Annotated in this window: 61 protein-coding genes and 2 pseudogenes (1 of these 63 only partly in view); 8 read left to right on the forward strand and 55 right to left on the reverse strand. The window is 68.5% G+C overall.

Annotated elements, in window-relative coordinates:
* From OHA61_RS16530 to OHA61_RS16630, 21 genes and pseudogenes are all read right to left on the reverse strand, one after another.
* On the reverse strand, positions 1-55 hold the beginning of the coding sequence (locus OHA61_RS16530; RefSeq protein ID WP_406303644.1) for a DUF4192 domain-containing protein. Its footprint begins 1,046 nt before the window's first position; only the first 55 of its 1,101 coding nucleotides appear in the window; the start codon lies at positions 53-55; the stop codon falls past the left edge of the window.
* Complete coding sequence (locus tag OHA61_RS16535; protein ID WP_406303645.1) at positions 52-624, reverse strand: hypothetical protein; 573 nt, start codon at positions 622-624, stop codon at positions 52-54. Before OHA61_RS16535 ends, OHA61_RS16530 begins: the two co-directional genes overlap by 4 nt.
* Entirely contained in the window at positions 621-1,643 is a 1,023-nt protein-coding gene (locus tag OHA61_RS16540) for an N-6 DNA methylase (protein ID WP_406303646.1), read from the reverse strand. Before OHA61_RS16540 ends, OHA61_RS16535 begins: the two co-directional genes overlap by 4 nt.
* An 83-nt stretch (positions 1,644-1,726) precedes the next feature.
* On the reverse strand, positions 1,727-2,026 hold the full coding sequence (locus OHA61_RS16545) for a hypothetical protein (protein ID WP_406303647.1): 300 nt from the start codon (positions 2,024-2,026) through the stop codon (positions 1,727-1,729).
* A gap of 64 nt (positions 2,027-2,090) precedes the next feature.
* Positions 2,091-2,717 (reverse strand): hypothetical protein, encoded by a 627-nt coding sequence (locus tag OHA61_RS16550; RefSeq protein ID WP_406303648.1) that lies wholly within the window; start codon positions 2,715-2,717, stop codon positions 2,091-2,093.
* Between the two features lie 195 nt (positions 2,718-2,912).
* On the reverse strand, positions 2,913-3,539 hold the full coding sequence (locus tag OHA61_RS16555; protein WP_406303649.1) for a hypothetical protein: 627 nt from the start codon (positions 3,537-3,539) through the stop codon (positions 2,913-2,915).
* Positions 3,536-3,688: a hypothetical protein gene (locus OHA61_RS16560; RefSeq protein ID WP_406303650.1), complete on the reverse strand. Its 153-nt coding sequence runs from the start codon at positions 3,686-3,688 to the stop codon at positions 3,536-3,538. Before OHA61_RS16560 ends, OHA61_RS16555 begins: the two co-directional genes overlap by 4 nt.
* Positions 3,672-4,274: a hypothetical protein gene (locus tag OHA61_RS16565; protein WP_406303651.1), complete on the reverse strand. Its 603-nt coding sequence runs from the start codon at positions 4,272-4,274 to the stop codon at positions 3,672-3,674. Before OHA61_RS16565 ends, OHA61_RS16560 begins: the two co-directional genes overlap by 17 nt.
* A gap of 78 nt (positions 4,275-4,352) precedes the next feature.
* Positions 4,353-4,670 (reverse strand): annotated as a pseudogene (locus OHA61_RS16570) (HU family DNA-binding protein); the annotation flags it as partial.
* A gap of 188 nt (positions 4,671-4,858) precedes the next feature.
* Positions 4,859-5,653: a hypothetical protein gene (locus OHA61_RS16575; RefSeq protein ID WP_406303652.1), complete on the reverse strand. Its 795-nt coding sequence runs from the start codon at positions 5,651-5,653 to the stop codon at positions 4,859-4,861.
* Positions 5,654-5,683: 30 nt separating this feature from the next.
* Positions 5,684-6,091: a hypothetical protein gene (locus tag OHA61_RS16580; RefSeq protein ID WP_406303653.1), complete on the reverse strand. Its 408-nt coding sequence runs from the start codon at positions 6,089-6,091 to the stop codon at positions 5,684-5,686.
* A 24-nt stretch (positions 6,092-6,115) separates the two neighbouring features.
* The gene (locus OHA61_RS16585) at positions 6,116-6,850 is read right to left on the reverse strand and encodes a hypothetical protein (RefSeq protein ID WP_406303654.1); all 735 of its coding nucleotides are present in this window, start codon (positions 6,848-6,850) and stop codon (positions 6,116-6,118) included.
* Between the two features lie 38 nt (positions 6,851-6,888).
* Positions 6,889-8,388 (reverse strand): DNA cytosine methyltransferase, encoded by a 1,500-nt coding sequence (locus tag OHA61_RS16590; RefSeq protein ID WP_406303655.1) that lies wholly within the window; start codon positions 8,386-8,388, stop codon positions 6,889-6,891.
* Between the two features lie 207 nt (positions 8,389-8,595).
* Complete coding sequence (locus OHA61_RS16595) at positions 8,596-9,210, reverse strand: hypothetical protein (protein WP_406303656.1); 615 nt, start codon at positions 9,208-9,210, stop codon at positions 8,596-8,598.
* 86 nt (positions 9,211-9,296) lie between these two features.
* Positions 9,297-9,575, reverse strand: coding sequence for a hypothetical protein (locus OHA61_RS16600; RefSeq protein ID WP_406303657.1), 279 nt, complete (start codon positions 9,573-9,575; stop codon positions 9,297-9,299).
* Positions 9,576-9,674: 99 nt separating this feature from the next.
* Positions 9,675-10,589: a helix-turn-helix domain-containing protein gene (locus tag OHA61_RS16605; protein ID WP_406303658.1), complete on the reverse strand. Its 915-nt coding sequence runs from the start codon at positions 10,587-10,589 to the stop codon at positions 9,675-9,677.
* Positions 10,590-10,676: 87 nt separating this feature from the next.
* On the reverse strand, positions 10,677-11,810 hold the full coding sequence (locus OHA61_RS16610; protein ID WP_406303659.1) for a PD-(D/E)XK nuclease family protein: 1,134 nt from the start codon (positions 11,808-11,810) through the stop codon (positions 10,677-10,679).
* A 62-nt stretch (positions 11,811-11,872) separates the two neighbouring features.
* Positions 11,873-12,844 (reverse strand): recombinase RecT, encoded by a 972-nt coding sequence (locus OHA61_RS16615; protein ID WP_406303660.1) that lies wholly within the window; start codon positions 12,842-12,844, stop codon positions 11,873-11,875.
* A 23-nt stretch (positions 12,845-12,867) separates the two neighbouring features.
* The gene (locus tag OHA61_RS16620; RefSeq protein ID WP_406303661.1) at positions 12,868-13,215 is read right to left on the reverse strand and encodes a hypothetical protein; all 348 of its coding nucleotides are present in this window, start codon (positions 13,213-13,215) and stop codon (positions 12,868-12,870) included.
* Positions 13,216-13,319: 104 nt separating this feature from the next.
* Positions 13,320-13,532: a hypothetical protein gene (locus OHA61_RS16625; protein WP_406303662.1), complete on the reverse strand. Its 213-nt coding sequence runs from the start codon at positions 13,530-13,532 to the stop codon at positions 13,320-13,322.
* Between the two features lie 95 nt (positions 13,533-13,627).
* Complete coding sequence (locus OHA61_RS16630) at positions 13,628-14,197, reverse strand: hypothetical protein (protein ID WP_406303663.1); 570 nt, start codon at positions 14,195-14,197, stop codon at positions 13,628-13,630.
* Positions 14,198-14,476: 279 nt separating this feature from the next.
* On the opposite strand from OHA61_RS16630, the gene OHA61_RS16635 reads away from it, so the two are divergent.
* A complete protein-coding gene (locus OHA61_RS16635) occupies positions 14,477-15,058 on the forward strand; it encodes an HD domain-containing protein (protein WP_406303664.1) in 582 nt (193 codons plus the stop codon).
* Here OHA61_RS16635 and OHA61_RS16640 read toward each other — a convergent pair.
* Together OHA61_RS16640 and OHA61_RS16645 are read right to left on the reverse strand one after the other, a co-directional pair.
* Positions 15,046-15,513 (reverse strand): NUDIX hydrolase, encoded by a 468-nt coding sequence (locus OHA61_RS16640; RefSeq protein ID WP_406303665.1) that lies wholly within the window; start codon positions 15,511-15,513, stop codon positions 15,046-15,048. The two genes, OHA61_RS16635 and OHA61_RS16640, sit on opposite strands and share 13 nt — an antisense overlap.
* Positions 15,500-16,270 carry an XRE family transcriptional regulator gene (locus OHA61_RS16645; RefSeq protein ID WP_406303666.1) on the reverse strand — a complete coding sequence of 257 codons (771 nt, stop codon included), beginning with the start codon at positions 16,268-16,270 and terminating at the stop codon, positions 15,500-15,502. Before OHA61_RS16645 ends, OHA61_RS16640 begins: the two co-directional genes overlap by 14 nt.
* Positions 16,271-16,366: 96 nt before the next feature.
* On the opposite strand from OHA61_RS16645, the gene OHA61_RS16650 reads away from it, so the two are divergent.
* The 6 genes from OHA61_RS16650 (at position 16,367) to OHA61_RS16675 (ending at position 21,329) form a co-directional block, all read left to right on the forward strand.
* Positions 16,367-17,059, forward strand: coding sequence for an HAD family hydrolase (locus tag OHA61_RS16650; protein ID WP_406303667.1), 693 nt, complete (start codon positions 16,367-16,369; stop codon positions 17,057-17,059).
* 106 nt (positions 17,060-17,165) lie between these two features.
* On the forward strand, positions 17,166-18,068 hold the full coding sequence (locus OHA61_RS16655; RefSeq protein ID WP_406303668.1) for a radical SAM protein: 903 nt from the start codon (positions 17,166-17,168) through the stop codon (positions 18,066-18,068).
* Positions 18,061-18,699 carry a hypothetical protein gene (locus OHA61_RS16660; protein WP_406303669.1) on the forward strand — a complete coding sequence of 213 codons (639 nt, stop codon included), beginning with the start codon at positions 18,061-18,063 and terminating at the stop codon, positions 18,697-18,699. Before OHA61_RS16655 ends, OHA61_RS16660 begins: the two co-directional genes overlap by 8 nt.
* Positions 18,617-19,264, forward strand: coding sequence for a class I SAM-dependent methyltransferase (locus OHA61_RS16665; RefSeq protein WP_406303670.1), 648 nt, complete (start codon positions 18,617-18,619; stop codon positions 19,262-19,264). The genes OHA61_RS16660 and OHA61_RS16665 overlap by 83 nt, the downstream gene beginning before the upstream one ends.
* A 27-nt stretch (positions 19,265-19,291) precedes the next feature.
* A complete protein-coding gene (locus tag OHA61_RS16670) occupies positions 19,292-19,879 on the forward strand; it encodes a class IV adenylate cyclase (protein ID WP_406303671.1) in 588 nt (195 codons plus the stop codon).
* A gap of 673 nt (positions 19,880-20,552) precedes the next feature.
* Positions 20,553-21,329, forward strand: coding sequence for an aminotransferase class IV (locus OHA61_RS16675; protein WP_406303672.1), 777 nt, complete (start codon positions 20,553-20,555; stop codon positions 21,327-21,329).
* Positions 21,330-21,736: 407 nt separating this feature from the next.
* Here the strand turns inward: OHA61_RS16675 and OHA61_RS16680 are convergent, their stop codons facing one another.
* From OHA61_RS16680 to OHA61_RS16795, 24 genes and pseudogenes are all read right to left on the reverse strand, one after another.
* Positions 21,737-23,149 carry a DUF6177 family protein gene (locus tag OHA61_RS16680; RefSeq protein ID WP_406303673.1) on the reverse strand — a complete coding sequence of 471 codons (1,413 nt, stop codon included), beginning with the start codon at positions 23,147-23,149 and terminating at the stop codon, positions 21,737-21,739.
* Positions 23,146-27,144: a type VII secretion protein EccCa gene (gene eccCa, locus OHA61_RS16685; RefSeq protein WP_406303674.1), complete on the reverse strand. Its 3,999-nt coding sequence runs from the start codon at positions 27,142-27,144 to the stop codon at positions 23,146-23,148. Before eccCa ends, OHA61_RS16680 begins: the two co-directional genes overlap by 4 nt.
* Positions 27,141-28,310: a type VII secretion protein gene (locus tag OHA61_RS16690; protein ID WP_406303675.1), complete on the reverse strand. Its 1,170-nt coding sequence runs from the start codon at positions 28,308-28,310 to the stop codon at positions 27,141-27,143. The genes eccCa and OHA61_RS16690 overlap by 4 nt, the downstream gene beginning before the upstream one ends.
* 10 nt (positions 28,311-28,320) lie before the next feature.
* Positions 28,321-29,685, reverse strand: coding sequence for a type VII secretion integral membrane protein EccD (gene eccD, locus OHA61_RS16695; RefSeq protein ID WP_406303676.1), 1,365 nt, complete (start codon positions 29,683-29,685; stop codon positions 28,321-28,323).
* Positions 29,686-29,698: 13 nt separating this feature from the next.
* Positions 29,699-29,971 carry a hypothetical protein gene (locus tag OHA61_RS16700; RefSeq protein ID WP_406303677.1) on the reverse strand — a complete coding sequence of 91 codons (273 nt, stop codon included), beginning with the start codon at positions 29,969-29,971 and terminating at the stop codon, positions 29,699-29,701.
* A gap of 34 nt (positions 29,972-30,005) precedes the next feature.
* On the reverse strand, positions 30,006-30,866 hold the full coding sequence (locus OHA61_RS16705; RefSeq protein ID WP_175299841.1) for an immunity 49 family protein: 861 nt from the start codon (positions 30,864-30,866) through the stop codon (positions 30,006-30,008).
* A 12-nt stretch (positions 30,867-30,878) separates the two neighbouring features.
* Positions 30,879-33,305, reverse strand: a complete 2,427-nt coding sequence (locus OHA61_RS16710; RefSeq protein WP_406303678.1) for a hypothetical protein — start codon at positions 33,303-33,305, stop codon at positions 30,879-30,881.
* On the reverse strand, positions 33,302-33,697 hold the full coding sequence (locus OHA61_RS16715; protein WP_406303679.1) for a DUF6507 family protein: 396 nt from the start codon (positions 33,695-33,697) through the stop codon (positions 33,302-33,304). Before OHA61_RS16715 ends, OHA61_RS16710 begins: the two co-directional genes overlap by 4 nt.
* Positions 33,698-33,745: 48 nt before the next feature.
* On the reverse strand, positions 33,746-34,057 hold the full coding sequence (locus OHA61_RS16720) for a pore-forming ESAT-6 family protein (protein ID WP_175299843.1): 312 nt from the start codon (positions 34,055-34,057) through the stop codon (positions 33,746-33,748).
* A 16-nt stretch (positions 34,058-34,073) separates the two neighbouring features.
* Complete coding sequence (locus OHA61_RS16725) at positions 34,074-34,406, reverse strand: hypothetical protein (protein ID WP_175299844.1); 333 nt, start codon at positions 34,404-34,406, stop codon at positions 34,074-34,076.
* 581 nt (positions 34,407-34,987) lie between these two features.
* Positions 34,988-35,233 carry a hypothetical protein gene (locus tag OHA61_RS16730; protein WP_406303680.1) on the reverse strand — a complete coding sequence of 82 codons (246 nt, stop codon included), beginning with the start codon at positions 35,231-35,233 and terminating at the stop codon, positions 34,988-34,990.
* A gap of 328 nt (positions 35,234-35,561) precedes the next feature.
* Positions 35,562-36,488: pseudogene (locus tag OHA61_RS16735) on the reverse strand (peptidoglycan-binding protein); the annotation flags it as partial.
* A 165-nt stretch (positions 36,489-36,653) separates the two neighbouring features.
* Entirely contained in the window at positions 36,654-37,088 is a 435-nt protein-coding gene (locus OHA61_RS16740) for a hypothetical protein (protein WP_406303681.1), read from the reverse strand.
* Positions 37,089-38,198, reverse strand: coding sequence for a hypothetical protein (locus tag OHA61_RS16745; RefSeq protein WP_406303682.1), 1,110 nt, complete (start codon positions 38,196-38,198; stop codon positions 37,089-37,091).
* Complete coding sequence (locus tag OHA61_RS16750; protein WP_406303683.1) at positions 38,195-39,124, reverse strand: hypothetical protein; 930 nt, start codon at positions 39,122-39,124, stop codon at positions 38,195-38,197. The genes OHA61_RS16745 and OHA61_RS16750 overlap by 4 nt, the downstream gene beginning before the upstream one ends.
* Before the next feature lie 11 nt (positions 39,125-39,135).
* Positions 39,136-40,071: a hypothetical protein gene (locus tag OHA61_RS16755; RefSeq protein WP_406303684.1), complete on the reverse strand. Its 936-nt coding sequence runs from the start codon at positions 40,069-40,071 to the stop codon at positions 39,136-39,138.
* Positions 40,068-44,339 (reverse strand): phage tail tape measure protein, encoded by a 4,272-nt coding sequence (locus OHA61_RS16760; protein WP_406303685.1) that lies wholly within the window; start codon positions 44,337-44,339, stop codon positions 40,068-40,070. Before OHA61_RS16760 ends, OHA61_RS16755 begins: the two co-directional genes overlap by 4 nt.
* 34 nt (positions 44,340-44,373) lie before the next feature.
* Positions 44,374-44,760 (reverse strand): hypothetical protein, encoded by a 387-nt coding sequence (locus OHA61_RS16765; protein ID WP_406303686.1) that lies wholly within the window; start codon positions 44,758-44,760, stop codon positions 44,374-44,376.
* Positions 44,703-45,185, reverse strand: a complete 483-nt coding sequence (locus OHA61_RS16770; protein WP_406303687.1) for a hypothetical protein — start codon at positions 45,183-45,185, stop codon at positions 44,703-44,705. Before OHA61_RS16770 ends, OHA61_RS16765 begins: the two co-directional genes overlap by 58 nt.
* 79 nt (positions 45,186-45,264) lie before the next feature.
* Entirely contained in the window at positions 45,265-45,903 is a 639-nt protein-coding gene (locus tag OHA61_RS16775) for a hypothetical protein (protein WP_406303688.1), read from the reverse strand.
* A gap of 121 nt (positions 45,904-46,024) precedes the next feature.
* On the reverse strand, positions 46,025-46,474 hold the full coding sequence (locus tag OHA61_RS16780) for a hypothetical protein (protein ID WP_406303689.1): 450 nt from the start codon (positions 46,472-46,474) through the stop codon (positions 46,025-46,027).
* A complete protein-coding gene (locus OHA61_RS16785) occupies positions 46,471-46,899 on the reverse strand; it encodes an HK97 gp10 family phage protein (protein WP_406303690.1) in 429 nt (142 codons plus the stop codon). The genes OHA61_RS16780 and OHA61_RS16785 overlap by 4 nt, the downstream gene beginning before the upstream one ends.
* Positions 46,899-47,330, reverse strand: coding sequence for a DUF6093 family protein (locus OHA61_RS16790; RefSeq protein WP_406303691.1), 432 nt, complete (start codon positions 47,328-47,330; stop codon positions 46,899-46,901). Before OHA61_RS16790 ends, OHA61_RS16785 begins: the two co-directional genes overlap by 1 nt.
* On the reverse strand, positions 47,320-47,691 hold the full coding sequence (locus OHA61_RS16795) for a hypothetical protein (RefSeq protein WP_406303692.1): 372 nt from the start codon (positions 47,689-47,691) through the stop codon (positions 47,320-47,322). The genes OHA61_RS16790 and OHA61_RS16795 overlap by 11 nt, the downstream gene beginning before the upstream one ends.
* 478 nt (positions 47,692-48,169) lie before the next feature.
* Between OHA61_RS16795 and OHA61_RS16800 the strand changes: the two genes are divergently transcribed.
* Complete coding sequence (locus OHA61_RS16800; protein ID WP_406303693.1) at positions 48,170-48,382, forward strand: hypothetical protein; 213 nt, start codon at positions 48,170-48,172, stop codon at positions 48,380-48,382.
* Positions 48,383-48,589: 207 nt separating this feature from the next.
* On the opposite strand, the gene OHA61_RS16805 is transcribed toward OHA61_RS16800, so the two are convergent.
* From OHA61_RS16805 to OHA61_RS16840, 8 genes are all read right to left on the reverse strand, one after another.
* Positions 48,590-50,557, reverse strand: a complete 1,968-nt coding sequence (locus tag OHA61_RS16805) for an ABC transporter ATP-binding protein (RefSeq protein ID WP_406303694.1) — start codon at positions 50,555-50,557, stop codon at positions 48,590-48,592.
* Positions 50,554-50,994, reverse strand: coding sequence for an NUDIX domain-containing protein (locus OHA61_RS16810; protein ID WP_406303695.1), 441 nt, complete (start codon positions 50,992-50,994; stop codon positions 50,554-50,556). The genes OHA61_RS16805 and OHA61_RS16810 overlap by 4 nt, the downstream gene beginning before the upstream one ends.
* Before the next feature lie 195 nt (positions 50,995-51,189).
* Positions 51,190-52,080: an aminoglycoside phosphotransferase family protein gene (locus tag OHA61_RS16815; RefSeq protein ID WP_406303696.1), complete on the reverse strand. Its 891-nt coding sequence runs from the start codon at positions 52,078-52,080 to the stop codon at positions 51,190-51,192.
* A gap of 126 nt (positions 52,081-52,206) precedes the next feature.
* Positions 52,207-52,707 (reverse strand): helix-turn-helix transcriptional regulator, encoded by a 501-nt coding sequence (locus tag OHA61_RS16820; protein WP_406303697.1) that lies wholly within the window; start codon positions 52,705-52,707, stop codon positions 52,207-52,209.
* A 73-nt stretch (positions 52,708-52,780) separates the two neighbouring features.
* The gene (locus OHA61_RS16825; RefSeq protein ID WP_406303698.1) at positions 52,781-54,016 is read right to left on the reverse strand and encodes a cytochrome P450; all 1,236 of its coding nucleotides are present in this window, start codon (positions 54,014-54,016) and stop codon (positions 52,781-52,783) included.
* The gene (locus tag OHA61_RS16830; RefSeq protein ID WP_406303699.1) at positions 53,926-55,233 is read right to left on the reverse strand and encodes a cytochrome P450; all 1,308 of its coding nucleotides are present in this window, start codon (positions 55,231-55,233) and stop codon (positions 53,926-53,928) included. The genes OHA61_RS16825 and OHA61_RS16830 overlap by 91 nt, the downstream gene beginning before the upstream one ends.
* Entirely contained in the window at positions 55,230-55,829 is a 600-nt protein-coding gene (locus OHA61_RS16835) for a GTP-binding protein (RefSeq protein WP_406303700.1), read from the reverse strand. The genes OHA61_RS16830 and OHA61_RS16835 overlap by 4 nt, the downstream gene beginning before the upstream one ends.
* Positions 55,807-56,082 carry a DUF742 domain-containing protein gene (locus tag OHA61_RS16840; protein ID WP_406303701.1) on the reverse strand — a complete coding sequence of 92 codons (276 nt, stop codon included), beginning with the start codon at positions 56,080-56,082 and terminating at the stop codon, positions 55,807-55,809. Before OHA61_RS16840 ends, OHA61_RS16835 begins: the two co-directional genes overlap by 23 nt.
* Positions 56,083-56,087 lie beyond the last annotated feature (5 nt).

Below are 56,087 nucleotides of genomic sequence, written 5' to 3' on the forward strand. Positions count from 1 at the left end.
TCTCGGCGAGGTTGGCCAGGCTGCTGATGGTGAGCTTCTTCTCGGAGACGTTCACTTCTGGGGGGTTCCCTTCTTCTTCGTGGCGGTGGCGCGGCGCTTCTTGGCCGTTGGGGTCTTCGGCTCCGGGGCCGGGGCCGCGTCCGGCTTGGGGTCGTAGGTGACGGTGTGGACAGCTCGGGGCTTGTGGGTGAGTGCGGGGATGAGCCGTTCGCGTACGACGCTGGCGACGGCTATGGAGAGGTCTTCGCTGTGCCGGGTGGGGACGGTGGCGTGCCAGGTGCGTCCGGGTTGTACGCGGGCGTCGTTGGCTGCCTGGGCTGCGGCTTTCTCCTCGGCGGTGCCGGCGGGGAGCGGCGGGAGGTCGGGGCCTGCGGTGATCCAGGTCTGGATGGTCAGGTTGCCGGGCTGGAGGCGCAGGCCGATGCGGTGGCCTTCGGGGTGGGTGTAGTTGGTGGTGCGGTCGGGGGTGTCGGTGTCCTCCTTGAGCCACGGCCTGTCGAGGTCGGGGGCGAGTTGGGCGAGAGGTTGTGAGGGCTCGGGATGCTGAGCCGTGGCACGGGGGCCTGTGCGGCGGGGCCGTTCGGCTGTGGTGAGAGGTCGTGCGAAGTCGTGCTCTTCGGTCATGCGGAGGCCTTCTCCTTGTCGGGCATGAGCTGGTCGACGAGGCGGAAGGCTCGGCGGTGGGCGGCGATCGTGGTCGCGGTGCCCATGGCGTCGTCGCGCCACTTGAAGGCGTCCTGCGCTTCGGCGCGGGTTTTGGCGTAGCCGCCGTCTTCGGTGGCGAGGGAGTCGGCGCAGCCGATGAGGGTGCCGGGGCCGAGGTCCCAGATGATCGCGTTGACGGCGGCGCAGGCCGCCGACAGCGAGTCGACGTCGTTGCCGTACCAGTGGTAGTCGTGCGGGTTAAGTCCGAGATCGCGCAGGCGCTGGGCGACGGAACGGAGCATGGCGCCCGAGCCGACAGCGGGTTCACGGATGGCTTTGCCCTGACCCGCGAAGTCCTTGTCCACGAGCATTTCGGCCAGCAGGTCCGTGACGCACGGCGGCGTGTGGTACTCGCCGCGCCATTTCTTGTCGCTCTTGTGTCGCAGCCCGGTCAGGAGAGGGCTGAGGACATCGGACTCGGAGCGCATGTACGGGTCGTTGTGGCCGGTGAGGTCCAGCAGGCCGGTATTGATGGCGCGGTGGGCGACGGCGTGGACGGCGCGGAGCTGCTGCGTGTCGGGGTCAGGGTTCCAGGCCCAGTCGTGCAGGCGCATGGCGCGGTTGATCAGGTCGGGCCGCTTGACCCAGTAGCCGAGGTAGATCTCCTTGAAGAGCTGCGGGAGTTGATGCGGCTGGAGGTTGAGTATCCAGTCGGCCAGGCCGGGGGGATTGCGCAGGAGCGCGAGTGCGGCGACGGTTCCGATGGGTATATCGATGCTGGTGCCGCCGAAGTTCTGGTGCCAGGCGTCGATGACGCCTTCGGCGATCTTGTGGGCGTGCTCGTGCGGGTCGTTGGGCGCGAAGTACTTCCGGGCGCTGACCTTGGTCTTGGTTCGTACGGCGGCCTTCGACTTCGGCAGGCTCTTCTTCGCCCAGGCCGGGGCTGGCCGCTCGGCGATGGTGGGCTCTGCTCGTGGAAGGAACAGGTCGTCGGACATGCGGGTCTCCTTTCTGCGCGCATGGCGCCGCCCCGGTGCGCGGTGCGCGGCCGGGGCGGCGGTGTTGCTGCGGGTGGGAGCGGTCAGCGGGTGTGGCGAGGATCTGTGGCGGGGGCCAGGGCGCGGCCCATCACGTCGTCGGCGAGCTCGTCCTGGCCTGCGCGGTGCAGGCCGAACGTCAGGTACATGAGGGCGAATTCGTCGATGTCCATGTCTGCGGTGACCTCCTCGAAGGTGAGGTGGCGTATTGCCAGGGGGCGGAAGGCGTAGCCGCGGCGCAGCGCCTGTTCGACCTCGCACAGGACGTCGTCGGACTGCTCCTTGGTCAGATCGAGGAGGGTGGCCCAGGCGGTGAGCATGTCGTCGTCTACCGGGAACTTCACGGCTGTTGCCTTTCTCGTTCGGCCGCTCCCGGCCCGCTGGTGGGCGGGCCGGGAGCGGGCACAGTCAGGAGGGGAAGGGGTTGTTCCGGTAGTCGGGGTGGCAGACCGCCCACAGGCCGTCTGTGAGGGGTTCGGTGATGACGCCCCATCCGGCCCAGCGCATGACAGCGAGGTAGCCGAGTCGGCCGCCGGCGAAGCCGCCGCGGTCCTCGCAGTCCGGGTCGGGGGCGATGAAGACCCAGCCGGGAAGGTCGTCGCAGCCGGGCAGGACCTGGAAGCCCGGCTTCAGTTCGTGGGTGCCGTCGGTGTGGATCGGCGGCAGGTCGGCGGCCTGAAGGATGTGGATGGCCTGCCGCACGTATGCGTGGTCGCCGTCGTCGGGCAGCGTGCCCACGCCCTTGCGGATGACCGGGCGGTGGGGGGTGGTGCCCGAGCTGGCCTTGTAGATGCTCATGAGGAGTTGGGCGTCCTCGATGCGGTTGGCGTGGCGCATGGCGAGGTTGGCGACGATCGCGACGGCGTGGCGGTCGCGGCCGAGGAGGCGCCGGAACTGGTCCGCGCTCATATCGGTGAAGCGGGTGGTCTGTATCGCCGCGTAGGTGCGTGAGGCGAGGCGGAAGGCGTGGGCGACGTGTTCGGCGTCCACGCCGATCTGCTCTGCGAGGAGTTGGACTCCGGGCGAGTGGGTCATGTGGTGGTCTCCAAGAGGACGCTTGCGGGTATGGGTGCGCCCCCGGCGGTGGCCGGGGGCGCGGGGTGTGTCCTGGTGCTGCCTTCTCCATTCCGTCCGGCATTTTCGAACTTCTTACTTATATCTTAATCCCAAGTACCGCGAATGCAAGAATTACCCCTTTCCAATTCCGATTAATTCCGGGAATTCAATTCCCTATTTCGCGGCCACCGGAATCAGCTCCGGCCAGCGCACCGCCTCCAGCGCGCGCCGGTGCGTGTCCGGCACCGGGACGGTCGGGTAGCCGAGCCAGTCCAGCCCCATCTGTGCCAGGACCGTGGCGTCCGCCTGGTCGTAGCGGCCGGGCCCCTCGCACTGAACGCCGTACCGCTCGACGGCCACACTGCGCACCATCCCCTTTGCCACCCGCGACCGCTCCTTGCGCGGGTGGTCCTGCGCCGGGTTCGCGCGGCCGGTGGCGTAGATCGTGCGGTGATGCGGGTTGGCCACGGCGTACGGGATGCGGTGCCGCCACAGGAACTGGGTCACCAGCCACCAGAATCCGGCGAGTTCGTGGTGCCCGGCCTGCGCGCCCTGGGCGTAGGCCGCGCCTTCGACCACCACCAGATCGGCCCCCTCCACGCCCCCGCTGATGTGCCCGCACAGCCAGTCCATCCGCTCGTGGCTGCGCCGCTTGCCGGGGCGAACCGCCGACGCCCAGTCCGCGCCCGCGATGCCCGTCGAGGTCAACGAGAGGTCCAGGCCAATGACTCGCGGCTGCCACTCCCCCGCCCTCTGGACACTGGGCAGGGTCACGGGCGCGCTCTGGAGCAGGGCCGTCATGCCGCCGTCCCGGCCTGCCGGATGACCTCAGCCATCGGCAGCTCACGGCGGAACGGAACACCCATCTCCCGCTCCAGACAGCCGGAACCGAGGTCCTGCGCCAGTTCGGGTCCGTACGCGTCGGAGAGCAATTCATGCTGGTCGGTCACGGCTCACCTCCGCCGTGGCGGCAAGGTGCTTGGTGATAAGTCCGTCGGCTTCGGTCATCGCATCCGCCTTGAGGTGCGCGACCCACTCGCCGAAGTAGCTCTCCTCGGGCCCCCACAGGTACCAGCCGCTGTCGCGGTAGCCATCCTTCGGGTTCTTTTTTCGGTAGGCCAGCTCCCACCAGCCTTCGCGCCAGCGCCACAGGCGCCGTGTCTCCGGATCCGATATCCAACCCGCACGCTCGGCCTGCACCTGGAGGCGGGCCAACTCCGTGCGCATCATGGCGTTGACGCGGGTACTCTCCTGGTCGCGCAGCGTGAAGCGACGCGCGTCCCCATCCCACTGCCTATGAATGTCGTTCAACCGCTCGGAAAGCTCGGCGACGCAGGCGCGCGCTTCGCGGGCACGCCGGCGAGCGGAGCGCCATGCCACCGGGTAGCGGTTGCTGATGCGCTCGGTAGCAAGTTCGTGTCGCGCCTGGTCACGTTGACGGGCCACGCGGCGTAGGAGGGTGGCGGCTCCGGGCGCCGCATGCTCCTCCAACCACTTAGCGGTGGCTTCGATCTCGATTCCCACAGGGTGGTGCATCTCTGTTCCTTCGGGCGGTGCCGCCCCGGCGCTGGGCCCGGGCGACACACCATGCGTACGGGGTTACGGGCGGGGGGTCTTGGAGGCCTTCTGGATGCAGTTGCCGGAGGCAGGCAGAGGCTTGCGTTGCGCGACGAGGTCCTTGAACCGGGCTCCGGGTCGGAAGCGCAGGACGCGGGTGGCGGGCACCTTCACCCGGTCACCGGTCTGCGGGTTGCGGGCGAAGCGCGCCTCACGCTCGTTCGCCTGGAGGGTGCCGAAGCCGGTGACGGAGACGGTGTCTCCGGCGACGACGGCGCGGACGATGGCGTCGAGCACGGCGTCCACGGCGGTTGCCGCCTTGGCGCGGCCGCCGGTGTGCGGGGCGACGGCTTCGACGAGTTGGGCCTTGTTCACTGGGGATTCCTTTCGATTCGTGGGCAGGAACGGCAGGTTGGGCTGGGGTGAGGAGTGGTGAAGCCGCGGGGCGCGCCACGCGGCCGGGAGAGGGGCCAGGCCCACGCCCGGGTCGTCTTCGGGGTCTGCGGCGGCCTGGGGGTACTCACTCGGTTTCATCAATGTCTCCTATCTTGAGGCCGAGGTGATCACACCGCCAGGGGCATCAGACGCCCCCCGACCTTGAGCACGGAGGCCAGCGGCAGCACCACACCGGAGCGGTCCGCGCTGACGACCACGGGCTCTTCTCCGGGGGCAGGCCGCGCCGCCACCCGCCACAGCGCCCCCAGCATGTCCACGTAGAGGGCCCCGACTTCGTAGGGCATGTCCTCGTACAGGAAGTGCCGCGAGCGGACCGAGGTGGCCCACCCGTCTAGCGCGTTCTCGCTGCGGTGGCCGGGGCGCGGCATCTGAAAACCGATGAAGTCGGTGCCCGCCGTGACGACGAGCGCCGCCCGCCCGGCGGCGTGCCGCACCTCGACCTCCTCGCCGGCGTGCTCCCACAGTGCGAGGTCTTCGGCGCAGAGCCGGACGGGGCCTCGGACGTACGACGGGGGCCGGGCCTCCGCGCGCAGCAGGGTGCGCCAGGGCAGCTCGGCCACGTAAGTGGCCACCGGCACCGTTATCTGAGCCGTGCCTTCGGTGAAGCGCAGCAACTGGCGTCCGTCCTCCAGGAGGTGCTCCACCAGGACGTGGTCGGAAGAGTCGAGCCAGCCGCGCAGGGCGGAGGCGTCGTCGTAGGCCAGGGGTGCGGTCCAGTACGTACCGGCCACCGTCGTGCGGGCGACGGCGAGCGTCCGCTCTCCGCCCGCGACGGCGTGCAGCCAGCTCCGGGTGCAGTCGAGGACGACCATGTCCAGGTGGTCCATGTCGGGCCCGGACGGGCGGTGCGGGGCGACCTTGTCGAGGATGGCGGACAGGGCGTCCGCCTTGATGGTGAACATCTTTCTCCTTGGGGTGAGTTGGTGCGCGGGCTACGCGCCGGAGGCTCGCTTGCGCTCGCGCCGCCGGGCCTGGGCGAGCCGCCCGGCTTCCCGGCACAGGGAGCAGGCCCGTTCGCCGCGCCGGTTGTGGGCGCGGGCGCCGGCCTCGGTGCCGTGGTTGATGTAAGAGCCGCGCTCCTCGAGTTCGCCGCGGTGCGCGGCTTCGCACTCGTCGCGGACCTGGCCGTCGAACCAGAGTCGGCCGCCGCAGATGCCGTCGAACAAGCTCTGGCGGGGCAGAACGAGTTCGATGCACTGCGAGCGGAACGGGCAGTCCTGGCAGACCAACAGGAGCTGTTCGAACAGGGGCTCCCTGAACGTGTCCGCGGTCGCGTCGGTGGAGGTGAACCGCAGGTCCCCGGCGCACGGTGCCTCGGGGACCCACCAGGTGCCGCTCATCAGGTGCTCTCCGGTGAACGGCGGCTACGCGGTCGGCGGCAGCGGAAGCAGGCGCACCAGGTCGCTGGAGCCGCTGCCGTACGGCGGCTCGTGGATGCCGTAGATGGGGGCAAGGTGGCGGTCGGCGAGGGCCGGAAGGGCGAAGATATGGGCGACCAGCCGCGTGATCACGTCATCGCACTCGCGCGGCCACCGCCGACGCTCGGTGCGCATCTCCGAGCCGTCCTCCGCGACGCCTTCGATGATCTCGATGACGCGGCCCCCGGCACTGTGCCCGTCCACGACGACCGCGGTCGCCTCGGGATGGTGTTCGCGTACGAGTTCGGCGATGAGCGCGGCGCGGTCGGGCGGGGGCAGCTCCAGCAGCCAGCTGTTTCCGTCACTCGCGCTGTTGCGGCGCACCGTTGCCCAGGCCGGTGAGCGGTACGGCGCGAGCGCGCGCTGCACGTCGAGTTCGATGTCGTCGGCGATCTCGGCGAGCGGGTGTTCCTCGTCGCCGTTCTCCCACAGCCAGGGGCACGCGCCCAGCGGGCTGGACTGTGCGCCGAGCACACCCTCCAGGTCCAGGGTCCGGGTCTTGCCGTAGTAGGCGAAGGTGACCTGGACGGCCTCCGGGCAGAGGACGCGGATCTTCGCGCTGATGTGGTCGAGGACGGCGAGGCAGTGCGCGTTCTCGATGCGCCCTCGCTCGATGTCCAGCTCCTCTCTCTGGTGGGTCAGGATGGCCAGGTGATCGTGATTGGCCGCCGCAGGGGTCATGGCGCGGTGGTCCTTTCTTCTGTGGGGACAGGTAGGGGTCAGGCCAGAACGCGCTTGAGGCGTTCGCCGAGCCAGCGGGCAACGTTGACGCTCACCGCGTTGCCGGCCTGCTCCGTCTGGGCGGCCTTGGAGCCGACCACTTCGTACGTCTCGGGGAACCGCTGCGCCGACAGCTGCTCGCGCGGCTGGAGCATGCGGAAGTAGCAGTCCTCGATGGCGGGCGCGCTGCGCACGACGGCCGCCGAGTCGCGGGTCGACAAGGTGTGCAGGGGCTCCGCGGTGGTCTTGGGCGCTGCCTTGCGGTACGGGATGACCAGGGTGTTGCGGGCCCGGTCGCGGACGGCACCGTCGGGCACGACCAGGCCGTGATGCCGGGCCGTGGCGATCGTGCTGAGCGGGGCGTCGACCGGTGCGGCGTCGCAGTTGTTGCGGAACTCCACGATGAACGGCTCCAGGTCGATGGTGACCAGGGCTTCGCTCTCGCGGGTCATGCGCGTGCGCATCGGCTCACCGACCGGAGAGGCGGTGTCGTTCCACGAACCGCCGACCGGCACGAGCAGGGCTTCGCCGAGCTTGGCCGTGCGGGTCGGCAGCGGCCGGGTGTGCGGAGCGAAGGCCCTGTCCGTGCCGTCCTTGCCGTGGGTGAGGGTGACCACGCTGGGCTCGTACGGGAACTTCACCAGCCCGGCTTGGATGCGCCTCATGGTGTTCGGCACCAGCGGTCGGGCGCGGTCTCCGATGCGGTGCCCGATGTCGTCCCACATGATCACGTCGGACGCGGGGCGGACGTACGGCTCCACCAGGGCGTGCGCGCAAAGGGTGTTGGGGCACCGGTAGTCGTACTGCTGCTGGTATTTGCCGATGCGGACCTTCGGGTTGCGCCAGCTCTGGCGAGCCTTGACGTCCTGGCCGCACTGGACGCAGTACGCCAGCGGACGCGGCGCGAGATCGGGACGGCGGACGCCGGTCAGGGTGAAGGCGATGTACACCCTGTCGCGCCACTGGGGCGCGTGGGCGTTGTCGTCGGAGCCGATGTGCGCGGAGGACACCGAGACGATCTGCACGCGGTAGCCCAGCTTCTTCATGGCCCTGATCCACTCCGGGAACAGGATCCAGTCGGTGATGAACTCCACGACGTTCTCGACGACCACGCACGGGAACCGCTTGGCCTCGGCAGCACGCAGCACGCACCACGCGGTGACGCGGGTCTTCTCGAAGGCTTCCGGCGGCAGTTCCCGCCACTGCTCCTCTTCCTCGAAGAGGGCTTCCTGCGCCGGGTCCGCCTGGCGCTTCTTCCCGCCGGCGGGGCTGATCTCGGTGCAGATGACCGAGGCCCACAGGATCAGCGCCTGAGGCAGCCAGCGCATGGGGTAGTTCTGGATGTCGGCGCAACGTGCGGCTGCTCCAGGGTGGTTGAGCTCGAAGGTGTCGACGGCGGTTTGCCAGTGATTGATGCCGAGGATCGGATCGAATCCGGCTTCGCCGAGACCTCTGGCGTCTCCGCCTGCTCCGCAGAGCAGATGGATGGATCGGGGCAAGGTGTGGTCTCCAAGAGGTGGGGCCGCCCGGCCCGGTGGCGGGCCGGGCGGCCATGTTCAGGACTGGTCGAGTGCGCGCAACGCGCGGTGATGGCGGCTGTCCTCGATACCGAGCGCGATGAACGCCCCGAGTGCGAGGAGGCCCGCGATCAGCAGCCAGATCACGGGCCCGCGTCCCCCGCGGGGAGCAGCCAGCGGGGCGGCCGGTCAGTCATGCCAGCGCGTAACGCGGACGGTGGTGATGTGTCCGGCGCTCTCGAAGAGCGCCAGCGGGTATCCGTCCGGCTCCGGGCGCTCCCAGACGTGGCGGTAGCCCTCTTCGGCGATCAGGCGCTGCGACCACTCGAAGAAGCGTGCGATGCCCGTTCCAGGCGCCTCTATGGGGCCGGTCTGGTTGTGGTTCGCGCCGTACGGGGAGGTGTGGGTGGCCGACACGATCAGCCGCTTGTTGACCTTGGGGACGTCCAGCTCGTCGATGCGCGCGAACATCGGCACCAGGCTGTTCCCGTGGTGACTCTGCGGGCCGTTCGGGGTGGAGTCGTACAGAACGCTGTGCCGTGAGTGGTCCTCGATGTGCCGCCGGATCACCTGCCAGCCGGTGACCTCGTTCGGGTCGACGGGCAGGTCGTGCACGGAGGCGATGCTCAGCTCGGTGCCGTCACCGAGTTCGGCGCGGATGTGGTTTTCGCCTCCGCCGGTCTCCATGTCGGTGATCCAGCCGTTGTGGCGCAGCGGGGCGATGACGTGGCGGTAGCCGTGGAAGAGCTTGAGCCACAGCGGGTCGGTGATGCTGTTGTGGTCGGGCAGTGCTGCGATGGTCATTTCGGTCTCCAAGAGGGGTGTTGCGGGTGGGCGCCCACACAGGACGCCCACCGTTTGCAAAATGTCATCTATCTTCAGGCGTGCGGCTAGCCCTTGCTGGCGAGCTCGTGCGTAGCGTGGATCTGCACGGTCCACATCTGGCCGCCACGGGTGATGGCGATGCCGACGGGCCGGTCCTCGTGCCGGGCAAGGAAAGTCGCGCCGCGCTCCTGCAGGCCGAGCGCCACGGTCATGTCGCGCACCTCGTCGGCGGCGCACTCAATGCTGCAATGCAGCCCTTGACCGAGGACGGGATCGGCCTGCGGGCCACAGACGACTTCGGCCACGACGAGGTAGGCGATGGGGTCGAGGGTCAGGGTGTTCACGAGTTCTCCAAGAGGCCGAGTCCGGATGAGTTCCGAACTAGATACTTATATCTTAATCTCGTACGCCGGGGCGTCAATGTTGGCGATCACCGAAACCGCCTATCTGCGACCGGTGTTGGGCCCGCGCTCACGTCCCATGCGGGCCAGCTCCCGCACCCGCCGGCGGGCCATCTCCTCTGCCTGCGGGTCCGACTCGGCAACCCGCCGCGCCTGCTCGGCGAAGAACTCCCGCAGCCATTCCTGCTGCGAGGCGTGCTCGCCCGCGACAGCCTCACGCCGCGCCTGCTCACGACCGGCACGCGGATTGGTACCGCACCCCCGGCAGTTGCCGACCGGCTCCGGGTGCTTCGGGCAGCCGCTCGGCTGCTGCTCCACCCCAGCCCCACCCGGCTTCCCCGCGGCGACAGCTGCGGGGGTAGGGGGGAAAGGAAGGAAAGAGGAAGGAGAAGGAAGAGAAGGGGTTCCCCCAGGGGAACCCTCTTGGTTCCCCTGGGGAAACCCACTGGGTTCCCCTGGGGGAACCCTCCCCTCCCCGCTTTCAGGGTTCCCCTGGGGGAACCCACCCTCGGCAGCGGCCTGCAACGCGTCGCGTGCCTCCTCCCGAGCAACCACGTCGCCCTGGGTGCGCGCCGCCGACGACGGCTTGCGACGCTTTGCCTGGCGCGCCAGCCGGGGGTTCTTCGGGGAACGCTGCGCCGCACGGCGCCGCTCGATCAGCTCCTCCGTGGAGGGGATCGGCGGAACCCCGTGCGGGAACACCCGGTACTCGGCGCGGCGGCCGACGCGCCCGACTTCCACCCGCTCGACCAGGCCGAGCCCGACCAGCTCCGTCACGACCGCGATGACCTGCTTCTCGCCCACGCCGGCCCAGGCCATCATCCGCTCCAGCCCCGGCCGCGCTAGACGCGTCTGGTCGTCCGCAGAGTCCGCAATCTTCATCAGCACGAACTTCTGCGTCTGGTTGATCACCTCCTTGGGCAGATAGGCCGCCACCACCATCAACTGGATGCTCACTGGCACCTCTCCGTGTCACGTCTGGTTCAGGCCACGCTGGGGTAGGGGCAGAGCCAACTCGGGCCCTGCCCCTACCCGGGTGCGGGGTCAGGGCTTCTTGCGCAGGGTGACGTTGATCCCCACCGACGTGCGCCGGTCGTGATCCAGCCGAACGGGCACGGCGATGCTCGCCGCCTTCAACTGCGCCTTCATCGCGGCCGCGTCCGGAGCCATTGGCACCTCCAGGCCCGCGCGGCGGTAGAGCGCGGCCATGGCGTCGACGTCGTCGGTCTTGGTGGGGTTGCCGCCGCTCCACGTCAGGACGTTGTCGCCGTAGGCCCCAGGCTCGGAGCCGTCGAGCTTGGCGCGCAGGAGCTTCTGACGTTCCTTGAGCGGCTTCATCTCCTCCGTGACCTCGACGTACTCGGCCAGAGCCTTGGCGCGGTCCTCGTCGTCGTGGACGAGGATGCTCTGCGGGCGGCGCCCGGCCGCGACACTGCCCCAGCAGGCCGTCTTGAACGGGCAGTGGTCGCACACCGCCGACAGACCGGGCCCCTGGAAGGTGCGCGGCAGCTCCTCGGGGGTCTCTGCGGAGCGCACCTGGTGGACCCACCACCGGGCCCCGCGGGCACGTTCGGCGTTGAACGCGATCTCCTGTACGTGGTCGTCGCCGGAGTCCCGGTTGAGGAACCGGAAGCGGATGCGGCCGACATTCACGGGCCCGAGGCGGGCCAGCTGGCGTTGCCCTTCGATGTCAGCGAACCCCTCACTGTGCAACAGGTCTGCGTATAGAAGGACTTGCCGTATCTCCGCCTCGCTGGCTCCGTACCGCAGGATGTTGTCCCACTGGTAGGTGCTCTTGGTCTTCACGTCCTCCACGGTCGTCTCCTCGGCCGGAAGACTCGGGCGCAACCGCTTCGGCAGCCGGCGGGCGGTGGAGCCGTCGAGCTGCACGGCGTCGATGTGACCCCGGATCGTGTCGTCCTCTACGCGGCGCTCGATGATCCAGCCGAACTCCTCGCGGGCGGCGGCGAGCATCCCTGCGTGCAGCCAGGTGCCGAGGATCGCCTTGCGCTTCTCACCGCCGTCGGTGGGTGTGCGGCCGTGCAGGAGGTATCCGGCGCGCCGTGCGCACACTGTGTCGCTCGCGCCGATCTTGGTCTGCTGGGAACGGGGGCGGCGTGCGTCGGCTGCATGAGCTGCGGGCCACAGACTGACGGGCCGCTCGGCCATGATGGTCATGCGATCTCCAGGAAGACAGGGGTGCCGCCCACGGCGGGCGGCACCCGGACGGATGGGGCAGGTCAGGAAGCGGCGCGGTCCTTGGCGGATGCCGCCCGCTTACGCGGGGCGGCCCGATTGCGCGCGGGCGACTCCTCGCTGGCCTCGGCGTCCTGCGCGGGCTCGGGCTTCGGCTGCGCGGTCCGGGCCCGCTTCTTCGGCGCGGGCTCGTCCTCGCGTGCCGTGCGGTCGGCCGTCTCCTCGCCGCTCGCGGCCTGCTCGCCGCCTGCCGCCTCTTCCAGTCCCGCAGCCGCCCTCAGCCGCTGCGTGGCGTCCTCGGCGATGCGGACCACGGCTTCGGCGTCGGCCTGCTCCATCTCCTCGTCCACGTACACGCCGGAGAGGTCCTGCGGAGCGGCCATCCTCAGAGATCCGGCCTCGGCGCACTTGCGGAGCATGTGGGCAGGCATCTGCTGCCACATCTTCGCCACCACGTACGTGCTGTTCTTCCGGTCGTAGTACGTCGGAGCGAACTCGTCCCACCTGGCGATGAACGGGAAGCGGGCGGCTCCGCGCAGGACGGTGACCTTGACGGCGGCCGGGTACGCCTTCGACAGCCACACCTCGTGGGCTTTGCCCTCGGAGTCGTAGTAGACGGTGTCCTCGTAGGAGATGGACTCCTCGGCCTTCGCAGCTGCCCGGTGGGCGACCGTCCGGAAGCCGTCGATGCCGGTCTGGATCGTCCACGTCTTGTCCGGCTCGTCGGGGTTCTCGGCGGCCTTCCAGTTCGTGCGCCCGATCATGTAGATCTGCCGGGCGAACGGATCGAGCCCGGTACGGACGCAGTAGTGGAAGAACATCGCGAGGTGACCACGGGGAGCCGCGGCCAGACCGGGGCTGATCAGCGCGAGCGTGCTGAGCTGTTTGTGGTCGAACTCGTCCTGATCGGCGCGCAGAACGATGGCGCTCGCCCCGGTCGCCGGGGTTGCCTTCTGCGCCGCCTGGACGACGGTGCCCTCAAGAGGCTGGGTCTCGGTGGGTTGTTGGTCGTTCACGGTCGTTCTCCAAGAGATTCGGTTCAGTCGGTGCGCAGGGCGCGCACCTCGAACGCGGGGGCCCACTCCGGATGCCGCTCAATGAGCAGGCGGACATACCGGGAGCGGAAGTTGTTGTTCAGGCGGAACTCGTCGTCGCCTTCGGTGGCCGTGGCGTAGCGCCAGCGCAGGACCTCGAAGAGCATCCCGATGCCGACGCGCCGGGCGCCGCGGGCGAGGTAGTCGGCGGTCAGGCTCTCCAGGGCGCGCAGCACCCATGGGTTGAGCTCGTGGAACGCCTCGAACTGCGCCTGGATCGTCGCTTCGTGACCGTCGGGCTGCCGCACGGCGTGGATCACCAGACCCGGAATCTCGTCCTGGACGACTGCCATACCCCACCCCCAGATGACCGATCTAAAGAATGTCATCTATCTTGAGGGCTGGGAGCCAGATGATCAACCCCGCCGCCGATGGGCGCGACTTCACGCCAGCGACGTTAGGCCGACGCCGCCTCGCCACCCTCCCCGGCTTCTTTGGCGCGCCGCTCGGCCTCTTCGTTCGCGGTAACGAAGGCCTGCATCATGCGGACCGCAAGATTGGAGTCCGGGTTCCCGCCGACGTAGCGCATCAGCGCCACTTCGGCCAGGACGACTTCCTTCGCCTCCATCACGGCGACGACGTCGCCGCCGGGGATGTGCATGATCTGCACGAGCTGCCTCCTCGCATGAGTGGGGATCGGCACCCCCGAAGAGGTATGCATATATCTTATTCCCATACAGGCTCTGCGTACAGTATTTGCGCAGGTCAGAGGCCTGCGTGGGCGTGTCGGCCACGGGTCAGGACGACGGAGCCGGGGCCGTCGTAGGTGCCCGCGCGCAGGGCTTCGGCCACCTTCTCGTCGGCCTCCCACGGCAGGCTGCGGGCGCTCTCGCGGAGCGCGGGCGCCGCCTCGATCACCGTGTCCAGGAGCCACAGCCGCGATCCGGACAGCAGCCAGTCAGCCTCCGGGAACCGTCCTGTGGCAATCGCCGTCGCGAGATTGCCCTGCGCCGGCAGGTGGAACAGGCTGATGATCTCGTGCTGGCCGACGATCGGGGGCAACTGGTCACGGGAGTCGGCCTCCCAGCCCTCGCCCTGCTCTGCGATCAGCCGTTCCTTGACCCGCACGTGGATCTGCTTGAACCGGGGGGTGGTGTTCCCGTAGCGGCAGGCGAAGCCCATGGGCCAGTAGCGGACACCGGAGACGACGATGGCGGTCGCGGGGTCCAGGGTGGCCCGGCTCGGGCTCAGCCACTTCGCCACCATCTTCGGGTCCACCCCGTAGAGGGCGGCGAACTCCTGGTGCCCGACCAGCCATGGCTTGCTCGCAGTCATCGCCCCGTCCTTCACTGTCTCGCCTCGCATGCCGTCGGAAGGGTAGCCGCGCACCGCGCGGCTCGCTCGGCGAAGGGCGCTGCTATCGTTGACGGCGGTCTTCTCCAAGAGGCCCTGAACGGCCCTCGCTCCGGCGGGGGCCGTTCGCCTTCGTCTGCGGATTCTCGCAGTGTGCGCCCTGCGCGGGCGCCGCAGTCTCCTCGTCTGCCTGCGCGCGCGACGAGTGCCGCCACCCGTCGCCGCGGCAAACGAGGCCACCCGGAGTGCACCGCGCCGTGCATGGGCATGAACCGCATCATGAACCAAGTCTTGGTGAGCTGGGCGGACAGGTTGGCCGAGGTGGAGCTGAGCGGTCCGCTTCCTCGTCGGTGGGCACACTCGCAGGGAGTGGCGCAGCGTGCGGCCGCTCTTGCGCAGGTCCTGGGCGATGATGCCGACCTTCTGACTTCGGCGGCCGTCCTCCACGACGTGGGGTACGCGCCCCGGCTGGCGGCGACAGGGTTCCATCCGCTTGACGGGGCCCGATTCCTCCGTGATGTGCATTGTGCTGACGAGCGATTGGTGCGGTTGGTGGCGAACCACTCGTTCGCGTTGCTGGAAGCAGAGGAGCGCGGGCTGCGCGAGGTGCTGGAGGCGGAGTTCCCACTGCTCGACGATCAGCGGTTGGTGGACGCGCTGGTGTGGTGCGACATGACGACGACGCCCGACGGGGAGCGGACGGCTGCCGGAGCGCGGGTGGCGGAGATCGTTGGCCGCTACGGTGCTGAGAGTGTGGTGGGGCGGTTCATCCGTCGGGCGTCGCCGGAGATCCTCGCTGCTGTGGAGCGGGTGGAGGCGGCGTTGGCGGCTCAGTCGAGGTAGGGGTAGGTGCCGGCGAGGTAGTCGCCGATCTGCTGGCGCATGCTGGGGTGGATGTCGTACCGGTCGAGATCGGCGGGCTGGACGAAGCGGACGCCGTCGGCTTCGTCGTTGATGGTGGGCTCGCCGCCGATCGGGCGGCCGATGTAGGTGTTCTCGTACTGCTGGCGGATCTCGCCGTCGGTGTAGGCCACGATGTGGTGAGGGTTGGTGTAGACCCCGAGGAAGCCGGTGATCTCGGCGACGATGCCGGTCTCTTCCAGACATTCGCGTACCGCACATTGGGCGGCTGTTTCGCCGATGTCCTGGGCGCCGCCGGGCAGGGCCCACTGGCCGGTGTCGCGGCGGCGCTGGAGCAGGATGGCGCCGCTGTCGTTGACGACGAGCAGGTTGCTGGCGGGGATGAGGGTGTTGGCCTTGGGGGCTTCGGGGTCGTTGTAGTACTCAATCCTGCCCATGTGCGGCGGTCCCCTCCTGGTCGGGCGTCCAGGACCGTGCGTCGGCCCAGACTGCGTCGAAGCTTTGAGCGTAGTTGTCGAACCAGCCGGTGGCATCGACTCTCTTGAGGTGGAGTAAGGGGTTGGCGCTGGCGGGCTGGCCCCAGACGTGCGGGTTGACCAGCAGGTTGTCGTCGTATCGGAAGAGGGAGTTGTAGAGCGTGGTGTCGTGGAGCCGCACCGCACAGCCTGCCTCGGGCAGCAGCGGGCGGTAGTAGGTGAGGGAGGCGCGGATCTTGGCGGCCAGGGTGTCGCCGATGCCTTCTTCCCGGCCCCGGATGGCGGCTGCCTGGCCGTTCGGGTCGCCGAAGCACAAGCGCACCTGGACGCCAGCGGCCGCGCGCTCGGCCAGCATCTTGGCGACGTGCGGGTTGGACTGGGCGAAAAACGTACCGGAGAAGACGAGCACGTCGATCTGTTCCTGGGCACGCTGGAGCAGCGCGAGCCACATGTCCCGGGGGACGCTGGCCCTGTTCTGGTAGGTGCCGACGAGCTCCGTGCCGGATTCGACCTGCCGTCCGGTGCGCCGTTGAGGGGTCGGCCAGAGGAACGTCTCCTCCACGCGAAGGTGCTGGGCGGCACGGAAGCGGTGCCGCGGGTGGGGCACGCGCCCGCCGAGCCAGCGGCCGACGGTCTTGGGGTCCACCTCGCAGGCTTCGGCAAGCGATTCGGGTAAGACGCCGCGCTGGGCGAGTACGGAGTGAAGTCGCTCGTTCACGGAGGCTATACAAGCCGAGGTGGGCACGGCCGGGCAAGGACGTTGTGGGACGTTCCGACGAAGCTGACGGTGCGACAGGATGCTTACGCTGGCGGTATGCAGCTCTTCGTCCTGTGGGACATCGACCACACGCTCATCGACAACGCAGGGGTGAGCAAGGAGACCTACGCCGCCGCGTTTTCGGCGCTGGCGGGCGTCCAGCCGAGCGGAGCACCGCGGACGGAGGGCCGTACGGATCGCCTGATCATGCGCGACCTGTTCCTCCGGCACGGCCTGCCCGAGCCGGATTGGACTGCCACCGAGACCGCCCTAGCCCGCGCCGGAGAGGAGCGATTCGGCGATCTCCGCAGGCGCGGAACGACTCTGCCGGGAGTGCGGGATGCGCTCAAGGCCGTCTCGGCGCAGGATGGTTGGGTGTCCTCGGTTCTGACCGGCAACATCGCGGCCAACGCCCGTGTGAAACTGTCGGCCTTCGGCCTCGACCCGCTACTGGATCTGTCTGTCGGCGCCTACGGGGCCGATGCCGTCCAGCGTCCCGATCTTGTGGCTGTCGCCCGAGAGCGCGTCCACCGGCTGCGCGGCGTGCGGGATGACGTGCCCGTCGTGCTCGTGGGTGACACGCCCCGGGACGTCGAGGCGGCCCTCGCCACTGGCTCCGGGATCATCGCGGTCGCCTCGGGCATCCACAGCCGGGAAGAACTGGCCGCTGCCGGCGCATCTGTCGTGCTGCCGGACCTCTCGGACACAGCGGGCCTCCTCGGGATCCTGGAGACCTTCGCCGCACGCTGAAAACGTCCCAGGACGTCCCTGGACCGTCCGCGTACGCGGTGATGCGGTCCCCGTGTCCACCGCCACCATCGGGTCTCCAACCAGGCAACTGGCCCAGGAGGCCCACGTGATCGGGGAAGTCACCGAGATCCGCAGGATCCGGATGCTGTACCTGCAGCTGCTGTACCGCTGCAACTTCGAGTGCCTGCACTGCTTCCACGGCGAACGGCTCAAGCACGCCGACGCCTTCACCGCCGAGGAGGCCGTCAACCTCATCAGGCTCATGCACGACCACTACGGCACCGAGGCTGTCACCCTTCTCGGCGGCGAGCCGTTCGTCTACAAGGACCTCGCGCAGGTCGTCCGGTACGCCAAGCAGGAACTGGGCCTGCAGGTCGAGATCTGCACCAACGGCTACCGGATCGAGCGCCGGCTCACCGAGATCGCCCCGTACCTGGACCTGCTGCGCATCTCGCTGGAGGGCATTGGCGCGACCAACGACCACATCCGCAAGTCCGGCAGCTACCAGAGCGCCGTGAGCGCCTTCAACCTCGCACGGGAACTCGGCGTCCGGACGGGCGCGACCATGACGGTCACCTCGCGGAACATCGACGAGGTGCTGCCGCTGGCCCGCACCCTGCAGGACGTCGGCGCACGCCAGTTGAAACTGCACTGCCTGAGGCCGGTCGGCAACGCCGCGACCCATCCCGAGCTCCTAGTCACCGATCCGGCTGCGTACGCCCGCCTGCGTGAGCAGCTCCAAGCGGCTGAGCTGTCCATGGAGGTGATCGTCGACGAGGACGTGTCCGAGCACGGCGCCCCGGAGAGCTGTGCGCCCGTAGGTGGCCCGCGCGAGATTGAGCGGATTGAGGCAGATCCGCGAGGCGCGCTCACCATGTCCTGCAAGGCCGTCGGCAAGGACTCGCACGCCTTCTGGTACGAGAAGGCCGCCGACCGTATCGTCCACCGACCGTCCGCCACGGACGAGCTCACCCTCGCTGTACCGGACGTGGTGTACACCAGTGCCTGACCGACCGCTGTTCGAGAGTCTCGAAGGTCTGCGGGGTACCGGAAAGTCGACCATTGCCCCGATGCTCGCGGCGGCCCGGGGAGCCGTCCTGGTCCCCACCGTGCCGCTCCTCTACCAGCCGCTGCGGCGACAGGTAGACCTGCGGGAGAACGTCGAGGCGCGCATGTGCTTCTACCTCTCCGCCCTGTTCACCGCGGCCGACGAGATCCACCGCCATCTGGGCGCAGGCATCCCGGTCGTCGTGGAGAGCTACTTCGCCCGATGCATCGCCACCCACCGCGCCTTCGGGACCCAACTCGGCGTCACACTGCCACCCGATCTACCGCAGCCCACCACCTACCAGCTGCTCTGCACGAAGGACGAACGCCAGCGCCGCCTCGCTGAGCGGATCAAGCCCGCGTCCCGCTGGGACGCCCTCGGCGAGGAGACCGCGGACCGCATCACCGACGCCTACGCCCAGTTCCCGATGCACCGGGTGGACACCACAAGCCTCAGACCGGAACAGGTCGTGCAAGCCATCCTCGCCAACGATAAGAAAGGAGCCAACCGTGGAGACCCAGAGCCTGTGGGAGCACACCCTCACGTTCTTCCCCCAGTTCCTCGCCACGCTGAAGGAGCATGCCTCCGCTGACGCCACAGTCGCGGTCATCGGCGCGAGCGACGGCAAGTTCGTGCTGCCCCTCGCCACCGCCGGCTACCGCGTCATCGCGATCGAACGCGACCCGTTCGCCCTCCACGGAGGCGAGGTCAAACTTCCGGGTGACACCAACGCTCACGCGATAGGACTGATCGACCGGCTCAAACTCGAAGGGCTCTACGACCGGGTGCAGGTCGTAGAGGAGGACTTCCTGCAGGCCGAATCCCCGCAGGCTCACTGCGATGCCGTCTGGACGAGCTGCTCCTGGCACTACAGTGCAAATCACCACCGCCCGCTCGCTGACTTCGTCGCCCGCATGCAGTCCCTGGTCCGCGTCGGCGGCCTGTTCGGCGCGGAGTTCATGATGCCCGTCGAACAGCGCCACTCCCACATCGAGCACTACACATCCCCCGAGAAGCTCGGCCACCACTTCGCCACCGACTGGAACGTTCTGCTCACGCTGCAATCGAACGAGTTCACCGAGCGGCCTCACGTCGGCCAGCTCCAGGACCACACGCACCGCATGGGCCTGCTCCTCGCGGCCCGCACCGCCAAGTAGCCGCAACAGCAACCTAAGAAGAGGATCATGAAGCACGAGTACGAGGCCAAGTTCCTGTCCGTCGACGTGACCGACCTCCAGTCCAAGCTGACAGCCCTGGGCGCCACGCAGACGTTCCCGCGGACCCTCCTCACCCGCAAGATCTTCGAGAACGACGCCCTCGACAACGGCCAGTGGATCCGCCTCCGCGACGAAGGCACCCGCTCTACCCTGACGCTCAAGCAGGTCACCGACTCCACCACGATCGACGGCACCACCGAGATCGAGACCGAGGTCACCGACCTGCACGCCATGGCCGACATCCTGCGCCGACTCGGACTGCGCGAGGTCCGTTACCAGGAGAACTACCGCGAGGAGTGGCGTCTGGGCGAGGTCGCTTTCGACTTCGACACCTGGCCCGACCTTCCGACCTTCGTCGAGATCGAGGGACCCGACGAAGCGTCGGTCCGCCAGGCAGCCGCCCTGCTCGACCTCGACTACGCCGAGGCCCGCTTCGGCAGCGTCGACGAAATCTACAAGAGCGAGGCCGGCCGCGACATCCTGGCCGAGCCCACCCTCCTCTTCGCCGACGCCGAAGGAGCCGGGACACCCACGGCGACGGCCGAAGGCCGCTAATCCCCCGGGGTGGAGCGGCGCTTACAGAACTCGCGTTACCCCACAGACTGATACCAGGCATCGCAGAATTCGCCCGCGGCGGTCTGCCTGACCCAGCAGCTACAGACGACGGCAACGAGTGGGTAGACGGCTTCTGCTGGCTCTACTGCGGCCAGCAGTGGACGCGCGTCCTATGGATCGGCCCCGCAAGCGTTGCCGGCGCCCAAGCACCGATGTACGCATGTGGCCCCTGCATCCGTGCCCTCCAGGAGCGGGTCTGGCACTCCATCCTCCTCAACGATGAAACCGGCTCGGCCCGAGCAGCCGAACACTCCCACCGCGGCGGAGCCCGCCGGACGTCGCGCAGGCAGGCACCACGGCCAAAGCAGGCTCCTGCACCGTCGGTAAGCCCCCGCCCTGGTCACGGAAGTGCCCTGCCGAACCCCCGCGGCACGAGCCCCGTGACCAGGGCGGGCTCCACGCTGTCGGCAGCCTGAGCACGGGCATCGAAGCTTCCGCTGCTGGGCTCTTCGCCTCACCGGCGGTTGTGTCCACGCTCTTGCCGCACCCAACATCCAGAGCCGGAGTCGAGACCATAACCGCATGTGACCGCCGAACCTACAGAACTTCCCTTTCTCCAGGCAGGGCTTAGACAACCTGCAGCCACTCTCGCGCTGAGACACTGGCCCTTGTGATGGAACTGAACGGTCGACCCGCCGATCCCGAGTCCCTGAAGGCCCTTGCTCTTACCAACTACGGGCACTTCACCTCGATGCGCGTGGACAACCAGCGTGTACGCGGCCTCGCCCTCCACATGGAACGACTCGAGCATGACTGTCGAGCCGTGTTCGGTACTCAGATCGACACCGGCCGCGTACGGGAGTACGTGCGTCGATCCGTAACCACGCACAATGGATCGTTCGTGGCGCGGGTGAGCATCTTCGACCCCGCCCTCGACATCGGGCACCCCGCATCTCCTGCCACGCCACACGTCCTAGTGACCACCCGCCCTGCCGCTCCCGTGCCCCTGCCGCCCCTGCGCGTGAAGTCCATCCCCTACGTCCGCGATCTGGCCAGCGTGAAGCACCTCGGGCTGTTCGGCTCGCTCCACGCCAGACGCACCGCCCAGCTCGCTGGCTACGACGACGCCCTGTTCTGCGGCACAGCCGAGCTCGTCTCCGAAGGCGTGACATGGAACATCGGCTTCGTCGACGCCGAAGGCGCCATTGTGTGGCCCAAAGGTGATGTGCTGCCTGGTGTCACCATGACGCTGCTCCAACAGCACCACGACTACGCCACCACCCCCGTGCCTCTCACTGCGGCCCGCGGGATGCAGGCCGCGTTCGCAACTAACACCAGCATCGGAGTCCGCGCGATCTCGGCCATCGACGACGGCCCGCTGCGGACGGAGCACCCGGCACTGTCTTCGTTGCGAGACACTTATCTGAGCCTGCCCGGCGACCAGGTGTAGCAGCGTCTGCCGTCGAGGTGTCTGCTGGAACTGACGCGGTACAAAGAGGGCGAGTAGCCAACCGCGTGCCGCGGCGTGAGTAGGTCCTCAGCCGCCTCTCAACGTTGCGCCCTGAGATCGTGGGCTGTGTGGGGCACGGGCCCCTCCATCCGTAGTAGCAGAACCCTGTGTGGGAACGTTCGACCCCCAGACCTTCCTGCGCAACCCGCCGCAGTGCACTCCGGCGCAGTCGGCATTCCGCACTGCGCTCCATGTCTCACGGTGAACGCGGTCGCGGTCGGCAGAAACAACCTCGGCCATCTGCAGGAGCGGACCGACTCCCTGGACATCGAAGTGGATGAGGAGACCGTCGACCAGTACTGCCGCCTTCTACGAAACCGCCGTCAGGGCTGCGGTGGGCTCAGTCATCAAGACTTTTGCGCGTTCTTCAGGTGCTGGGTCAGCTGTTGGAGCATGGTCCCTGCCTGGGCATTGGTGCCGTCGCCGAGGACATAGTGGAGGGCGGGGCGTGCTCGGCCGAGCTGGATGGGTTGCAACGCCAGGGGTGGGCGGCTGGCGTGGCCCAGCCCGATGTCGTGGACCGTGTCGATGCCAAGAGTGAAGGCCACAGGTATTGGGGGCGCCTCGAACCTTGGGGCAACGGTGAGGTCGCAGGTGGCGGGACGGAGCGAAGTGAGCATCGACGTCAGATGGTGCTCGGCGGCCAGCGTCTCGGCGAGTCCTTCGATGGCGTCGAGGGGCGGGATCTCGCCGGGATCGTAGCCCAGAGCGAGGGTGATGTCTTCCTCGACACCAGCTGTGGTGCGCGTGATCTGGACGGTGGCGATGGCGGGGCGGTCGGGGTGGCCGATAGCGATGAGCCATGTGGGTCGAGGAGCGCGGCTGCGGGCGAGGTCGGTCAACTGGCGGGTGGACCAGGGAAGATTGACGGGCTCGGCTGTGCTCCAGCCGGCCGGGGGCGCGCCAGTGAGGAGCTGCCAGGCGGTTTCGAGTGCGGAGCCCAGCATGAGGTCCGCCTCCGGTGCGTACCGCGTGCGGAGGGAAACAATGAGTTGGCGCTCGCCGGTGCCGGAGATCTGGGTAAAGGCCTGTGCGACGGGGGTGGTGCCGGAGTCGGTTCGGGCGGGAGCGAAGACTCCGTCGTGCCATTGCAGTAGGGCGCCGGAGAGGCCGTCGTAGTAGCCGCATTCTGGGTCTTGCACGACCCAGCGGTTGGGGTGGCCGCGTAGCGCGATGCGGGTGGGCAGGGTGAGGCGGGAAGACTTGGGTGTGACGATCTGGAGGGCGCGGTCGCTGGTGGTGGCGGTGCGCAGGGCCTCGGAGAGCCAGTTAGTCATGGCGACGACGGGGCGGTCCTGGATGACAACCGCAGCCTTGTCGGTGAACACGTCGACGCCCAGGGGTTCGGTGTCGGTGGGCGGGGTGGCGGCTGTGCCAGGGGTGAGGGGGACGACGTCGGTCGTTACCGGGCCCGCGGGCCATGTGGTGCCGCTGAGTACGGAGACGAGGCGGCCGGCGAAGGACCGGGCGAGGGGTTCGGCCTCGGGGGCGGTGGTGACGGCGCGGGCTTCGGTCCACCAGAGTGGGCTGTCCCAGGCGCCCGTGTCGGCGCCGAGGAGCCGTCTGATTTCGCCCCGGACTTGGAGGAGGATCGGGGCTTCGATGGAGACCAGGGGGCGCCCACCCGGCCTGCAGAGCTGGATGACGGCTCCGTCGGCCGTCGTGTTGATTGCCACGTCGGGCCCTCCGGCGTAGAGGCCCGCGAGGATCGTGCGGATGTCGGGCATCTGCGGGGTGAGGGCGATGACGTCCTTGGTCACGGGTGCTCTGTTTCTGTTGCCTCGGGTACGAGGGCGGTCTGGATGAGCTGGTGGGGACGGCCGCGGCGGACCAGCGTGCCCCGGCCGGGCGGCTGCGCGGATGCGTACAGGCCGGGGAAGAGCTGTCCCTCGGTGCGGTCACCTGCCATGACCAGGGCGGCGGTGCCGGTCTCACGCAGTGTGGTCAGGAACGGCTCGTACAGGGCGCGTGAGGAGCCGGCGACGCGGCGGGCGACAACGAAGTGCAGACCGATGTCCTGCGCGGACGAAACGTACGGCAGGAAGGGGGCGAGGGGCTGTTGGCCAGCGGTGGTGAGGATGTCGTAGTCGTCGACGAGGATGACGATGCGCGGGCCGTGGAAGGCAGGGCCGTCGGCGAGGGTGTCGTGGTCGACGCTCTCGTCAGGCAGGCGTTTCTCCAGCTCGGTGGCGATTCCAGCGGCGAGCCCTGCGCTGATCTTGGCGTTGTGGGCGTAGCCGCCGCGGTACGGCTCGGGGACGGTGCCGCGCAGTCCGCGTCGTGGGTCGAAGACGGCGAAGACCAGCTCGTCGTCGCTGTAGCGGTCGATAAACTGCTGGACCACGAGCCCCAGCAGGTTGGTCTTGCCGCATTCGTTGTCGCCGAGGATTAGCAGATGCTGGTCGTGTTCGAACAGGTCGAGGAGTACGGGGTCGAGGGCGTCCTGGTCGACACCGATCGGGATCCGCTTCGGCTCGGCGGCCACCGACGGCAGCCGCTGCGCGGGCAGTCTGGTGGGCAATACCCGTACAGGGGAGGCGAGTTCGCCGTGCCACGTGGTGCGTATCGCCCAAGCCGCGTCTTCCAGGGCCGGTCCGAGACCGCCGGCGGCGGGGACGGAGTCGATCCGGGGCAGAGCGGCCTGGGCGAAGAGTTTGCCGTCGGTGAGGACGCGGCCGGGAGTATCGGGGCCAAGAGTCTCGGAGAGCTTGCGGTCGATGGAGGAGTCGGAGGGGTCGTTGAGGCGCAGTTCGAGCTGGGTGCCGAACAACGACTGGGTGGCGATCCGCACGTCGTTCCAGCGCAGCATGCCCGCCACGATGTGGATGCCGTAGCCGCTGCCGCGCTTGAGGAGGTCAGTGACGGTGTCGTCTAGGTCGGCGAACTCGTCACGCAGCGCGCCGAATCCGTCGATGAGCAGCACGATGTCGGTGGCGCCGAGTTCGGGCAGTCCGCCTTGGGCGCGCAGTTGGCGGAGCTGGTCGACGGAGTCGATGCCGTGCTCACGGAAGGCTTCCTCGCGGGCGGAGAGCATGGCCCGGATCTCGGCGACGGTGCGTGCGGCGCGTTCACGGTCGACACGTCCGGCGATGCCGCCCACATGCGGAAGACCGGCCAGGACGGCCAGGCCGCCACCAACGAGATCGAGACCATAAAGGGCGACGTCGGCTGGGGTGTGGGTCAGGGCGAGTGAGAGCGCGAGGGTGCGCAGCAGGGTGGTCTTGCCGGATTGCGGGCCACCGATGACCGCCACATGGCCGCCAGCCACGGTGAGATCGACGGTCCACGGTCCCTGCCACTGCCGGGCGGGGTCGTCTAGCAGTCCGAGCGGCACCCGCATCCGGCCCGATCGGAGGGCGAGGTGCATACCGCGCTCGGAGACCTGAAGCGGACCGGCTGCCGAGTCGAGGGTGACGGCGTCGGGCAGCGGGGGCAGCCACACGCGGCGTACGGGCTCGGCCGCGGTCCGCAACTGGTCGACCATCGTCGACATCACAGTCGGTCCCGTTTCCCGCTCCCGCATCGCCGACTCGGCTCCCGTGACAGAGATCGCATCGTCGGCGAGCGAGTTGAAGCAGTGGTACGGCAGAGCTCGCGGCCTTTCGTCCGCCGCTTCGGTCAGCGCGGGGCCCCGATAGACGCCGGAGACGTACCCCGCCTTGAACCGTTCGTAGGTGGATGTGTCGACCTTGAGATACCCGAAGCCCGGCAGCGGCGGCAAATGAAAGGCATCGGTGGTGTCCAGCACCGTGCGCGACTCGTCGGCGGAGAAGGTCCGCAGGCCCAACCGGTAGGAGAGATACGTGTCCAGGCCCTTGAGCTTGCCGCCCTCGATGCGCTGGCTGGACAGCAGCAGATGCACACCGATGGACCGGCCGATCCGGCCGATGGACAGGAACAGGTCGATGAAGTCGGGCTTGGCGGTGAGGAGTTCACCGAACTCGTCGATGACGACGAAAAGATGCGGCAGTGGCTCGAGCTCCGGGTGCATCGCGCGCTGCGCCGCGTAGTGGCCTATGTCCGCCACATTGCCCGCGTCCTTCAGTACCTGCTGGCGGCGCTTGACCTCACCCGCGAGGCTGGTGTGGACGCGTTCGACTAGACCGGCCTGATTCTCCAGATTCGTGATCACCCCGGCGACATGCGGGAGTTCGGCGAACGGCGCGAAGGTCGCGCCGCCCTTGTAGTCGATCAGCACCATCGCCAGATCCTCCGGCGGATGGGTAGCGACCAAGGCGAGGACGAGAGTGCGCAGCAGTTCACTCTTGCCGGAACCGGTCGCTCCCACACACAGCCCGTGAGGCCCCATCCCCAGCTCGGAGGACTCCTTGAGGTCCAGCAGTACCGGCTCGTGGCGGTCGTTCACACCAATCGGCACGCGCAGGAACGCCCGCTCCCCACGGGGCAACCACAGTCGATCTATGTCCAGGGCTGCGGGATCGTCGATTTCCAGCAGTACAGGGAAGTCGACCGGCCCGGACACCGGGGTGCCCTCCGCCACCGATTCAGCCGAAAGCCTCAGCGGGGCCAGCATGCGCGCGAGGCCCTCCGCTGCCGGGACCGAGACGGCATCGGAGGTGCCGGACGCTGCCGGGGCGTCGGGGGTGCGCAGGTCCTCGACCATGACCCGGTCGCCGTCGACCGCGATGCGCACGGTGACCTGGTCCGGCTCGTGCACCTGGTGCTGAAGCAGGTGCAGCACGGTGACACCCATGTCGGCCAGGGCAACAGCCGCATCGGGGCGCGGCAATTCGGTCGCCGTCTCACCGTACTCGTCACTGACCACCAAGAGCCGGTCGATGAGCTTCAGCGCGTGTCTGTCGGACAGTCCACGCCGCACCTCGGCGGCGTAGGACGCCCGCTGCCGCAGATCGGTGCCGATGAGCCGGGCCAGCTGCGGCAGGCTCGGTGCGATCCGTCGCGCCGCGACTGGTCCGTCGTTCTCCTTCTCATCCAGTACGTGCGGGAGCCACTTGGCCCACTCCCACTCCGTCAGCTGCTGGCCGGGCACGCCGAGAGCGATCGCCAGATCGTCCGGTGCGTGCGTGACGGCGGCCTGAATCAACAGGACCCTGGCGACCCGCAGCACACCCTCTCGATCCCCGACGATGCTGATGTTCCCGACCCGGTCCAGCGGCACCGTCAGCGGAAAGTCGGTCGCCGTGGTGAACCGGGTCACCAACGCGCGGGCCTCGTTGAGCATGAAGGGGTCCGGCGGAGTCAGCACTCCGCCGGCGCTGTTCTGGCCGATCGACAGCTGCTGTGTCGGTACATCCCCGGTGCCGATGCGTACCCGCAGGAAGTCCGAATCCGTACGGCGGTGTTCCCACAACCTTGCCGGATCCTGCACGAGGTCATACAACGCCTGCGGCGGCGGATAGAGCAGCCGGGCCGCCCGGCGCTGCTCCCGCTCGCTTAGCGCCAACTCTTCGCGCAGCTCCTCCAGGTACTCCAGATACCGCTCGCGCTGGGTGCGCCGAGTGCGCTGCGCCTTGCCCCGCTGGGACAGAAACAGCGCCAAGGCGCCCATCAGTGCGATCACCAGCACCACCGCACCCAGACCCGCGAACTGGCTGGAGCGAATCACGGTCATCATCACGACCGAGCCCATCACGCCGGCCATCGGCAGCAGCGAGGTCGCGGCGCTGCCCATTTTGCCCTCGGGCAGGTTCGGCGGCGGTTCGATCGTGCGTGGCTGTGCCGGGGCGAGCGGGCGGGTTGACCGGGCAGGGCGATGGACCAGCCGCAGCGTCATCGCACTCTCACCGCCCGCTCCATCGCCTCGGCGGCCAGCGAAGTGGCCGCCTGCCGGGTGGCTTGACCGAGCTGAGCGGTGTGGATGGGGCCTCCTTGGGCCAGATGACGGTCATAGGGGAGCGCCACCACCGTGACTCCCGTCTCCCGCAGATGCCCGGTGGCCGACTTGAGATCCAGTGTCATGTCGGGAGAGCTCGCGGTGAGTGCGACCACCGTGGTAGCGAGCGCAGAGTGCGACAGTTGGGCAAGCCAGTCCAGCACCACGCGGGTGCCGCCCACGCCTTCCGCGGTCATCGGGGCCACCACAACCCGAGCGTGCGCGGTGTCCATCGCAGTTCGAGCCACCTCGCCCGGCAGGGTCTCGCAGTCCACCACGGTGACAGCGAAGTACCGCCGCAGCGCCAGCGACACCGTCCGGTACGTCGGCGTATCGAGCGGCGCACCGACCCGGCCCTGGCCCGCAGGGAGCAGCCAGCCACCGTCCGCCACCGGCACGAGATAGCCGGTGACATCGGTCAACTGCATCGAGGGGGTAAGAATTTGAGCAAGCTCCCGGCACGACCACCGAACCGACTCCGCGCCGAGCCGGACCGAAAGGGTGCCAAGGGCGGCGTCTGCCTCCAGCGCGAGCACCGGGTCGTGCCGGTAGTGGTTGAAGGTCCGGGCAAGCAGGGCAGACGTCGTGGTCTTGCCCGCCCCGCCCCGGATCGAGGTGACCGCGATCACCCGCCCGGTGGTCACCGGTTGCTGCACCTCCCGCGCGAGGCGCGTCTCCTCGGCAACCTCCTGAGAGGCGGAAGCGGTGAGTCTACTCAGCGAGCGTCCGGTACGCCGGGTGATCGAGTCCCCGTGCAGCGGACGCCCCATAGCCCGGGCCAGATGCGGATCGACGGTCGGAATCGACTCCGGCGTGACCATGGGGAGCCGCGGATCCTGCGCGGCCGGGGCGGCGGGCTGCTGCGCAGCCCGCCCTGTGTGCGGGAACAGATCCGCTGACCGGACGGAGGGGCCGCCGCGTGGCTCGACGGGCGCTTGGGACGCGGCAGCGGTCGGGGGCAGGGCAGATGGACTGGGCACAGGCTGATCAGGTGCAAGGGGCTCGTCCGCCGCGACATCCTGCCTCAACTCGCGCAGCACATCGCGCTGCCAATCCCCCTGAGTCATCTCCGAACCCCTACGCGAATGTGCCGAGCAGACGGCCGTACACACCGAAGACCCCAAGCACCAATGGGCCCAGAGCGATCACACCGACCGACTCCAGCGCGTCACCGAACCGCCGTAGCCGCACCCGTACATGCTCGGCCGGCTGAACCGACAGCACCACGAGCGAAATCACCGCCAGCACCGACAGGAGGGCCAATGGCCCCGCTGCGCTTGAACGCTCCAGCCACACCCAGGACAGCCGCACGGTCACCAATGCGGCAGCCGCCAGCAACGCCACAACTTCGGCGACAAGCGGGAACGCCCGCGCCCGGAGAGCCAGTACGACGGCGACGACTACGGCGAGCGGTACAGTCCACGCTGTCGGCACCTGCAGCACCAGGACTCCGGCGGCGGCTGCTGAGACCGCCATGACGACAGTGGCGAGCGTCAGCCCGCGATGGGTCGCTGCGAGCGCGGTGGACACCTCGTAACGGCTCACCGACACCCCGCCCGAGCGGCGGTCGTCGAGTGCGGAAAGTCCCGACGACATCAACGCCAGCCGGGGCAGCACCCCCAGGACCACCACCGACACGACCGCCAGCAGCACGCCCGTACGTACCTGGCCCGCTACCGTCCCGTCGCCCGGCTGCAACGCCGCCGCGATCTCCCAGGAGGCCGTGCACCCGGCCACCGCCCCGGCGCCGACCAGCCCGCCCCGCCCCAGCGGCGACACCCAGCCCAGCAGGAGCAACGCCACGACCAGGGCCGCGGCCACACCGACGAGACGCATCCCAACGGACCACTTGTGTGCATCCGCCAGGGTCCAGGCCCCCAGCACGCCAAGCGCCCCACCCATGACGATGAGCGTGGTGGCCAAGCCGCGCCGGCCCGTCCTTCCGAGCAACACACCCGTGAGCGCCGCCACGATGGCCAAGGCCAGCAGCACACCGCCGACCGCCGAAAGATCGAACTCGGTTCGGGCCAGTGCTCCGGCTGCGAGCGCCCATCCGACGGCAGCGAGTCCCGCCACCGTCCGCCGAGCCGCTGGCTTCCAGCGCCATGCCCGTACGTCCAGATCGTCTGCGGCCTCGTCGGTGACGTCGTGCACCACCGGCGCCGACGGAGCGTCCTCTGCGCGCACCAGGCGCAGTACTGCACCGTCCGCTACACCTGCTGACTCCAGTGTGCTGTCATGCGCGAGCGCCGAACCGTCCGCTGTGACGAGATGCCGCAGCATCGGCCGCGCCGACACCTGATCGTCCAGCAGCCGCATCACTTCGGGCAACAGCAGCCCGACCGGCTCCTGCGAAGGGAGTACGAGATCAACACGCCGCCGCTCGCCGACCAGAGTGACCCGGCTCAACGCCGTACGGCTCAAAGATCCCGCAGATATCACGCGTTCGAACCTATCATCGAGAAGAAGGCGCTACGGAGGGTGGGGAAGAATGCTGCACCGGGGGCCCATACGGACTCTTCCCGATGAGCCGGTGAGAAATGAACGACCAGCCCACACACCCCGCACACAACACAGCCGCAATCACGATCCCAGCGAACGCCTTACCCAGACGTTCATCCACAGAGCGCCGCTGCCGTTGCGCACCGAACAACAGAGCATCCCGCAGCCGCCGACGCCGCACCGACACCGACTCCAGCAACTGACTGTCGTAATCCTGCGCTGCCACGGCTAGCAACCATCCGTTCTGCGCTGTCCGTCCGTCACGTCGGGAACTCGCCCAGCCAGCCGCGCTCGAGAAGTTGCTTGGGCAGGTAGTCGGACTCGACCTCGATGGGGAAACCAGCGTCATAGGCGAGGCAGGCGATGGCGAGGGGGCCGAGAGCGAGGTAGCCCTCGACGCTTCCTGCCCGGTCCTCGTCCGCGGTCCAGTACGCCTTGTGTGCTTCCACGGCTTCGAGCAGGGCCTGATTGAAGGCGTCGTGGTCCTTGAGCAGAAAGCGGTAGAAGAGGTTGATGGGCTGGTAAAGAATGTTCTGGAGGAGATCGCGGGGGGCAATGGTCGCGATCTCCGGGGAGGAGGTATTGATCGTCGTGGTCAACTTCTCGACCAGGCCCGGTGTTTCACGCCAGTACGTCTGGAGGGCCTCCACCCAGTGGTAGACGTACTCGTCGCCCCGCGCCCCGGAGGCGCGCAGCAGATCAAGGGGGATTTCGCAGAGCTGCGTCATTCGTGCCTGGTCGCGGCAGACGATGGCCAACCAGAACGCGGTGAGCCAGTTGCCCGCGTTGGCGTAGAACTCGGGACCGGCGGCAGGAATGGTCCGCATTTCGTGGTCAATACGGCATTCCACGGTCCCCTCGCCCGCGCTAGCCGAGATAAAGAGGGCGGAGCCCACCTGCATGGCCGAGACCACGGCCTCCCACGTATCAATGCCGGAGCCGTTCGGGTTGACGGCGAGGCGCGCCTGTACATGCATGAGCGCCTCGTCCATCGCGAGGCCGAAGTTGCGCGGCGACTGTTCCAGGCTCCGGATCGTGTCCGCCAGCCCCTCGCCCAGATCCTGCGCATACTCTTCGTCGTCAGGCCCCGGGCTGCCGTGCCGCGCCACCTTGACAGTCACCAATATCTCCCGTCACCCAATGTTGAAGCGCCGCATGTAGTAGCCAGCATACGTGCCCGTGTTGGGTTTCCCCTTTACCAGAATATACTCGATTTTTCCCTGCTTCAAGGCGGCACTCAGCTCCTTGTACAGCCTCCGCTCATTCAAATTGGTACGCCCTCGTTTTCTCATCTCGCGCAGAATGTCCTCGAAATATTCTCGGGACCCCTGGCGAGCACTGAATCCACTCGGAAGATTTCGCTGACCGAGATCTGTTTTGACGCTGCTCTTCGCTTCGACTACGACGAAACTGCCGTCTTCTCGCTTCCAGACTTGGTCGAACTGGTCGTTGCCGTTCGCAGGGCCGTCCAGGTCTTCCCACTTGGCACCCCGATAGTGCTCGGGGATCACGTGATGCCTGGCGATGGCTTCGCCATAGGCCTCCGTGTCCTTCGTCATCCTTTCGTGCAGTGGTGCGTGCTCGGCCTTCGCCGCCTTCAAAGCATCAACGTTCGCCTGAGTTTCGTGTGCTTTGAGTGCGTCCTTGGCATCATTGAGCGGGCCGTGCGCCAGATTGTCGGCGGTGACCGAGGTGTGACGCGTCTGAGCCGCGTCGTTGAGCGTGTGGAGGGCTTCAGGACTGGACACCGTCTTCGGGGTACGCGTCACATCACCCCCGTCGATGTACTTCTCCGGGATGGGCGGCGGGGCGTCATCCTTGGATATCATGCGGCCTGGGTTGTGCGGGTCCGGGATCAGTTGAGGCGGCACGAGACCACTCTCATCCGGGATGTCATTGAACTTCCGGTAGCCGCTGGACCGTCCGGACCTGTAGTACTTCTCGAAGTACCCGGCCTCATTGTTCGCCCGGAGGACCTGGTGCCGCATGATGTCCTGTGGGCTGGCACCGTTCCACCTGCTTGGGCCGTTGTAGTCACCGTGCGCTCCAGTGCTGGGCGAAAAGCCGGCCCGGCCGGGAAGCGCGCCGGTGCCAGATCCACCATCTCGCTGGCCTCGGGGGGCGTTACTACCGTCCCGGCCCAGGGCGTCGTGGCTGGCCTGCGGTGGTAGATGCTGCCCTCCCGCATGCCCGCTGGCTTCGGGTGCATGGGTGTGTGCGCCGACCGCGGCGAGATCCCGTGGTGCGGGGACTTCCTCCGGTGTGGCGTGTGTACCGGCGGGCGTCTCCTGGTGCGGAATGGTGGTGCTGATCTTCCCGTTGGCGTCGACGGGAATGAACTTGCCGTCCTTGATGAGGACTTTGGAGCCGTCGTCGAGTTCGATAACGCTGTGCAGGCGCTTCGAGGTTGCCGTGGTGTCGAAAGTGTGGCGGATCCCGGCCGTCACCTCGGAGAGCCTGGGCAGGGAGCCGATCGCTTTCCCGGTGACCTTGAGACCGGCCGAGAGCGGATCGATCCAGGTGCCGACCTTGGCCGCGGTGCCGGCGGTCTTGGCGAGCGCGCCGCCACTGCCCGCCTTGGCGCCGGTAGCGAGGGCCCCGCTGCCGAGGGTGAGGACGGTGAAGGTGACGGTCGCGGCGGCGCGTGCGGGGTTCTCGTCCCACATGTCCCAGCCGACCAGGGCCTTGCCGAAGTCCCGGGTGGCCTGCTTCTGCCGCTCTACATCCGGGTCCTTGGGCTCCTCGCCAAAGGCCTGGTCCATGAGCCAGTTGTAAGGCGTGGCGGTGTACTGGCCGATGCCGCCGACTACGTCCCCGAGATGGCTCCAGGCGTCACTGGTGTCCTCGTCGCCGATGCCAACGAGGGTTCCCAGCCCCTTGATGCCGCCCCAGATGTTGTCGACGATGAGCCCGTCCCACACATAGCTCTTGGCCCAGTAGCCGACTTCCCACGCGTGGTGGGACTCGGAGACGGGGGCTCCCCAGGGCAGTTCCTCGGCACTCTTGAGGGTCTCGAGGTCATTGCCGTACATCACCGTCTTGTCGTTGACGGTATGGCTGCCGTCGTCGAAGACGAACTTCGGGCCGCCGACGATCGCCGAGATCTTACTGGCGGCTCTGTTCTCGGCCTCCTGGAAGGCGGCCCGCGCGGCGCTCACGCCGTCGAGGAGCCCATGGTGACGGTCGATCTTGTCTTCGTCGTACGTCCACTCGTCGTCACCCTCGACGCTGTCGAGGAACGCGAAGGCGTCGACTTTGAGCTGGGCCAGTTTCTTGGCAAGCGGGCGGGCCTCTATGGAGAACGCGTCCAGCGCATCCGCCACCGTCTCCAGATGCTGGGCGAAGAGCTCGGCCCTGTCCATCACCGGCCGGGTGGTCGCGAACAGTTGCTCGGCCTCGGGCGCCTGGTAGACGCCTCCCAGCGCCTGGAATCGGGAGTGCACGTCCTTCCCGCCGTTGCGGATGCCGATGGCATCACTGCGCAGCCCGGAGACGTCCTTCTCCAACTGGTCGAGGTTTCCGACGAACTGAGGAATGCCCGACGGTTCGATCATCTTCACTTCTTGCCACCCTGCGAGCCGTCCGGCTTCGGCAGCTTGACTACCGGCGCGGCAAGGGCGTTGTGCGCGACGGTCGCTGCTATGTCGAGATCCCCGGCGACGTAGTACGCGGTGGCCTCACGCGCGCCGTTCACGGACTTGGCCGCGCGCGCGCCGAGGAACAGCACATCCGTCGCGGTCTTCTCTACGAACAGCGCCAGAGCCACCCCGATCGGCCCGGTCGGCGCCGTGCCGCAGTACATCCCGCTGATCGTCCCGGCCGAGCTCGCCGCGCTCTGCACATGCGTCCCGTACGACTTGACGCTCTTGGCAACGTCGTCCATCGCGTCCCCGACCAGCGAAGTCACCGACTGCACTCCGGACGGAGTGATGTCCCACCCCTGCATACTCATCCCCCTGCTATCCCCCGAGCACCCGCCACCGCCGCGCTACCGCGTCTCTTAACCGATGGCGTCGACCGCTGCCTTGGCCCTGGCGAGCGTGGACTGTGCGGTCCCGTCGTTCTGCTCCAGCGTGCTGCGCACCAGCCGGATGATCTCGCGCACCTCGGCCGCCGCCTTGTTCCAGCGGATTTCCTTACCGTGGTACTCGTCGGAGACCCCGTCGGCGGTGAACTCGGTCATCGCGGCCTTCACCGCACGGTCCCGGTCGGCCAGCACCCGCTCAAGCTGGCCGATGATTCCCTGCAGTCCGCCCTGCACCTCCACCGAGGCACCCGTGTCATAACTGCGCCGGTCCTGGTTCTGCCCCATCGCGATTCCCCCGTCTCTATCGCCCGGAGAACCGGGCCGCATCGAAGTTGGCCCCGGCCATGCTCTGGTGGGCGTTGGACTCCTGCTCCTGATCACCAGTGCCGAACGCAGTGTCCATCCCGGACTGCCCGCCCAGGATCGAGTTCAGCGAGCCGTTCAGCGCATTCGTGATCTCATCCGCACGCACCTTGAAGGAGTCGAACGCGGCCTTGCCGGCCCCGTTGAACTTCCCCTCCAGCGGATCGGCGGCCGCGATCAGCAACCGGATCAGCGTGCCCAGGTCAGTGGTAGACCCCACCGTGCTGTTGCCAAGGTCGGACAGTGTCGTACTGCCCATGTCGAACTTCATGCGCCCACCCCCGAATAGTCGCGTGCACAGTGGCGCTTGACGCGGTGCTGTGTGCACCTGCACCCCATACGTGCCGTCGTGCAGCATCAATGTCTATCGAACAACACGTTGCACGCGCAACGCGGTTGAGCGTCAAGTGGCGTGATCCTTCCCATGGCGGGTAGCCTGTTGAGATTCGTTTTGAACCCATACAAGTTGGGGCGCCAGGGGTTCTGCGCAGGTTCGGGCCCTCGGTCCGGCACCCGATCAGCTCCGCGAATTGGGCACACCGCCCTCGGACAGTTCCATCTCGAAGCTCCCGTCCCCTTGGTCTCCCGAGGGAAGAGTTACCGCTCGGCGGCCGAGAACGACTTCGGGGTTTACAACACCAGCGCCTCACGAATGCGCACGTCTGACTCGGACACGCGCCGGTAGGCCAGCGGCGTCTGTGGGGCGCGAGCAGCGCCGCCAGTTCTCCGTCCTCAGGGCGCCGGGCTGTCGTGCCCATCGGGCCCCCAGCGCCAGATCAGTGATGGTGTGCTCCACACCACGGCTGAGGTCGGGCAGCACCCCAATCGCTGGAGAACGTTCGGCTCAGCCCCTCAGCCCCTCAGCGCCTCGTACAGCGTGAGCCCCACCGCCGTGATGCTGGCAAGGACGGCGATGGTCGGCAGCGGCCACCGCCCTTTCTCCAGGGACGTCACCCTCTGCTCCAAGTCGTCGACGGCCTTGTCGGTCTGGTCGGATCGCTGCACCAGCAGCGCGAGCTGCCCGTCGATCTTGGCCAGGCCGACTTCAAGCGCGCTGCGCAGCTCGGCGAGGGCCAGTGCGACCTCTCCCTCCGGCACGGGATTTCTCCTTCTCTCGTGTCGCAGGTCAGCGGGCGGGGGTGGCTGGGTCGCGCTTGAGCGGCAGCCAGGACGCGGTGCCGGGCCGTCCCAGGACCGTGCCCAGGGTGGACTTCAGCGCCGACAGGGCCGCGGGTATCGCGGAGACGGCGGCTGCCTGCCACGCCGACAGCGACACCATGTCGGTGGTTCCCGAGGCGGCCATCAGGCCCAGCACGGACTGGAGGTAGGTGGCGATCGTGCGCTCGGCGACGTCGGCGAGGGCCTGCGGCATGGGGTCGGGCTTCTCCTGCTCGTGCTGGTCGGGTGTCGGTTCGGCAGCGCCGGCCGGATGCGGGACGCGCAGCTTGGCCCAGGTCTCTGGGCCTGGGATGCCGTCGGCGGCAGCGCCGTGATGGCCGCACTCGATCTGCCAGGCCGCGTACGTGCGGCGGTGCGCGTCGTTCCAGACCGGGCCCGGCCGGGTGTCGTAGGAATCGCAGCCCTCGGCGATCAGCCGCTTCGCCATGGCCGCGATTACCGGCGAGGAACGGCCGTCGCGGAAGAAATCCTTGCCCGGGTAGGCGGCATACTTCGGCTTCGGCTTCGGCTTCGGCTTCGGATCGGGCTTGGGCTTCGGGTCCGGCTTGGGCTTCGGCTTGCTGGGTGGCTTGCCCTCGTCCTTGAGATGGGCGGCGACACGGGCACGGAAGTCGTCCATGTCGATGCCGGCGGGGTCAGGCTTGGACGGCTTCCACTCCTTGTGCCCGATGACGCTGTGCTCGTTCCATCCGTGGGCACGGCAGATCGCGGCCGCGGCGCGGGCCATCGCGTCCAGCTGCGCCGCGGGCCAGGGCTGCTTCCCGTTGCCGGAGTTGATGCACTCGAAGCCATAGAAATGCCGGTTGCCGTCCGTGTCTTCCTCGTTGTCGCGCGGGAGCTTCTCCTTCTCCGCGATGACAGCGAGTAGCACGTCCGTATCGCCCATGCCCGCATGGTTCGCTCGGCCGTAGCCGACCAGGTGCACCGCTCCGGACCGGTCGATCACCCCGTGGCACAGCGGGCCGGGAAGTTCCTGGTAGCCGACGCGGCACAACTCCACCATGTCGGCCTCGGACGAGTAGGGGCCAGTGTGATGGATCATGACCCCGCTCATGGGGCCCCAGTTGCCGTGGGTGTTGCGGTTGTGGGTGCGCCATTTGCCGTGCTCGACGACACCGAGGCCCGCGTGCTTCAGCACGGACAGGAACTTGTCCGCGCTCAAAGGGGTTGCCACGCTCGCTTCGCCTTTCTCCCCTGCGCCGTATGGCGGTCGGCCGGACCCATGGGTCTGGGCCGGTCCCTCGGGGAGTTGCTGCGAAGCGTTGGGTGGAGGGTCACCCGGTCGTCATGGTACCCAGCAGCTGACACAGCGAGCGGCGTCGTCGCTGCTGGTGGGCGCTTACTCGTCGTCGCCGTCGATGCGGCACGAGGCGCTATCGAGGCTGAGCCAGGTGGCTTTCACGTTGCCGCCGTCCTGCACCCGCAGGGTCATCCTCCCCTCGGGGCTGATGTCGAGATGGAGACGGCGGTTCGCATCGGAGGCCACCGGGACGGTGCGGGGCACGGCTGGCCAGTAGCCGTCCGGCAGGAGAGCGACGACTGCCTCGTCCACCGCCCGGCCGCTCGGCAGGCCGATCCGGCCGCTGAACTCCAGCGTGTCCCACAGGTTGGCGCGCATCTGCGGCGGCTGCACGGAGTCCGGAACTGCGGTGTCGCCGGTCAGCGGCAGGTCGCGCCACGGCGGGTACGATGCGCGCCGGGCCCGTTCCAGGGTGGTCACCCGCCGCTCCAGCCGGGCCAGGCGGCGCGCGAGGGTAGCGATTGTGTCCGGCATCTACTTCTCCTCCGCCTCATCCGCGCCGTCGGTGGGCTTCACGGTGCGTTCCAGCTTCAGCGTCACGCGCTCGGGGGTCTCGCCCTGGCCGGGTCGTACGGTCCAGCCGGTGATGCGGTTCCATCCGTCGTACTCGGTGTGCGGCTCGTGCAACCGGATACGCACGTCATCGCCGATGCGCAGCGAGGAGATCGGCGCGGCCGGGTGGTCGACGATCTCCAGCTCGGTGAGCGTCGGCAGGATCTGCCGAGCCAGGCGTTCGCGCCGGGTGCGCTGCTTGAGCTTGGCCTCGTCCTTCTCGCTGGTCTCCAGCTTGTGTTCCAGGCGCAGGCACTGGTTGCGGACGCCGTCGATGACGACCTTGCGCTTCTTGCCCTCGCCCGCGCCGAGGCCGACGACCCACTGGGCGTACTCGTCGGCGTCCTTGATCACCTGGGGTTCGCCGACGACGTTGGCGCCGGTGGTGAACGTCAGGTCCTCGCGACGCCGGCCGAGCTTCGGAGCGCCGAGGATGATGCGACGCTCGGCGCGTCGTCCGCGCCAGGCCACGGTCTCGGACCACTCCAGGCCGTCATCGATGTCGGCCATCTCGTCCACGATCTCGCCCAAGTTGCGGGCATCCCAGCGGGGGATGTCGTACGGGTCCTTCGCCGTGCCGGTCTTCGCCGTCGACTTGGTGTCGTCCACGACGACCTCGAGGTCGCCGTCCGGCTGCTGTTGGGCGTAGGCCCACACATCGCGGATCACCTCGCACGGGTCCGCCTCGATATAGGGGCCGCGCCCGCCGAGGTTGCCGTGCAGGTCGAAGCGGCGGTGCAGGTAGCTGGTGAACCCGGACGCTTCGATGGGCAGCTTCGGCCCTTGCGGTTCGGCTCGCCATATGAGTCCGCCCCACAGGAGTTTGGAGTCCCGCTCGGCCAGGATCACGGCGTTTCCGGCGTCGAGCATGTCGTTCAGGGAGCGGGCGAAGGTCGGGCTCAGGGTGGCGCTGAGCGAGCCGGGTCCGGAAATCTCGGGCCCGAACTCCACTTCGCTCAGCGGCAGGTTCCAGTGCAGGATCTCGCCGGACGCGGCGCGGGCGACGATGTAGCGGTAGTTGGGCATCGTCACACCGGGCTTTCCGTGAACTCGATGTCGGCGGTGACCGTGGTGCCCTTGGCGACGGACAGGTCACCGTCGCCGTACTTGTCGATCTGGTTGATCTGCACGGCCAGGTGCTGGCGGGTGCCGCGGTAGCCGGCCGGGACGGCGAAGGTGTCGGCGAGCATGACCGTGGTGCGGCGCGTGGTTGTGCCGTCGTCGTCGACGACGGTGGGCTTGGCGTTGCGCTCACCCAGGCGCATGCGCAGCTCGGCGTAAATGCTGCCCGCCTCCGCGCGCAGACCCGACAGCGTGATCACGACGGTGGCCTTCGTAGCCCAGGCCGGCACGTCCACGTCCCAGGCCGCGTCCTTGGGCCAGGCCGCCCAGTGGCCGTGCTTGCCGGCGACCTTCTCGGTGTCCTTGGGGTGCACGGTGCGCAGGGTCCGCTCGGTGCGCGGATTGGCGATCCGCCGCAGGTCCCTGATCATCTCCGCGGTGACGGCCGCGGTGTTACGGGGCAAGGTGATCCGCGCCAGCGGGATGGCGGTCATGCCGCGCGGCGCAGGAGTCTCCTCGTTGCCGATGTTCTGGATGAGGTGGAAGTAGCCGATGTCCTGGGTGCGTGGATCCCGCTCGCCCTCGAACTCGGGATCTTCGATCCGCAGCACGAGCAGGTCGGTACGGGCGAACGGCCCGGTCGGTGGCACGTCCACCACGGCGTCACCGATGTTGCTCTGGGTATAGGCGCCCTGCCAGGGTCCCGCGCCGTGGATGAGGGCCGAGCCGTCGCCGACGCGGACGCCGGGCCCGGGTGCCTCCAGCGGCTGGACTTTCAAGTCCCCGGCTTCGGCGATGCCCTGTCGGCCGCGCGCCAGGTCGCGGATCATCAGGCGCATCGCGCGGGCTGGGTGGTTGCCGCCGTGCACCATCATCGGGGGCTGGACAAGTGTCACTGCTGCTCCATTCACAGGGCGGTGTACGCCGACCGCCACGACACGTCGAGTCGGCAGGTGACGGTGGGGTCCTCCGCGCTCCAGCCGATCTCCGACCTGCCGGGCGGGATGGCGAACAGGTCGAGGCGCGACTCGGGGGTGAGGTCGTTTGCGACGTTGGTGACGCCGTTGCGCAGGGCCCAGCAGGTGCCGGGCCGGGTCTCCATGTCCACCCACTCCCCGGCGCGCAGCGAGAGATCGAGTTCGAGGACGCGGCCGGTGACGGTGTTCCAGATGCGCGGGTTGGTGACCGGTCCGTGGACGCGGATGCTGGGCCAGGCCGAGACGTTGCCGTGGTTGGTGATCCAGCCGGGCCGGTGGGCCGGGTCGGCGGTGCCGCAGTCGGCGGGTGCGCACAGCGGTGCGGTGACGTTCCGGTCGTCGGCCTTGTGCTCGGCAGCCTGGTCGAGCGTGAGCGGCAGATGTGAGAGTTCGTCGGCGTGCCAGCGCGGGTCGAGGGCGGCGAACTCGATGTCCAGGGGAATCCACCCGTTGACCGCGTTCGCGGTGCTGGTGGCTTCCATGCGGCGCAGCCGCCCGTGCAGGCGGCGGATGCCGTGTCCGGGCCAGCGGCCGCGCAGAACGGCCCGCCCTTCGGGGCGGGTTCGGGCGGCCGGGTCATCGACGGCCAGCTCCAGGCGGGCGAGGAGGTCGGCCGCTGCGGTCGGGTCGCCCGGCGTTTTGATGCCGGCCTCGATGCGTACGGTGCGCGGACCGTAGAAGTCCTGGCCGGGATGCGTGCCGTCGCCGGTCGGGTTGTCGACGTCCTGGGGGCGTACGGCGGGCGAGCCGAGTCCTTCGATGTTGCCGATCGGGATGCGGGTGCCGTTGCCGAGGACGACGCCCCCGAATTCGAACTGCCACGGGGCAAGGTCGATCGGGGTGGTCTGCTGGGTGGGTGTGCTCATCCGACTCTCCCGCCGCGTTGGGCGTTGCGCAGGTTGCGCATCATTTCGGTGCCGATCTGCTCGGGGGTTGCTGAGCTGTCGCTGACGGTGACGGGCATGGTGCCGATCAGCGGCTGCTGTTCGCGGACGACGACGACCTGGACGCGTCCGCCTGCGTGGGCGTCGACCACGCGGCCGCGCGCGCCGTCCGTGCCGGTACGGATGTCGAAGCGGCGCACGACGTCGGCCATGGCTGCCGCGCCCTTGGCGCGCTTGAACGAGCCGGCCACCACCGGCCCGTAGTCGCGGCCGGTGCGGCGGGTGACCCCGCCGTTGGCGAACCACTGGACTTTGCCGCCGAAGCGGCCGACGACGTCCTCCACAACCGCCTTGCTACGTACGCGCTTTGCGGGCGACAGAGGCACATATGCCTCGCCCTGAGTCTCTGGCTCACCCCATATGCGCCACGATCCGGCCGGAGCGATCTGCGCAACGTGCTGCTCGCGGCGGCGCGGACCGGCCGCTTCTTGCCGGACACCGCCGTTGGCGTAGTACTCGACCACTCCGCCGTTGGCCTGGTTGAACCCCTTGTAGTTGGGGTTCTGGATCATGTCGGGGATGCCGTTGGCGTCCTTGTCATGCGACGAGGGCTTGCGGATCAGTGAGGTGAAGATCGGGATCGTCCTGCCGCGCAGCGCGTTGATGCGGCCCTGAATGTCGTCGGCCGCCTTGCGCGCGCCGCCCGTAGGGACGGTGACCTTGACGTTCTTGGAGCCGGGCACCTTCTCGATCCGGAAGCCGAGCGCCTCCAGCTCCTTGCGGGCCTGCCCGGTTGGGGCGCGGACCGTGACGGACTTCGCACCCGGCGTGGCCCGGATCTTCGCCTGCACCGCCTCCAGGCTCTTGATCGCGGCCCCGGTCGGCGCCGACACCCGCACGTTCTTCGAGTTCGGCGTCCGGCCGAGCTTGTCGATCAGCCCGTCCAGGTTCTTCTTCGCCCCGGCGGTCGGCGCGGTGATCTTGATCTGCCGAGTGCCCGGCACCGTCTTGACGGTGAAGCCGAGGCTGCGCAGCTTCTTCTGCGCGCCGTCGCTCAGCGAGTCGACCTTGATGGTCCTCTGCTTCGGCAGCCGGTGGAACTCAGCCTGCACCGCGATCAGGTTCGCGAGCGTGCTGTCCATGCCCTTGGTCTGGAGCAGCAGGGACACCTTGGAGGGCAGCAGGCCGAGGCTGTCGGCGACGCCCTCGGCCTGGGCCTTGGTCAGCCCGTAGCTGCGCGCGGCCTTGATGGCCTCAGCGCGCGCCCGGCTCATTTCCCCGCGGGCCTTCGCCAGTGCCTCGGGCAGTGCTTCGCCGTTGCTCTGCGCCAGGGTGTAGGTGGCCACCGAGGCGTCGGCCGCCGCGTCCGACAGGGCGGTGAGCTGGGTGTAGAGCTGCTGGCCGTTCCTGGTCGTGGTGTTGAGGGTCTTGTCCTGATTGACCATCTGCCTGCCGCCGTAGCCCTCCTTCTGGTTGACGTTCTTGCCGCCCTCCTTCAGGTCCAGGACAGCCGAGTTGACCTTCGCCTTCGCAGCCTGGAGGGAGATCTGGCCGCCCGACAGCAGGTCGAGGGCGCTCTTGAGGGAGCGGGTGCGGGTGTCGGCGTCGGCGGTCTCATCCGCGAGACCGCCGACCGCGGACTTGAGCCGGTCGTACGCCGAGGTGCCGTCGCCGGCGCCGCGTGTCGCCTTCGCCAGCTCCTTGGCGTTCTTGATCGACTCGGACATCTCGCCCTTGACGCTGCCCAGGGCGTCGGCGGCGTCCTTGTACTGCTGGCCGACGTCCGTGTACTCCAGGGTTTGGACCTTGCCTGCCGCCTTGTCCTTGTACTCCTTGTGGCTGTCGGCGGTGGCCTGGAGCTTCTTTTGCAGCGCGTCCAGGGACGTGCCCTGGCCGAGGTAGGCGTCCGTCAGCGAGGAGATCGGCACCCCGGCCTGCTCCATGACCTTGGTCAACTGCCCCTGTGAGACCTTCGTATCCAGCAGAACCTGGGCGGCCTGCCCACGCACATCTCCGTTGATCTGCCCGCCCGACTCCCGCAGCGCGGAGGTCAGGGAGGAGATGCGGGACTGGTGCTCGGCCGCCGCCTGCGCCGCGCGCTGCTGCCGGGCGGCGAGCAGTCCCAGGCCGACGGAGACACCGGCCATGGCGATACCGAAGGGCCCGCCCAATGCGCCGGAGATGCCGGACATGGCCGAGCGCAGGCCCGAACCAGCCGCGCGGGTAACGCCGTTCATCGTGCCCATGAACGTCACGCCCGCGCCGTTCGCACTGCGGAACGCGGAGGTCATGTTGCCGAGGAACCCCACCCGCGCCTGCACGGCGGCCCACGCTGCGCCGTACCGGTTAAGGGCCACACCTGAGGAAGCGGCGAGCGTCTGCTGTACGCGCATCTGCTGTGCGAAGGACTGGAAGCCGGTACGCACGGGGCCGGTGACCGTGTTGGCCAGGCTGGTCAGGCCCGGCTGCGCGCGGCGGAACAGCAGCATGGCCAGGGCCGCCGACTGGATCGGGGCGGGCAGTGCGCCGAAGGCGTTGACCAGTCCGCCGACGACGTGCCCGATCGGGACGAGGACTGCGGACAGGCCCGACACGGCGTCCATGGCCACGTTCGCGACGGTGGCGATGATGTCGAGCGTGCCGGCGGCAGCGCCGCCTTCCTCGCCCAGGCCCGAGAGCGCGGACACGATGGGCTCCGCACCGTCGGCAGCGTTCCGCAGGACGTCGCCCAGCGTGCGGGCGGCGTTGATCAGCAGGTTCAGGCCCGTGGCGAGGGTGTGCTCGCCCAGCTCCTTGAGCGGTCCCAGCAGCGCGCGGGCCTCATCTATCAGGCCGCCGAGTCCGGAGCCCGCTTTCGCCTTCAGCTCCGGCCCATACAGGATCGCGAGGTTGCGGCCGTACTCCAGCGCAGTGGTCAGGTACGGCGTGGCCCCAGCCATTCCGCGCGTCAGCAGCCGGGTCACGTACTCCAGGCCGGGGGCCATGCCCTCGTACAGCGCCAAGCCGGTCTGCTTGGCCTGGGTGCGCAGCTGCGTCATCGCACCGGTCAGGCCCTGACCGCGCGAGGCGGTGATGGACGCGGCGGCCCCGGTCTGGCGCACCGCGACCGACAGGGCGTCGAACGACTCGGTCCCCTGATGCGCCAGCGCCGCCGCCCCGGACAGCGCAGGCTTGCCGAACGCCCGGGTGACGCCTGCGGCGAAGTCCTTCTGGGACAGCTTGTGCTCGGCCTTCGACAGGCCGTCGATCACCACGCGAAGGCCCCGGAACTGCCCCTGGGCGGTCCAGGCGTCGATCCCCAGGTCCTTGAGCGCGCCCCGCATCTGCGGCGTCGGCGCGGCCAGGTTCGCGAAGATTCCCCTGAGCGATGTGCCCGCCGTCTGCCCGAGGATGCCGCTCTTGCCGAGCATGCCGACCGCGGCGGCGGTGTCCTGCAGCGAGACGCCGAGCGCGTTCGCGACCGGTCCGGCGTACCGCATCGAGTAGTAGATGTCGGTGATCGAGCCGGAGGCGTTGTTGGCGGTGGCGGCCAGCGTGTCCGAGGCCCGCGAAGCCTGATCAGCACCGAGACCGAATTGGTCCATGATGTCGCCCAAGTACTTCGCGGACGTTGCGGCGTTGACGTCGGCGGCTGCGGAGAGCTGGAGTGAGGCACGTACGGCGTCGATGGACTGGTCCGCGCGGAAGCCCGCCTTGCTGAGCTCGACCATGCCCTCGGCCGCGTCGGCCGCGGTCGAGCCCGGAAGGGATAGGTCGTTGCCGAGTTCTTGGGCGACAGCCGCGGCGCGCTTCATCTGTCCGGCGGTGGCCGAGGTGACCGCCCGGAACAGGTTCATCTGCTTCTGGTAGCGGTTGCCTTCCTGGATCATCTCGCCCGCGCCCAGTAGCAGGCTGCCGCCCGCGAGCATGTTGGTGGCGGAGATGCCGCGCCTGCCCGCGCCGGCCGTGGCGCGTTGGAGCCGGGACATGGAGCGGGCGCCGTCGTCACCGGCCGCGCGCAGACTGGCGCGTGCGGCTGCGGCGCGAGCAGAGATCCGGTTCAGGTCGCCGACGGCGGAGCGGGTGGAGCGGTTGAGCGCGGCGAACTGGGAAACGAGGCGGGCGCCGTTGGTGTCGAGGCGGGCGAGGGAGCGGTTGGCGGCGTCGGTGCGGTCGGCCAGGGTGCGCATCTGACCGGAGGCAGCGCGGGTTCCCGCGATCAGGTCGCGGACCTCGGCGCGCATCGCCACGGTCAGGGTGAACCCGGCCACCGCCGTGCTCCTTACGTACGTCGTGCGGGTTGGATCAGGTGTGGTCGCGGTGCTGGTGGCGGGGAAGGAGCTGGATCTTCACGCCGTAGCCGGAGCGGTCTCCGGGGACGTGGTCGCGCTCTTGCTCGATCAGCTCGCAGCCGGGGCAGCGCAGGGTGTCGGTGACGTAGGCGTGCCGGTCCCGGTCCCACTCCTCCAGCCGGGTGTGGCACTCGGGGCACACCGCTCGCTGCCACTCCGCCCAGGCCAGGGCTTTCGCCCGGTCCAGCTCCGTCCACCGGCCGTCGCCGCCGAGGAGCTGGGAGTGCGGGATGCGGTACTTCTCGCACAGCTCCAGCTCGGCCCGCAGGTGCGGGTCGCGGCTCAGCCTTTTCCCAGGTCGACCCGGCTTTCCTGCTGGACCTGCCAGGCCGCTTCCCACAGGAGGTTGGCGTCTGGCGCCGACCAGGTGGCTAGCAGCTCAGATGCCTCGTCCTGGCTCATGCCGTCGAAGGACGCCGCCGCGATCAGCGCGGCCGGGAAGGTGTCCGGGTTGAACACCGCCCCCTCTTCCTCCTGTTTCTCGGTCGGCGGGTGCGCGGCGATCAGCTCTTCCAGGACCGGGCGCGGCAGCGCCAGGAACGTGAGGAAGTCCGAGGCGTCGTCCAGGGCGGCGCTCGCGGTCTCGAAGGCCGCTTGCGCATCTGCGGCGCGCTGGGCCGCCGGCTCGTCGTCCGGCGTGGCCTCGGCGATGAACCGGGCGCGCTGGGCGTCCTGTTCGGCGCTCTCGACCTGCTCTCTGAGCTGATCGTCATCGCATACGCGGAGACTTTTCTGCGGCCGGGTACGACGACGCAGGCGGTCCATCTTGGCCGCCCACGCCCCCTCCGCCGGCGCTTCAGCGCGGGGAGCGGACGGGCGCTTAGCCGGTGCGGGGCGCGACACGTCAGTCCTCGCCGTGCTCATGGACCGTGGTCTTGGTCTTCGTCGCGCTCACGACGGTGACGTCAACGTGGTCCTCGTCGTGGTCGTGGTGACCGTGGTCGTGCTCGTCGTCGCAGTCCTCTGACGGCTTCGGGAGAGTGTGGATTGCCTCGGGCACCACGGCGTCCAGCGACGGCTCGTCGATGATGGTGAAGTCGACCTTGAACTTGGCCGCCTCGTTGCCGGTCGAGTACGTCGCGGCGCGAGTGGCCACCTGCACGGGGAACACATCGACCGAGCGGGATCCGGGGATGTCCCCCTTCCTGAGCAGGACCACCCAGCCCTTGGCCCCCTTGCGCAGGCGCTGCTCGATCGCGTCGGAGTGCCGGTCCTCATAGAAGGTAAGGCTGGAGTTCTCCGCCTTGTCGTTGCCCGGGATCGAGGAGTTGAACGTCGAGCCCATGTCGGGGGTCTCGATGGGATCGTTTTCCAGCGCCCAGCCCTCGATGTCCGAGACGGCGTTGGTCAGGTCGAACCGGTTAGGCTCGGAGATTTCCTTGCGGCTCGGCCACTTCGGGTCGGTGATCGACGTGAGCCAGTAGATCTTGGAGATACCGCGCCGGAGAAAACGGGTCTGGGTGGCAGGCTTCTTCAGGGACACAGGTCCGCTCCCACTTCCGGGGCAGCGTCCCGTGCGAGGCCCTGCCCCTTGAATTCCAAAGGGGGTTCGCCTGGCCGGGGCCTGGCGTCCGCGCGGACCTCCGCGGTGAGGAAACGATCCTTCAGGCAGGAGTCACGGTGATCGTGAACCTCTGCACGTACGACACGATAGCGCCTGCCGCCGACACAGAAGGCTCCCCTCCGCTGTCGTGATCCAACTCCCGGTCGATCACACGGGCTTGTGGAACATGCAGGTCATGCGCCCATTCGTCATCGGTGCGGCCGACGACGCCGTAACGCACGCGGTCGGCGAGCCACTGCACCTGGTCGTCCCTCTCACCGACCGAGGTCACCTGGTAGGACCAGGCAGCGTCCGCATGCCAGTCCCACAGAGGCGGGCCGCTGAACTCTCCCGGCAGCGAGTCCAGGATCGTGTACGGGACGGAGGCGGGCTCCCCCTCCCCAGACCGGGCCCGGACGCAGGGCAGTTCACCGATGCCGCACGGCCGCCCGGTCGCCTTCGCGATGAGCACGGCGAGCGCCCGGGTCACGGGCAGACGTGCACCCGTCACGGCAGGACTCCGTCGGCCAGAGCCTGGATGAAGCCGGGCTGCGTCTGCCGAAACGCGGGCTCAACGTGGGGGAACGGCGGCTGCCGGTAGTGGCGGCCGAGGGAGTCCACGCCGACAAACCCGTACTCCAGCCTCCTCGCCTGCGGGGCATCGGAGTACACCTCCGCCGTCACCTGCCCGCTGCCGGTGCTCATGCGCACATCCCAGGAGGCCCGGTACTGGCCAGTGATCACCCGCGGCCCCGGCCTTCCGGAGGCATTGCGCTGGATACGGACGCGCAGCAGCATCGCGTGGTGCCGGGTGATCGTGCGCGTCCGGGCGCGCGCGGCCGGACCCAGCCGGGCCAGCGCGGCGGCCAGCGCAATCGGGTCGCGGAACGCCGTGGCGTCGGGGTGGGCGTTCCGATGCGGGTTCGCTACGGCCATCAGTCGATCACCTGCACCCGCACGATGCGCACCACGCTGTAGGTGCCGACGGCCTTGTCCGACACCCGGAAGCGGCGGCCGACGAGCTGCGGGTCACGCGGACCTCCGGGCCGTACGGAACCGGCGACGCGGATCACGTCGTCAGGCCGCAACTCCGGTGCCTGGACCGGAAGAACCGCCTGGTAGTCGGTGGTCGGCGGCTCGGGCGCGACCGCTCCGCCCAGCGGCCTGGTGATCGCTGGACGCCCCAGCGTCATCACCGCGCCGAGCCCATCCCAGATCAAAACCTCGTCCGGTGCTGGCGGCACCAGCTTCCCCGTCGCCTCGTCCAAGTAGTCGTCCGCACGGCCACCGCTGTCGCGCCACGCCTCCAGCTTGTCGTCCAGGATCCGGCCGACGACCCGCCGCGCCCCCTCCACGTCAAACGCCACGGGCCCACTCTCCGAGCTGGGTGAGCATCGCCTGCGTCAGCGAGTGCGGCCCGGTGCCGAGGTCGGACCGGGCTAGCGCCGCGCGCTCCAGGGCTTCAGCGTCGATGGCGTCGAGGAACGCAGCGGCGGCCGGGCCGGGGTCGGGAACGTCGGCGACGGAGACGCGCGCCATCCCTGACCACTGGGTGCTTCCGCGATCGGTGACGTGCAGGAGGACGTGCGCGGGTTCGCCCGTGATCTGGCTGATGGTGTAAGCGCCGACAGCGCGCGGGTCTACCCGCTCGCCGTCGATCTCGACGGTGGCTTCGTCTCCCCTGGCAGTGATCCGTACGTGCTGCCGGGGCGAGTTGTTGTGATCCATTCAACTGACGCTAGAACGCGTGTCGGACAGCGGCGGCGACCGGCTACAGAGGACCCATCTCCGCAGGCCGCATGTGCGGATAGACGGCCTGCAGCGGAGCGCCTGTCGCTGACCGGACATCCCTCTGACCCGGATTCACACCTGGAGACATAGCTCCAGTCAAGATCGCCTCGACGTGTACGAGCACGTCGGCCAGTGGGCCACTCGCATTTCCCAACTCGTCGAATGCCGACCGGATGCGCTCGGCTGAGACGAGACTCATGTCAGCCTCGACCAGTTTCGCAAGGAGCTGATCTGAGGCTGTCGGTTTCCAGGCGCCCACGTCGAGAGCAAGATGAAGGGCTTGTACTTCCCTGAGTGCATCCATGCGGTCGACTTACGGAGCGAGCCCCGATCCGCGGTAGGCGGCAGCCACCCGTCCCGCCGTGACTACGCTGACCTCACACTCGGCCGGATCGTCGACAGGGAAGGGGCGCTCATGGGCGCAGGCACGCCTTGGTGGTACCGCATCCCCACCAAGCCGCTGGGGATCATCGTCGCCTGTGGCGTCGCTATCGCGGTCATCGTCAGTTCGCCCGACATCTCAACCGGCGGCATCGTCGCCGCAATACTCGTCGGCGGCTGCGCGGGGTTCCTCACGCAGTTCATCCAAGGTATGGCGCAGGCCAGACACGACGAACGCTCGCGCTAGAACCGCTGTCGGACAACTCCCCCAGAACCCGGGACGGACGGCACAGTGGGAGTGGAGTTAGGGCAGCCGTCTGCGTCGGATCATGCAACGTCATGCCACCCCTGACACACATTCGTATCACCCGGATACCCAAAGCTCTCGCCGCCGCCTGTCCCATACGACGCTGTCTTCGCCCATCACGAGGCGCTTCATCGCTGTTCATGAATGTCAGAACAGGGCGTGCTGATTAGGTGCCACATCATCACTGGCGTCCGCAGGTGCGGGGATGCGTCCAGTGCGCTCGTTCTGCAGGTCCCACAGCTCGCGGAACAAGCCGTCTCGGTCGGCCAGCAACTCGGCGAAGGTGCCGTGCTGAATGACGCGCCCCTTGTCGAGTACGACGATGCGGTCGGCGATCGCGACATTGGTCAGCCGGTGGGTGACCAAGACGACGGCACGGTCGGCGGCGAGACGGCGCAACCCGGTGAAGATCCGGTGCTCGGCCCGCGGGTCGAGCGCGGCGGTTGGCTCGTCCAGGACGAGCAGACTCGCGGGGCGGTGAAATGCGCGGGCGATCGCCATGCGCTGCCACTGTCCGCCGGAGAGTTCCTGGCCGCCCCACCACTCCTTGGCAAGCAGAGTGTCCAGACCGCTGCGTAGGTCGTCGATGACTTCGTCGGCGCCTGCCGCGTGCGCCGCGGCGAGCACGGCCTCATCCGCGTCCGGGGTGGGTTGGCCGAGGGTGATGTTGTCTCTCGCTGAGAGGGGCCAGGACGCGTAGTCCTGCGGTACGACGGCGACACGCGACCAGGCGGCGATCGCATCCAGCTCCCGCGTGTCGGTGCCGTCCCAGGAGATAGTTCCCTGATCGGGCAGGTAGAGAGCGGACAGGAGCTTGCTGAGGGTTGTTTTGCCGGAGCCGTTCTCGCCGACTAGTGCCACAACCTCGCCCTGGCGGACGTGGAGGGATACCTGGTCGAGGGCAGGACGCTCGGCGCTCGGGTAGCTGAAGGTGATGTTCTCGGCGCGTACGACAGTTGGCCCGACGGGGATGGCCGGGCCGCGGTCGAGGCGGTGGCCGCCGGCTTCGTCGATGAAGTCGGCCCAGTCGTCCAAGTACATCCCGGTGCGAAAGAGTTGGGCACCGTAGCCGACGATGCCGTCCAGTCCTGCACCGACTCGGCCCAGGGCGAGAAACGCGGTGCCCAGGGCGGCGACGGAAATCTGCCCTGCGGCGACCAGCACGCCAAGAGCGGCCCAGACCACGGCGCTGGCGAAGCCTCCCGCGGCCCCGCCGAGCAGAGAAATCTTGGCGCTGCGCCAGGTGGCCTGGTCGGTGGTCTTGTCGATCCGCTTCCCGGTGGCGCGGTATTTGCCGAGCAGGAAGGGCGCCATGGTCCCGGACCGGACCTGGTCGGCCGTCTGCTTGTCGACCAGGTACCAGCGCAGCATGCCCAGCAGTCGGCGGTCCTTCGCAGTGGCGAGGGAGGCGATGTAGGTGATGCGGGCTGCCCGCACACTGGCTACGCCCTTCGGCAGCGCCGCCAGGATCAGCAGGGGCACCAATACGGGATGTACCGCGGCCAGGACGCACGCGGCGGCGATCAGGGAAGTGGAGGCCGCGAGAATGTACTGGCACTGCGTCAGCAGGTCGCGCGAGACTTCCACGCCGCGGTCGGCGGCGTCCCAGCGGTCGTTGTATCCCGGGTTGTCGTACGCCGACAGTTCCGCGTGCGTCGCAGCGTCGAGCAGCTTCAGTTCGGCTTCGCGGGAGATCCGCGGAGCCAGCCGTGCCGACAACGCGGTGCTGGCGATGCCCAAAAGTGCACGCAGGCCTACAGCACCGATCAGGATGGCCAGTGAGGGTGAGGCACTGAGGATCTGCTCCGTGCTGATGTGCGGTGAGGCAATCAAGGGCGTGATGGCGCCGGTGGTGGCCAGAAGCCCGAACGCCTCCAGCACTCCCGCCAGGACCTGGCAGACCAGCAGAGTGATCACGGCGGTCCGGTCGACCTGCCAACCAAGGGCGAGGGAGCGGCGGATCAGCTGGGGCAGGCGGCGGGCCATGGAGCGGCTTGTGATGGCGTCGGCGGCCTCGATACGCCGGTCACCAGGGATGACGAGCCGCAGTTCCTCATCCGGCGCCTCCTTATCGGCCGATACTGGGGCCGGGAGAGGATTCGGGGTGGTTGTCATCGGCGCCACCCGTCCAGCGACAGGTTCTTGCCTGCCCGGATGCCGTCGAGTGCGGTCACGATGTACGGCACGACGGGCTTGGGGAGTGCGTCGAGGTCGAACCAGCGCAGTTCTGCGCACTTGTCCGGCTCGCTGTTGGTGATCTCGCCCGTGTATCGGCTGGGTCGGAAGAACATCTGGAGGCGGCTCTTGCCGTCGTCGGCGTCGAGGTGGTGCAGGGTGTGGATCAGGTCGAGGTCGTCTTCGGCGATGACGAGGCCAAGTTCCTCCTTTGCCTCTCTCGCCGTGCCGGCGAGGATCGACTCGCCTTCCTCCAGGTGACCGGCTGTCAGGTGCCAGGTTTGATCAGCCCATGACGTGTTCTTGCGTAAGCCGAGCAGTACCTGTCCGTCGCGGATGAGCACCAGGTGCAGGCCGATCACGATGCGGTGCGCCACGGCATCTCCTTCGGATTGATGTGCGGATTAGCCCGCTGCACGAGAGCGGGTAGGACTTGCACGGTCATGCTGCTTGGTGGCTATCCACACCGGCCCCCGGGCGAGCTGAGGCCGGTGAACGCGTCTTCGCGGAGACGGGCAGCCCATACCTCCCGGCGAGGACCTCAGCCGGATACTCGGCGACGGCCACGGCGGTCACCGAGTCCCGAAGCGGCGGCTGGGGCCGGAACGCTGAGCGCGGAGGTTCTCCAGCATGGTGTGGGCGGCGTCCACGGTTTCCACGTCGCGATGTTCAAGGCCCCACTTCAGGGCACTGACCACGTCCAGGGCCCCGTACGCGGCGCAGGCGTGAAGCTCTTCGGGCGTGAGTTGACGGCCGTGGCCGTCGTAGAAGGCTTCGCGGAGTTTGGGGCGCGCGGGAAGGATCCGCAGTTCAAGGCGGGGCAGGTCACGACGCACGGCGGGCTCGATGCAGGTCCGCTCGAAGTCGATCAGCCGCAGCAGCCGTTCGGACGCATCCCAAATCCAGTTCCGTGGCTGGAAGTCGGCATGCGACACCACCGACGGCGCAGCGGGAGGGCGCTCCCGGGTGAGGCCGCGCAAGAGCGCGACGTCAGGCGACTGCAGGTACAGCGTCGCGTCGCTGAGCATTTTCTCGACGTCCGCTGCCCATTCCTGCTCGCTCGGCTCGACAGCCGTCCCCACGTGGGCGGAGTTCAGGAGAGCCAGCAGATATCCGGCCTGCTGGAATGCCGCCAGCTCCTGCTGGGTATCCAGCGGATGGTCGCGGACGCTGCGACCCGCGACGCGTGTGATCACTATGGCGCGTGCCTCGGCGTCGGCGGCCGCGAGGGTGGGGGCCCGGCCCGCGCCGAGTGCGGCCGTCCACCGCTGGTATGCCTCGACCTCCCGGCGGTGCCCTTTGGGACCCGCATGGCGCTTGACGAACCACCGCTTCCCGTCGCTGCCCTGTACCTCCCAGACCCCGGGGCGGTCTGGACCGGGCCAGGAATGCTCGGCGATGACATGGAAATCTCCGGCCACCGAGGCCGTGAGGTGGCGGACCCTGTCGGGGATGTCGGTCACGTCCGTGCGCCTTTCCGTTCGCCGAGGCAGCCAGTGAAGCCACCATGCGTGACTGGCTGATCACGACAGGTTTCATGCGTGAGGGAGTAGCTTGACAAGGGCCACTGACAACGCGGCCCGAGCTCGTCATCTGCGGGCCGGGACGGGGAGAATCACTCCTGAGGTCATGTCGGTCAGGGATGCGTCGAGCACGGCGTAGGCCCAGCCGAGCGTCACCAGGTGAGGGGCGTTGCGCGCCTCTACGCACTCGCGCAGGGACCTGATCCGCCGCAGCGCGTCGTCGTGTGTGATGGTCGCCTGCTCCGCCATGTCCTGCGCGCTGGCGCCGGTGGCGACCATCCGCCACGTCCAGGTCTCCACGTCCGAGAACGTCCCCGGCGGCGTGGCCAGGTCGGGGCGCGGGATCTGTTCGGTGACGTAACAGGCGTGCACCAGGGGCGCGCGGCCGCTCACGCCGAGCTTTCGGCCGCAGTGCCCCAGGTGCGCGCTGACGGTGCCAATCGCGATTCCGAGATCCGAGGCGATCTGATCAGTGCTGCGGCCGTCCGCGACCTTTTCGGCGATCCGCGCCTGGCCAGGTGTCAGTGACAGCAGAGTCGTCGGTGGACGGGCTGGCTGTGAGCTCACGAAGATCGGACATCCTTTCAAGGAACGCGTGGGTGAATCGGCTTGGCCATGAAGCTGGTAGCGCGGTGCAGGCTCAGGAGGCCTGCTTGCCCGGTGTCAGATGGACGGGTAGGGACTGGAACCCGTTGGCGATAAAGGACTCCACGGGCTGGAGGTCCTGTGGTGCTCCGGCGAGCGTGAGGTCGGGGAATCGCTCGAAGAGGGCCGGAAGGGCAATGCGGGCTTCGAGCCGTGCCAGGGGAGCGCCGACGCAGAGGTGTGCTCCGTGGCCGAAGGCGAGATGGTCCCGGGTGGGCCGGGTGATGTCGAAGTCGGCGGCGTCCTGGCCGTGGTACTCGAGGTCACGGCCGGCAGCGGCGTAGGCGACCAGGATGGCTTCGCCCTTGGTGATCGTCTGCCCGTCGGGCAGGGGGATGTCGTCGACGGCGTAGCGCAGCGGCAGGCTGGCGACGCTCGGCGCCCAGCGCAGGGTTTCCTCGATGACGTCGTTCCAGGAGGCAACTCCCGTGCGAAGGCGGTGGAGTTGTTTGCGGTGGGTGAGCAGGGCGTGCACCGCGTTGCCTATGAGGTTGACGGTGGTTTCGAAGCCGGCGGCGATGACGAGCAGCAGGGTGTAGAGGAGTTCCTCCTCGCTCAGGCGGTCGCCGTCATCGTCGCGGGTGGAGATAAGGACGCTGGTCATGTCGTCGCCGGGGTGCGTGCGCTTGAGCTGGATCAGCTCGCCGAGCTGGGTATGGATGTCCTGCCAGGTCTTCGCGGATTCTTCCGGGGTGACAGTGGTGTCGAAGATGCGCTCAATCAGCTGCGCTGTGCGGGGCCGGAGTTCGACGGGGAGACCGAAGAGCTCGCAGATGACCTGCATCGGCAGCGGGTGCGCGTACCCCGCGCGCAGGTCGACGGGCTGGTCGCCCGGGGCTGCGGCGAGGATGTCGAGGTGCTGGGTGGAGATCTGCTCGATGCGGGGGGCGAGGGCCTCGGTGCGGCGGGCGGTGAACGCCGGGGCAACCAGTTTCCGCAGTCGCCGGTGGTTCGTGCCGTATGCGGTGAACATGTTGACCACGCCGACCCATGTGTATAGCCAGGAATCCGGGGTGATCTCGCCGCGCTGGAAGACGGGCCAGTGCCGTGTGGGGTCCTTGCTCACGCGGTCGTCGGTGAGCAGGTCTTTGATCAGGGGGTGGCTGGTGATGGCCCAGGCGGGATAGCCGCCCGGCAGCATCACGCGGGCTGCGGGGCCGATGGCTCGGAGACGTTCGGCTTCGCCCTGGATGTCGCGTCCGGTCGGGTCGATGAGGAGGGGCTGGTCCATGGGGTGACTCCTGCATGGTCGCGGGTGATGGGGGTGAAACGGGCGGGGAGCTGGGCCAGGGCACGGTGGGAGAATCCGTCCCGCCAGGTCAGCTGGTGGCGGGGCACGGTGAGTTCGAGGTCGCACAGGTGACTGGTGAGCCGCTCGATCGCGGCCGTGGCGATGAGCAGTGCGGGCTGCTTGACCGGGCAGGCGTGAGGGCCAGCGGCCCAGGCGAGGTGTGCGCCGCCGTCCGTGCGCTCCGTGTTCTCGGGGTGCCCGTCGGGCTGGGTGTTCGCCGCGTGGTAGGAGACGAGGACGAGCTGGTTGGCCTGGATCCAGGTGCCGTGGAAGCGGACGTTGCGGCGGGGGAAGTGCGCACTGTAGTTCGCCATCGGAGGTTCGTTGCGCAGGACGTCGTTGATGGCATCGCGGGCGGTGAGAGCCCCGCTGGACAGCGTGCTGTAGTAGTCCGGGTTGGACAGCATCCTTGAGAGCGCGTTGGAGATCAGGTTCGTCGTCGGCTCGTGCCCGGCAGCCATTGTCAGCACGACCTGGTGGATGACCTCCTCCGGGTTCAGCCCGGCGGGGTGATCCATGATCCACGAGGTCAGGTCGTGCCCGCGCTCTTTCTGTTTGAGCGCGATCAGTTCCATGACGTACTGCTCGAAGTCCGCGTCCGCGGTGTTCGCCGACTCGGAGCCTGCGGTCTCGAACATGCCGGCAAGGGCAGCGACGAGGCGCGGGCCGTAGTGGTCGGGCATGCCGAACAGGGCGTTGAACAGCACCAGGGGAAGGGGGCGCGCGTACTGGGTGACCAGGTCGGCCTCGCCGGCGGCGGCGAATTCGCGGATGAGCACGTCCGCGGCCTGGGCAACCTGCTGACGCAGGTGGTGGGGCTCGATGAGGGAAAAGCTGTCCGTGATGACCGACCGGTACCGGGCGTGCACGTCGCCGTCGTTGAACAGTGCGTTGGGGCGGTGCTTCATCATCGGCAGGACTGGGCAGTCCGGTGGCAGCGTTTCCTGCCAGATACGGGGATCCTTCGACCACGTGTCGCTGTCGTGGAGGAGGTCGAGAGCGGCCCGGTAGTCGGTGACCAGGTAGGCGTGCACTCCAGGGCTGATCTCGACGGGAGCGAGATGCCCGTAGCGGCGGAGCCGTGCATAGACGGCATCCGGGTCGGCGGTGAAGTCCGGCCCGTACAGCGGCACCGGATCGGGCGTGTAGTAGGTCATGAAGCGTCCAGGGCTGAGTGGGCGACCAGGTGGGAGACGAGCGCGATGAGCGCGTCGATGGAGGAAACCCGATCGCGCGCGTCGCAGGTGACCAGCGGGGTCTCGGGCGCGAGATCGAGGTGTTCGCGCAGCACCGCGTGCGCATGCGCGGGCGCGTCGTCGAACGCGTTGACCGCGACCGCATACGGCAGCCCCCGTTCCTCGATCATGTCGATGACCTCGAAGGAGGCATCCAGGCGCCGCGTGTCGATGAGCACGAGGGCACCGAGAGCGCCGTGGGCGATGTCCTCCCACAGCGGCCGGAAACGCCGCTGGCCCGGGGTACCGAACAAGTAGAGGACGAGATCGCCGGGCAGCGTGCGGCGGCCGAAGTCGATGGCGACAGTCGTGGTGGTCTTGTTCCGCGCCCCGGCCAGATCGTCCACCGACGTGCTGGCCTGCGTCATCGTCTCTTCGGTGTGCAGCGGCACCGTCTCCGACAGCGCGTCGATCATGGTGGTCTTACCGACACCCAAAGGGCCGGCGACCAGGATCTTCACCAGCGTCTGCTCGGCACTTGCCAAGTACGTGGCGTTAACGGATGGCGCGGAGTCCATCAAGCACCCTCCCTAACAATTGCGAATCGTGCAGCTGGGCCGTGGGGATGGGGGCACGGGCACCGAGATGCCCGCCGTCGACGAGATCGGCCACCACCACACGGACCACGCTCACCGGCAGACCCAGGTACGCCGCGGCCTCGGCCAGCGACAACGCCCCACCGTGAACAAGCTCGGTCAGACGGCGCTGCGTCGGGCTCAGCCCCTCCGGCACCTGCGAACTGGTTGCGCTGAGAAGGGTCAGACGGTCCAAGGTGT

The organism is Streptomyces sp. NBC_00885, assembly GCF_045207475.1.
GTDB lineage: Bacteria > Actinomycetota > Actinomycetes > Streptomycetales > Streptomycetaceae > Streptomyces.

Excerpts from the sequence above, each read along its gene's own strand:
- OHA61_RS16670 (WP_406303671.1), top strand. The coding sequence starts at position 19,292 with ATGAAGCACGAGTACGAGGCCAAGTTCCTGTCCGTCGACGTGACCGAC.
- OHA61_RS16825 (WP_406303698.1), bottom strand. The coding sequence starts at position 54,016 with ATGGACCAGCCCCTCCTCATCGACCCGACCGGACGCGACATCCAGGGC.
- OHA61_RS16640 (WP_406303665.1), bottom strand. The coding sequence starts at position 15,513 with ATGGGCAGGATTGAGTACTACAACGACCCCGAAGCCCCCAAGGCCAAC.
- OHA61_RS16830 (WP_406303699.1), bottom strand. The coding sequence starts at position 55,233 with ATGACCTACTACACGCCCGATCCGGTGCCGCTGTACGGGCCGGACTTC.
- OHA61_RS16555 (WP_406303649.1), bottom strand. The coding sequence starts at position 3,539 with ATGACGGCCCTGCTCCAGAGCGCGCCCGTGACCCTGCCCAGTGTCCAG.
- OHA61_RS16725 (WP_175299844.1), bottom strand. The coding sequence starts at position 34,406 with ATGAAGTTCGACATGGGCAGTACGACACTGTCCGACCTTGGCAACAGC.
- OHA61_RS16650 (WP_406303667.1), top strand. The coding sequence starts at position 16,367 with ATGCAGCTCTTCGTCCTGTGGGACATCGACCACACGCTCATCGACAAC.
- OHA61_RS16835 (WP_406303700.1), bottom strand. The coding sequence starts at position 55,829 with ATGGACTCCGCGCCATCCGTTAACGCCACGTACTTGGCAAGTGCCGAG.
- OHA61_RS16715 (WP_406303679.1), bottom strand. The coding sequence starts at position 33,697 with ATGAGTATGCAGGGGTGGGACATCACTCCGTCCGGAGTGCAGTCGGTG.
- OHA61_RS16800 (WP_406303693.1), top strand. The coding sequence starts at position 48,170 with ATGGGCGCAGGCACGCCTTGGTGGTACCGCATCCCCACCAAGCCGCTG.
- OHA61_RS16565 (WP_406303651.1), bottom strand. The coding sequence starts at position 4,274 with ATGCACCACCCTGTGGGAATCGAGATCGAAGCCACCGCTAAGTGGTTG.
- OHA61_RS16770 (WP_406303687.1), bottom strand. The coding sequence starts at position 45,185 with ATGGACCGCCTGCGTCGTCGTACCCGGCCGCAGAAAAGTCTCCGCGTA.
- OHA61_RS16635 (WP_406303664.1), top strand. The coding sequence starts at position 14,477 with ATGGGCATGAACCGCATCATGAACCAAGTCTTGGTGAGCTGGGCGGAC.
- OHA61_RS16540 (WP_406303646.1), bottom strand. The coding sequence starts at position 1,643 with ATGTCCGACGACCTGTTCCTTCCACGAGCAGAGCCCACCATCGCCGAG.
- OHA61_RS16785 (WP_406303690.1), bottom strand. The coding sequence starts at position 46,899 with ATGGCCGTAGCGAACCCGCATCGGAACGCCCACCCCGACGCCACGGCG.
- OHA61_RS16620 (WP_406303661.1), bottom strand. The coding sequence starts at position 13,215 with ATGGCAGTCGTCCAGGACGAGATTCCGGGTCTGGTGATCCACGCCGTG.
- OHA61_RS16805 (WP_406303694.1), bottom strand. The coding sequence starts at position 50,557 with ATGACAACCACCCCGAATCCTCTCCCGGCCCCAGTATCGGCCGATAAG.
- OHA61_RS16575 (WP_406303652.1), bottom strand. The coding sequence starts at position 5,653 with ATGTTCACCATCAAGGCGGACGCCCTGTCCGCCATCCTCGACAAGGTC.
- OHA61_RS16795 (WP_406303692.1), bottom strand. The coding sequence starts at position 47,691 with ATGGATCACAACAACTCGCCCCGGCAGCACGTACGGATCACTGCCAGG.
- OHA61_RS16755 (WP_406303684.1), bottom strand. The coding sequence starts at position 40,071 with ATGAGCACACCCACCCAGCAGACCACCCCGATCGACCTTGCCCCGTGG.
- OHA61_RS16550 (WP_406303648.1), bottom strand. The coding sequence starts at position 2,717 with ATGACCCACTCGCCCGGAGTCCAACTCCTCGCAGAGCAGATCGGCGTG.
- OHA61_RS16610 (WP_406303659.1), bottom strand. The coding sequence starts at position 11,810 with ATGACCATCATGGCCGAGCGGCCCGTCAGTCTGTGGCCCGCAGCTCAT.
- eccCa (WP_406303674.1), bottom strand. The coding sequence starts at position 27,144 with ATGACGCTGCGGCTGGTCCATCGCCCTGCCCGGTCAACCCGCCCGCTC.
- OHA61_RS16740 (WP_406303681.1), bottom strand. The coding sequence starts at position 37,088 with ATGCCGGACACAATCGCTACCCTCGCGCGCCGCCTGGCCCGGCTGGAG.
- OHA61_RS16595 (WP_406303656.1), bottom strand. The coding sequence starts at position 9,210 with ATGACCATCGCAGCACTGCCCGACCACAACAGCATCACCGACCCGCTG.
- OHA61_RS16585 (WP_406303654.1), bottom strand. The coding sequence starts at position 6,850 with ATGACCCCTGCGGCGGCCAATCACGATCACCTGGCCATCCTGACCCAC.
- OHA61_RS16630 (WP_406303663.1), bottom strand. The coding sequence starts at position 14,197 with ATGACTGCGAGCAAGCCATGGCTGGTCGGGCACCAGGAGTTCGCCGCC.
- OHA61_RS16690 (WP_406303675.1), bottom strand. The coding sequence starts at position 28,310 with ATGACTCAGGGGGATTGGCAGCGCGATGTGCTGCGCGAGTTGAGGCAG.
- OHA61_RS16675 (WP_406303672.1), top strand. The coding sequence starts at position 20,553 with ATGGAACTGAACGGTCGACCCGCCGATCCCGAGTCCCTGAAGGCCCTT.
- OHA61_RS16580 (WP_406303653.1), bottom strand. The coding sequence starts at position 6,091 with ATGAGCGGCACCTGGTGGGTCCCCGAGGCACCGTGCGCCGGGGACCTG.
- OHA61_RS16535 (WP_406303645.1), bottom strand. The coding sequence starts at position 624 with ATGACCGAAGAGCACGACTTCGCACGACCTCTCACCACAGCCGAACGG.
- OHA61_RS16720 (WP_175299843.1), bottom strand. The coding sequence starts at position 34,057 with ATGGGGCAGAACCAGGACCGGCGCAGTTATGACACGGGTGCCTCGGTG.